Origin of the sequence: Streptomyces sp. NRRL S-118, assembly GCF_000716335.1 — a bacterium.
Lineage (GTDB): Bacteria > Actinomycetota > Actinomycetes > Streptomycetales > Streptomycetaceae > Streptomyces.
This window is the reverse complement of sequence record NZ_KL591009.1, coordinates 9,482-65,906: the sequence shown is the minus strand read 5'-3', so window position 1 is coordinate 65,906 and position 56,425 is coordinate 9,482. Positions and strand designations below refer to the sequence as shown.

The 56,425-nt window shown below is 72.4% G+C and carries 56 protein-coding genes and 1 pseudogene (1 of these 57 only partly in view); 11 read left to right on the top strand and 46 right to left on the bottom strand.

Going from position 1 to position 56,425, the window contains the following annotated elements:
- Positions 1-111, top strand: the final stretch of a protein-coding gene (locus IH00_RS37435) for a murein hydrolase activator EnvC family protein (protein WP_063835397.1). The gene continues 597 nt to the left of window position 1, outside the view; only the last 111 of its 708 coding nucleotides appear in the window; the start codon falls outside the window, past its left edge; the stop codon is at positions 109-111.
- Here the strand turns inward: IH00_RS37435 and IH00_RS0117775 are convergent.
- The 17 genes and pseudogenes from IH00_RS0117775 to IH00_RS0117695 all read right to left on the bottom strand — a co-directional run bounded on the left by IH00_RS0117775 (position 90) and on the right by IH00_RS0117695 (position 13,020).
- Positions 90-650, bottom strand: a complete 561-nt coding sequence (locus IH00_RS0117775; protein WP_031074706.1) for a TetR/AcrR family transcriptional regulator — start codon at positions 648-650, stop codon at positions 90-92. The genes IH00_RS37435 and IH00_RS0117775 overlap by 22 nt on opposite strands.
- A 60-nt stretch (positions 651-710) precedes the next feature.
- A complete protein-coding gene (gene whiG / locus IH00_RS0117770; protein ID WP_031074704.1) occupies positions 711-1,547 on the bottom strand; it encodes an RNA polymerase sigma factor WhiG in 837 nt (278 codons plus the stop codon).
- Between the two features lie 257 nt (positions 1,548-1,804).
- Positions 1,805-2,980, bottom strand: coding sequence for a DNA-processing protein DprA (dprA, locus tag IH00_RS0117765; RefSeq protein WP_031074703.1), 1,176 nt, complete (start codon positions 2,978-2,980; stop codon positions 1,805-1,807).
- Positions 2,977-4,596 carry a YifB family Mg chelatase-like AAA ATPase gene (locus tag IH00_RS0117760; protein WP_031074702.1) on the bottom strand — a complete coding sequence of 540 codons (1,620 nt, stop codon included), beginning with the start codon at positions 4,594-4,596 and terminating at the stop codon, positions 2,977-2,979. The genes dprA and IH00_RS0117760 overlap by 4 nt, the downstream gene beginning before the upstream one ends.
- Complete coding sequence (locus IH00_RS0117755) at positions 4,596-4,958, bottom strand: YraN family protein (RefSeq protein ID WP_031074701.1); 363 nt, start codon at positions 4,956-4,958, stop codon at positions 4,596-4,598. Before IH00_RS0117755 ends, IH00_RS0117760 begins: the two co-directional genes overlap by 1 nt.
- A gap of 188 nt (positions 4,959-5,146) precedes the next feature.
- Positions 5,147-5,455 carry a DUF2469 domain-containing protein gene (locus IH00_RS0117750; RefSeq protein ID WP_005311352.1) on the bottom strand — a complete coding sequence of 103 codons (309 nt, stop codon included), beginning with the start codon at positions 5,453-5,455 and terminating at the stop codon, positions 5,147-5,149.
- 13 nt (positions 5,456-5,468) lie between these two features.
- Positions 5,469-6,032 carry an NUDIX hydrolase gene (locus tag IH00_RS0117745; protein ID WP_052411457.1) on the bottom strand — a complete coding sequence of 188 codons (564 nt, stop codon included), beginning with the start codon at positions 6,030-6,032 and terminating at the stop codon, positions 5,469-5,471.
- Entirely contained in the window at positions 6,025-6,765 is a 741-nt protein-coding gene (gene lepB, locus IH00_RS0117740; RefSeq protein ID WP_031074697.1) for a signal peptidase I, read from the bottom strand. Before lepB (IH00_RS0117740) ends, IH00_RS0117745 begins: the two co-directional genes overlap by 8 nt.
- An 86-nt stretch (positions 6,766-6,851) precedes the next feature.
- Positions 6,852-7,793 carry a signal peptidase I gene (lepB, locus tag IH00_RS0117735; RefSeq protein ID WP_078887811.1) on the bottom strand — a complete coding sequence of 314 codons (942 nt, stop codon included), beginning with the start codon at positions 7,791-7,793 and terminating at the stop codon, positions 6,852-6,854.
- Positions 7,687-8,769 (bottom strand): annotated as a pseudogene (gene lepB / locus IH00_RS0117730) (signal peptidase I); the annotation flags it as partial. The gene lepB (IH00_RS0117735) and the pseudogene lepB (IH00_RS0117730), both read right to left, overlap by 107 nt.
- A complete protein-coding gene (gene lepB / locus IH00_RS0117725; protein ID WP_031074692.1) occupies positions 8,762-9,559 on the bottom strand; it encodes a signal peptidase I in 798 nt (265 codons plus the stop codon). The pseudogene lepB (IH00_RS0117730) and the gene lepB (IH00_RS0117725), both read right to left, overlap by 8 nt.
- A gap of 60 nt (positions 9,560-9,619) precedes the next feature.
- Positions 9,620-9,970, bottom strand: coding sequence for a 50S ribosomal protein L19 (rplS, locus tag IH00_RS0117720; protein WP_031074691.1), 351 nt, complete (start codon positions 9,968-9,970; stop codon positions 9,620-9,622).
- Positions 9,971-10,100: 130 nt separating this feature from the next.
- On the bottom strand, positions 10,101-10,922 hold the full coding sequence (trmD, locus tag IH00_RS0117715) for a tRNA (guanosine(37)-N1)-methyltransferase TrmD (protein ID WP_031074689.1): 822 nt from the start codon (positions 10,920-10,922) through the stop codon (positions 10,101-10,103).
- Complete coding sequence (rimM, locus tag IH00_RS0117710; RefSeq protein WP_031074688.1) at positions 10,922-11,470, bottom strand: ribosome maturation factor RimM; 549 nt, start codon at positions 11,468-11,470, stop codon at positions 10,922-10,924. The genes trmD and rimM overlap by 1 nt, the downstream gene beginning before the upstream one ends.
- Before the next feature lie 79 nt (positions 11,471-11,549).
- The gene (locus tag IH00_RS0117705; protein ID WP_003980229.1) at positions 11,550-11,789 is read right to left on the bottom strand and encodes an RNA-binding protein; all 240 of its coding nucleotides are present in this window, start codon (positions 11,787-11,789) and stop codon (positions 11,550-11,552) included.
- Between the two features lie 2 nt (positions 11,790-11,791).
- Positions 11,792-12,235: a 30S ribosomal protein S16 gene (rpsP, locus tag IH00_RS0117700; protein ID WP_031074686.1), complete on the bottom strand. Its 444-nt coding sequence runs from the start codon at positions 12,233-12,235 to the stop codon at positions 11,792-11,794.
- 155 nt (positions 12,236-12,390) lie between these two features.
- Positions 12,391-13,020 carry a hypothetical protein gene (locus IH00_RS0117695; protein WP_078887810.1) on the bottom strand — a complete coding sequence of 210 codons (630 nt, stop codon included), beginning with the start codon at positions 13,018-13,020 and terminating at the stop codon, positions 12,391-12,393.
- A gap of 443 nt (positions 13,021-13,463) precedes the next feature.
- On the opposite strand from IH00_RS0117695, the gene IH00_RS0117690 reads away from it, so the two are divergent.
- Entirely contained in the window at positions 13,464-14,324 is an 861-nt protein-coding gene (locus tag IH00_RS0117690; RefSeq protein WP_031074683.1) for a methyltransferase domain-containing protein, read from the top strand.
- Positions 14,325-14,429: 105 nt separating this feature from the next.
- Here the strand turns inward: IH00_RS0117690 and ftsH are convergent, their stop codons facing one another.
- The 6 genes from ftsH to IH00_RS0117660 form a co-directional block, all read right to left on the bottom strand.
- Positions 14,430-16,325 (bottom strand): ATP-dependent zinc metalloprotease FtsH, encoded by a 1,896-nt coding sequence (gene ftsH / locus IH00_RS0117685; RefSeq protein WP_031074681.1) that lies wholly within the window; start codon positions 16,323-16,325, stop codon positions 14,430-14,432.
- A 181-nt stretch (positions 16,326-16,506) separates the two neighbouring features.
- Positions 16,507-18,060, bottom strand: coding sequence for a signal recognition particle protein (gene ffh / locus IH00_RS0117680; RefSeq protein ID WP_031074679.1), 1,554 nt, complete (start codon positions 18,058-18,060; stop codon positions 16,507-16,509).
- Between the two features lie 175 nt (positions 18,061-18,235).
- Positions 18,236-20,662, bottom strand: coding sequence for a [protein-PII] uridylyltransferase (locus tag IH00_RS0117675; protein ID WP_420710885.1), 2,427 nt, complete (start codon positions 20,660-20,662; stop codon positions 18,236-18,238).
- A gap of 20 nt (positions 20,663-20,682) precedes the next feature.
- Positions 20,683-21,021 carry a P-II family nitrogen regulator gene (locus tag IH00_RS0117670; RefSeq protein ID WP_031074677.1) on the bottom strand — a complete coding sequence of 113 codons (339 nt, stop codon included), beginning with the start codon at positions 21,019-21,021 and terminating at the stop codon, positions 20,683-20,685.
- Positions 21,018-22,364, bottom strand: a complete 1,347-nt coding sequence (locus IH00_RS0117665; RefSeq protein ID WP_031074675.1) for an ammonium transporter — start codon at positions 22,362-22,364, stop codon at positions 21,018-21,020. Before IH00_RS0117665 ends, IH00_RS0117670 begins: the two co-directional genes overlap by 4 nt.
- A gap of 315 nt (positions 22,365-22,679) precedes the next feature.
- The gene (locus IH00_RS0117660) at positions 22,680-24,155 is read right to left on the bottom strand and encodes a transcriptional repressor NsdA (protein WP_031074673.1); all 1,476 of its coding nucleotides are present in this window, start codon (positions 24,153-24,155) and stop codon (positions 22,680-22,682) included.
- Positions 24,156-24,586: 431 nt separating this feature from the next.
- Between IH00_RS0117660 and IH00_RS0117655 the strand changes: the two genes are divergently transcribed.
- A complete protein-coding gene (locus IH00_RS0117655; protein WP_031074672.1) occupies positions 24,587-25,246 on the top strand; it encodes a bifunctional DNA primase/polymerase in 660 nt (219 codons plus the stop codon).
- A 106-nt stretch (positions 25,247-25,352) separates the two neighbouring features.
- Here IH00_RS0117655 and ftsY read toward each other — a convergent pair whose 3' ends face one another.
- From ftsY to IH00_RS0117630, 5 genes are all read right to left on the bottom strand, one after another.
- A complete protein-coding gene (gene ftsY, locus IH00_RS0117650; RefSeq protein ID WP_031074669.1) occupies positions 25,353-26,579 on the bottom strand; it encodes a signal recognition particle-docking protein FtsY in 1,227 nt (408 codons plus the stop codon).
- Between the two features lie 251 nt (positions 26,580-26,830).
- Complete coding sequence (locus IH00_RS0117645) at positions 26,831-28,249, bottom strand: sugar porter family MFS transporter (protein ID WP_031074667.1); 1,419 nt, start codon at positions 28,247-28,249, stop codon at positions 26,831-26,833.
- Positions 28,250-28,468: 219 nt separating this feature from the next.
- Entirely contained in the window at positions 28,469-32,107 is a 3,639-nt protein-coding gene (locus IH00_RS0117640) for an AAA family ATPase (protein ID WP_031074666.1), read from the bottom strand.
- Positions 32,108-32,281: 174 nt separating this feature from the next.
- A complete protein-coding gene (locus IH00_RS0117635; RefSeq protein WP_031074664.1) occupies positions 32,282-32,494 on the bottom strand; it encodes a hypothetical protein in 213 nt (70 codons plus the stop codon).
- A gap of 401 nt (positions 32,495-32,895) precedes the next feature.
- Complete coding sequence (locus IH00_RS0117630; protein ID WP_031074661.1) at positions 32,896-33,177, bottom strand: acylphosphatase; 282 nt, start codon at positions 33,175-33,177, stop codon at positions 32,896-32,898.
- Positions 33,178-33,307: 130 nt separating this feature from the next.
- Here IH00_RS0117630 and IH00_RS0117625 point away from each other — a divergent pair, with 130 nt between their 5' ends.
- Entirely contained in the window at positions 33,308-34,174 is an 867-nt protein-coding gene (locus IH00_RS0117625) for a CAP domain-containing protein (protein ID WP_031074660.1), read from the top strand.
- A 43-nt stretch (positions 34,175-34,217) separates the two neighbouring features.
- Positions 34,218-34,649 carry a winged helix-turn-helix transcriptional regulator gene (locus tag IH00_RS0117620; RefSeq protein WP_031074658.1) on the top strand — a complete coding sequence of 144 codons (432 nt, stop codon included), beginning with the start codon at positions 34,218-34,220 and terminating at the stop codon, positions 34,647-34,649.
- Here the strand turns inward: IH00_RS0117620 and mutM are convergent.
- The 9 genes from mutM to IH00_RS0117575 form a co-directional block, all read right to left on the bottom strand.
- On the bottom strand, positions 34,607-35,482 hold the full coding sequence (gene mutM, locus IH00_RS0117615) for a bifunctional DNA-formamidopyrimidine glycosylase/DNA-(apurinic or apyrimidinic site) lyase (protein ID WP_031074656.1): 876 nt from the start codon (positions 35,480-35,482) through the stop codon (positions 34,607-34,609). The genes IH00_RS0117620 and mutM overlap by 43 nt on opposite strands.
- A gap of 100 nt (positions 35,483-35,582) precedes the next feature.
- Positions 35,583-36,470 carry a ribonuclease III gene (gene rnc, locus IH00_RS0117610; RefSeq protein ID WP_052411456.1) on the bottom strand — a complete coding sequence of 296 codons (888 nt, stop codon included), beginning with the start codon at positions 36,468-36,470 and terminating at the stop codon, positions 35,583-35,585.
- Between the two features lie 20 nt (positions 36,471-36,490).
- Entirely contained in the window at positions 36,491-36,664 is a 174-nt protein-coding gene (gene rpmF, locus IH00_RS0117605; protein ID WP_030496967.1) for a 50S ribosomal protein L32, read from the bottom strand.
- Between the two features lie 2 nt (positions 36,665-36,666).
- On the bottom strand, positions 36,667-37,272 hold the full coding sequence (locus IH00_RS0117600; protein ID WP_234334879.1) for a YceD family protein: 606 nt from the start codon (positions 37,270-37,272) through the stop codon (positions 36,667-36,669).
- A gap of 210 nt (positions 37,273-37,482) precedes the next feature.
- Complete coding sequence (locus IH00_RS0117595; protein WP_031074651.1) at positions 37,483-38,580, bottom strand: ATP synthase F0 subunit B; 1,098 nt, start codon at positions 38,578-38,580, stop codon at positions 37,483-37,485.
- A 99-nt stretch (positions 38,581-38,679) separates the two neighbouring features.
- A complete protein-coding gene (gene coaD, locus IH00_RS0117590; protein WP_199819770.1) occupies positions 38,680-39,159 on the bottom strand; it encodes a pantetheine-phosphate adenylyltransferase in 480 nt (159 codons plus the stop codon).
- A 26-nt stretch (positions 39,160-39,185) separates the two neighbouring features.
- On the bottom strand, positions 39,186-39,770 hold the full coding sequence (rsmD, locus tag IH00_RS0117585; RefSeq protein WP_031074648.1) for a 16S rRNA (guanine(966)-N(2))-methyltransferase RsmD: 585 nt from the start codon (positions 39,768-39,770) through the stop codon (positions 39,186-39,188).
- Between the two features lie 68 nt (positions 39,771-39,838).
- Complete coding sequence (gene recG, locus IH00_RS0117580; protein WP_031074646.1) at positions 39,839-42,028, bottom strand: ATP-dependent DNA helicase RecG; 2,190 nt, start codon at positions 42,026-42,028, stop codon at positions 39,839-39,841.
- 79 nt (positions 42,029-42,107) lie between these two features.
- Positions 42,108-43,682 (bottom strand): DAK2 domain-containing protein, encoded by a 1,575-nt coding sequence (locus IH00_RS0117575; RefSeq protein WP_031074644.1) that lies wholly within the window; start codon positions 43,680-43,682, stop codon positions 42,108-42,110.
- Positions 43,683-43,951: 269 nt separating this feature from the next.
- On the opposite strand from IH00_RS0117575, the gene rpmB reads away from it, so the two are divergent.
- Complete coding sequence (gene rpmB, locus IH00_RS0117570) at positions 43,952-44,137, top strand: 50S ribosomal protein L28 (protein ID WP_031074643.1); 186 nt, start codon at positions 43,952-43,954, stop codon at positions 44,135-44,137.
- Positions 44,138-44,325: 188 nt separating this feature from the next.
- On the opposite strand, the gene thiD is transcribed toward rpmB, so the two are convergent.
- The gene (gene thiD, locus IH00_RS0117565) at positions 44,326-45,129 is read right to left on the bottom strand and encodes a bifunctional hydroxymethylpyrimidine kinase/phosphomethylpyrimidine kinase (RefSeq protein WP_031074641.1); all 804 of its coding nucleotides are present in this window, start codon (positions 45,127-45,129) and stop codon (positions 44,326-44,328) included.
- The gene (locus IH00_RS0117560) at positions 45,126-46,097 is read right to left on the bottom strand and encodes a thiamine-phosphate kinase (RefSeq protein ID WP_031074639.1); all 972 of its coding nucleotides are present in this window, start codon (positions 46,095-46,097) and stop codon (positions 45,126-45,128) included. The genes thiD and IH00_RS0117560 overlap by 4 nt, the downstream gene beginning before the upstream one ends.
- Before the next feature lie 218 nt (positions 46,098-46,315).
- On the opposite strand from IH00_RS0117560, the gene IH00_RS0117555 reads away from it, so the two are divergent.
- Both IH00_RS0117555 and IH00_RS0117550 read left to right on the top strand, forming a co-directional pair.
- Positions 46,316-46,549, top strand: a complete 234-nt coding sequence (locus IH00_RS0117555) for an Lrp/AsnC family transcriptional regulator (RefSeq protein ID WP_028802415.1) — start codon at positions 46,316-46,318, stop codon at positions 46,547-46,549.
- Positions 46,550-46,569: 20 nt separating this feature from the next.
- A complete protein-coding gene (locus tag IH00_RS0117550) occupies positions 46,570-47,052 on the top strand; it encodes a DUF3515 domain-containing protein (RefSeq protein ID WP_052411455.1) in 483 nt (160 codons plus the stop codon).
- A 159-nt stretch (positions 47,053-47,211) separates the two neighbouring features.
- On the opposite strand, the gene IH00_RS0117545 is transcribed toward IH00_RS0117550, so the two are convergent.
- From IH00_RS0117545 to IH00_RS0117535, 3 genes are all read right to left on the bottom strand, one after another.
- Positions 47,212-48,360, bottom strand: coding sequence for a D-alanine--D-alanine ligase family protein (locus tag IH00_RS0117545; protein WP_031074634.1), 1,149 nt, complete (start codon positions 48,358-48,360; stop codon positions 47,212-47,214).
- 61 nt (positions 48,361-48,421) lie between these two features.
- Positions 48,422-49,519, bottom strand: coding sequence for an NAD(P)H-dependent glycerol-3-phosphate dehydrogenase (locus IH00_RS0117540; protein WP_267882578.1), 1,098 nt, complete (start codon positions 49,517-49,519; stop codon positions 48,422-48,424).
- Complete coding sequence (locus IH00_RS0117535; RefSeq protein WP_031074632.1) at positions 49,516-50,268, bottom strand: lysophospholipid acyltransferase family protein; 753 nt, start codon at positions 50,266-50,268, stop codon at positions 49,516-49,518. Before IH00_RS0117535 ends, IH00_RS0117540 begins: the two co-directional genes overlap by 4 nt.
- Positions 50,269-50,391: 123 nt before the next feature.
- Here IH00_RS0117535 and cofC point away from each other — a divergent pair, with 123 nt between their 5' ends.
- Both cofC and IH00_RS0117525 read left to right on the top strand, forming a co-directional pair.
- Positions 50,392-51,072 (top strand): 2-phospho-L-lactate guanylyltransferase, encoded by a 681-nt coding sequence (gene cofC, locus IH00_RS0117530; RefSeq protein ID WP_031074630.1) that lies wholly within the window; start codon positions 50,392-50,394, stop codon positions 51,070-51,072.
- Positions 51,073-51,192: 120 nt separating this feature from the next.
- Positions 51,193-51,396, top strand: a complete 204-nt coding sequence (locus IH00_RS0117525) for a hypothetical protein (RefSeq protein WP_031074627.1) — start codon at positions 51,193-51,195, stop codon at positions 51,394-51,396.
- A gap of 94 nt (positions 51,397-51,490) precedes the next feature.
- On the opposite strand, the gene IH00_RS0117520 is transcribed toward IH00_RS0117525, so the two are convergent.
- From IH00_RS0117520 to leuC, 4 genes are all read right to left on the bottom strand, one after another.
- The gene (locus IH00_RS0117520; RefSeq protein ID WP_031074624.1) at positions 51,491-52,165 is read right to left on the bottom strand and encodes an HU family DNA-binding protein; all 675 of its coding nucleotides are present in this window, start codon (positions 52,163-52,165) and stop codon (positions 51,491-51,493) included.
- 141 nt (positions 52,166-52,306) lie between these two features.
- Positions 52,307-52,534: an SCO5555 family protein gene (locus IH00_RS0117515; RefSeq protein ID WP_031074622.1), complete on the bottom strand. Its 228-nt coding sequence runs from the start codon at positions 52,532-52,534 to the stop codon at positions 52,307-52,309.
- A 723-nt stretch (positions 52,535-53,257) separates the two neighbouring features.
- Entirely contained in the window at positions 53,258-53,851 is a 594-nt protein-coding gene (gene leuD / locus IH00_RS0117510; RefSeq protein WP_031074619.1) for a 3-isopropylmalate dehydratase small subunit, read from the bottom strand.
- A 6-nt stretch (positions 53,852-53,857) separates the two neighbouring features.
- Positions 53,858-55,282 (bottom strand): 3-isopropylmalate dehydratase large subunit, encoded by a 1,425-nt coding sequence (gene leuC, locus IH00_RS0117505; protein ID WP_031074617.1) that lies wholly within the window; start codon positions 55,280-55,282, stop codon positions 53,858-53,860.
- 186 nt (positions 55,283-55,468) lie between these two features.
- Between leuC and ndgR the strand changes: the two genes are divergently transcribed.
- Entirely contained in the window at positions 55,469-56,185 is a 717-nt protein-coding gene (gene ndgR, locus IH00_RS0117500) for an IclR family transcriptional regulator NdgR (protein ID WP_031074615.1), read from the top strand.
- The last annotated feature ends 240 nt before the right edge of the window (positions 56,186-56,425 follow it).

Sequence of the window (56,425 nt, the reverse complement as noted above, 5' to 3'; positions counted from 1 at the left end):
CGCCCGTCACGGCTGCTGCCCGTGTGGGGCGTGGACGGCGCGGGGGCGCTTCCCCGGGGGCCCGCCGCAGGGAGCCGGCGGCGGGGAGGTCAGGTGCCGTGGACGCCGTGAAGGGCCATCGCGACCGCGGCGCCCGCGATGGACTCCGGGTGCTCCGCCGCGCCGAGCTCGATGCGCCGGACCGCCGCGTCGACCATGCCCTGGAGCAGCATCGCCGTCAGCCGGGGCTCCGCCTGGCCGAGCTCCGCGAGCGCCTCGACGATCATCGCGATGAGCCCCCCGTGGGCGGCGCGGATCTTCTCGCGGGCGCGGTCGTCCAGCTCGCCCGCCGAGATCGCGACGACCGCCCGGTGGCGCCGGTCCCCGACCAGTTCCAGCTGCTTGCGGACGTACGCCTCGACCTTGCCCTCGGGCGTGTCCGCCCGTTCCATCGCCGCCTCGACCTCGGCCGCCCACACGGGGAAGTCCACCGCGCAGAGCTCCTCGACCACCGCGGCGCGGGAGCGGAAGTACTCGTACACGGAGGACCTGGCGAGGCCGGTGCGCTCGGCGAGTGCGGGGAAGGTCAGCGCCTCCGTCCCGCCCTCGGACAGCAGGGAACGCGCGGCGTCCAGCAGGGCGCCGCGCTGCATGGTCCGGTGCTCGGCCACGGAGGCCGCTCGAATCCTGGGCACGGCTCCACTTTACGGTTCACGTTCGTCCGTTCGACCTCATCGGCCGACATCGGCCAGCTTCGCCCGCAGCTGCAGCACCGACTTCGTGTGGATCTGACTGACCCGGCTCTCGGTCACACCGAGCACGTTGCCGATCTCGGCCAGGGTGAGGCCCTCGTAGTAGTAGAGGGTCACGACGGTCTTCTCCCGCTCGGGCAGCGTGTTGATCGCCCGGGCGAGCAGCCGTCGCAGCTCGCGGTCCTCGGCGACCTCGACCGGGTCGTCCGCCGCGGTGTCCTCCAGCGTGTCCATCAGGCTGAGCCGGTCGCCGCCCTCGCCGCCGACGTGCAGCAGCTCCTCCAGCGCGACGACGTTCGCCAGTGACAACTGGCTGAAAACCGCGTGCAATTCCTCCAGGGCGATGCCCATCTCCGCGGCGACCTCGCTCTCCGAGGGCGTGCGCCGCAGCTGCGCCTCCAGGGTGGCGTAGGCGCGCTCCACCGCCCGCGCCTTCTGCCGCACCGACCGGGGGATCCAGTCCAGCGCCCGCAGTTCGTCGATCATCGCGCCCCGGATCCGGGTGATCGCGTACGTCTCGAACTTGATCGAGCGCCCGATGTCGAACTTCTCGATCGCGTCGATCAGTCCGAACACCCCGGAGGAGACGAAGTCGGCCTGCTCCACATTGGACGGCAGGCCGACGCTCACCCGGCCGGCCACGTACTTCACCAGCGGCGAGTAGTGCAGGATCAGCTGTTCCCGCAGCCGCTCGTCGCCCGTGTCCTTGTACGACCGCCACAACTCCTCGAGCGACGAGGGTGCGGGCGGCCGTACGGTGCCCCGCGCGGCGGGGGGCACCGCCGCGCGGTCGGACCCGGAGGTGTGCTGGGGCATGCGTCGCCTTGAGCCGTTCTGGGGTGAGCTGATGGTGAGCCGGTACGGGGAGCGGAAGGATTAATTCTGGTGAGCGTAGCGTGACTGGACGGTCGCAGTGCGCTAAGGAGGCCGCATCATGCCTCCCCGGGGGCGTGCCGTCGGCCGCATCTTCGAATGGGACCGGCGGGACCGAGCGGCCGCGCGTCGGCCCCCCGAACGGCACCGGGAGCACTGCGAACGTCATCGGCATCACCTTTTCACCCGAATGCTCCAGGTCAAGCACCGCCTCGCCGTGCGTTCGGGCGGTGTGTCGCTCCCGCCGCCAACACCCAGCCGCCGCCGTGGCGTTCGACGAATCCGAGCGAGTGGAGTTCGTACAGCCTGCCGAGCGCCTCGTCAACACCGGTGCCGGCGCCACGCGCCACCTCCCGCCCGGTCGCGGCCCTGCCGCGTGGCGGTATCGCTTCGAGAACCCGCGCGCTGACCGGGTCGAGCAGGTCGCGCGGCAGCACGGGCCCCCGCCGGACGGGGGCGAGGTCGCCGATGTCCCCGACCAGTTCGGCCACTTCGGCCGCGTCGGTGACCAGGACGGCCTCGCCGCGCAGCAGTTCGTGCACCCCCGCGGAGAGCGCGCTGGTGGCCGGCCCGGGCACGCCCATGGTGTACCGGCCGAGCCGCTGCGCGCTGCGCGCAGTGACGAGGGAGCCGCTGCGGTACTCCGCCTCGACGACCACCGTCCCGCGGGTCAACGCGGCGATGACGCGGTTGCGGAGGACGAACCTGCTCGGCGTCGGGTGGGAGCCCGGTGGCAACTCGCTCACGAGCAGGCCCTGTTCCGCGATGCGACCGATCAGTCCGGCGTGGCCGCGCGGGTAGGCCGCGTCGACCCCGCAGGCGAGCACGGCGACGGTGGCCCCCTCCACGGCCAGCGCCCCGCGGTGCGCGGCCCCGTCGACCCCGAAGGCCGCGCCGGAGACGACGACCCAGCCTCGCTCGGCGAGCCCCGAGGCGAGGTCCGCCGCCATGTGCGCCCCGTACGGCGTGCACGCCCGCGCCCCGACCACCGCGACCGAGCGCAGTGCCCACCGGCGCAGATCCGGCCGCCCGCGCACCCAGAGCCCCACGGGGCGGGCGTCCCCGAGGTCGTCGAGCTGACGGGGCCACTCGGCGTCGCCCGGGACGACGAACCGCCCGCCCACGGCGTCCACCGCGTCCAGGTCCCGTTCCGGCTCGGCGCTCGCGGCCCGCAGCCGCATGCCCTCCGTCCGCCGCTCGCTCGCCCCGGCCAGAGCGCCCGGCGCGTACGGCTGCGCGGCCAGCCGCCCGAGCAGTTCCGCGGCTCCGAGCTCCCGCACCCAGCGCCCGCCCCGTTCGTCCCCCGGCTCGATGATCCGCGTCAGCGCGGCCCGCGCCCGCCGCTCCTCCTCGCTCGCGCCCGTCCCCCGGGTCACCGTGCCGCCCCCGTCTCCAGGGGCACCCCGCGGGCGATCCCGGTGCGCAGCTCCAGCGCCAGGGAGACGTCCCCGGGCTCCGGGTGGTCACGGCCCGCGAGGTCGGCGAGGGTCCAGGCCACCCGGAGCACCCGGTCCAGGCCCCGCGCGGTGAGCAGGCCGCGCTCGATGTCCCGCTCGGCAGCGTCGAGGGCGCCGGGGGCGACGCGCCAGCGGGTGCGCAGCTCATGGCCGGGCACCTCGGAGTTGACGGTCCACGGGGTGCCGTGGAGGCGCGCGGCGGCACGCGCCCGGGCTTCGAGGACCCGCGCGGCAACGGCCGCTGTCGTCTCTCCCCGTCCGCCGCACCCCAGCAGGTCGGCCCGGCGGACCGGCTCCACGTGCACCCGCAGGTCGACCCGGTCGAGCAGCGGCCCGGACAGCCGCGCCTGGTAGCGGCGGATCACCGAGGCCGGGCATTCGCACCCGCCGCCGGCGCCGTGCACGGTGTGCCGGCCGCACGGACAGGGGTTGGCCGCCAGCACCATCAGGAACCGCGCGGGCAGGCGCACCACGCCGGCGCTGCGGGCGACGACCACGTGCCCCGACTCCAGCGGCTGGCGCAGCGCGTCCAGCGCCTTGCCGGAGAATTCCGGGGCCTCGTCCAGGAAGAGCACGCCCCGGTGCGCCAGGGAGACGGCGCCGGGCCTCGGCAGTCCGTTGCCGCCGCCCACGAGCGACTGCATCGTCGCGGAGTGGTGGGGCGCGCAGTACGGCGGCCGGTGCACCAGCGGTTCGCCCGGCGGCAGGATGCCGGCCACCGAGTGGACGGCGGTGACCTCCAGGGACTCCTGCCGTGTCAGCGGGGGCAGCACGCTCGGCAGCCGCTCGGCCAGCATGGTCTTGCCCGCGCCGGGCGGGCCGGAGAGCAGCAGGTGGTGGCCGCCGGACGCCGCCACCTCCAGGGCGACGCGCGCCGCGCGCTGCCCGGCTACGTCCGCGAGGTCGGGTCCGTCGGCCGGGTCGGCGGCGAGCCCGGTGCCCGCGCCGGCGCCGGGCACCATCAGGCCGGACAGCATGGCGTCCGGGCGACCCTGCTCGTCGGGTTCCTCGTCGGGCACGGGCTCGTCGGACAGGACGGCGATGAGCTGGCGCAGGGTGCGCACGCCGAGCACGGAGACGCCCGGCACGAGCGCGGCCTCACCCGCCGTCCGCTCGGGTACGACGACCTGCCGGTAGCCCGCCTCGGCGGCCGCGAGCACGGCGGGCAGGACACCCCGCACGGGCCTGACCCGGCCGTCCAGGCCCAGCTCCCCGATGAGCACGAGGTCGGCGATGGTCCTCGGGTCGATGCGCCCGGCGGCGCCCAGGACGGCGCTCGCGACGGCGAGGTCGAACCCCGAGCCGCCCTTCGGCACGGAGGCCGGGCTGAGCCCGACCGTGAGCTTCTTCTGCGGCCACCCCTCGCCCGAGTTGACGACCGCGGCCCGGACCCTGTCCCGGCTCTCGGAGAGGCTCTTGTCGGGCAGGCCGACCAGGGCGAACGCCGCCACCCCGGGCTCCAGACCGGCCTGGACCTCGACGACCACGCCCTCGACGCCTACCAGGGCCACCGAACACGTCCGTGCGAACCCCATCAGGCCACCCCCCGCGCGTGCTCGACCACGGGTGCGCCTCGCCGCGGCAGCAGCACCCCGATGAGGTCGATCCGCAGCCCGCCCGGCGGCGGTCCGCCGTGCCGCTCGAGCCAGCACGCGGCGAGCCGTCTGAGCCGGTCGGCCTTGGCGGGCGTGACCGCCGCCATGGGGTGCTGGAAGCCACCGCCCCTGCGGGTCTTGACCTCGCAGACGACCACCGTGTCGCCGTCCCGGGCGACGATGTCGATCTCCCCGGTCCGCCCGCAGCGCCAGTTCCGTGCCAGCACGGTCATGCCGCACTCGCCCAGCCGGCGTACCGCCAGCTTCTCGCCGTACGTGCCCAGTGCCCCCGTCGCGTTCATCTCGGCACCACCTCCGTCACTCACTGTGACGTAACCGCACCACGCCGGTGGATCATGGTGGACAACCCGATGACTGTGGACAACCCCGTCACCCCGGTGGGTGAAGGCGGGGCCATAAGACAGCCGGAGGCGACGACGCGTGCGCTGCCGCGTCCGCCGGTGACCGCCCGTACGAGCGCCGAGAGGCCTTAGCTCCCGGGGAGCTCCAGGTCGCTCTTGTTGAGCTCCTCGATGTTGACGTCCTTGAAGGTGAGCACCCGCACCTGCTTGACGAACCGCGCCGGCCGGTACATGTCCCAGACCCAGGCGTCCGCCATCGACACTTCGAAGAAGACCTCGCCCTGCACCGAGTGCACTTGCATCTCGTAGTCGTTGGTGAGGTAGAAGCGGCGCTCGGTCTCGATCACGTATTTGAAAAGACCGACGACATCGCGGTACTCCCGGTAGAGCTTCAGCTCCATCTCGGTCTCGTACTTCTCGAGGTCCTCGGCGCTCATGGCATGTTCCCCTTCAGCCGTGCGTCCCCCCATTGTGCGCCGGAGTCCCGCACCCCTGGACGATCTCGGGGGCCAGGACCACCGGCGATTCCGGGGGCCCCTCGTCGAGCAGCGTGCGCAGCAGCCCGGCGAGTCGTGTCGGGTACACCGTCTCACGCGCCGCCGACAGTTCGGCGGAGGTCCACCACCTCAGCCCCGTGACACTGCGCGCCTCCAGCTCCGTCGGGTCGGCCAGGGCCACCGCGGCGGCCGGCCGGCGCGTACGGGCGAGGTAGTACCACTCGTCCTGGTCCCAGCGGCGTCCGGCGAACGGGAAGGAGCAGTAGCGCCGCCACACCACCGGTCCCAGCTCCACGTCCGTGAGGCCGGTCTCCTCGGCCACCTCGCGCAGCGCGGCCTGCGGGCGGGTCTCGTCGCCCTCCACGCCGCCGCCCGGCGTGAACCACCAGGTCCGTTCCGGGTCGTCCGGTTCGTACCCGTGCAGGAGCAGGATCCGGTCGTCGGGGTCGAGCAGCACCACCCGCGCGACCTTCCGCGGCTCCGCCGCCCCCGAGCACCCCGGCCGCTCCTCAGCCACGTGCGCCCGCCTCCGTACGGGACCGGGCGGGCCGCGACAGCCGCCGGGCGATCGGTCCGTACGCCGCTCCGCAGAGGATCAGCGCCGCGCCGGCGACCACGGAGCCCACCACGAGCCTGACCGGCCCGGGCTGCGACACGCCCCCGGGCAGCGCGGCGAAGCCCCCGGGGCGCTCCACCACTCCGCCGACCGGCCACGCCACGGCGTCGACCCGGGCCGTGACGGCGCTGCGCGGCACCGAGCCGTTCGCGGCGTCCTCCAGGTGCACCCGGGAGTCCTGCGAGCTCATGCGTTCATCGCCCAGGAGGAAGATCCGCCCCTCCGGGACGGTCACCGAGAACGGCGTCGAGGCGGGGCCCTGCGACCGCAGATACGGTTCCGCGATCGGTGTGCCGTTCACCGCGAGCCGGCCGTCGGTGCCGCAGCAGGCCACCTTGTCGCCGCCGACGCCGACCACCCGCTTGATCATAGGCAGGTCGCCCCAGCTCGCGTCCTTGAAGATCACGACGTCGCCGCGGCGCACCTCGGCGTCATCGATCCGCTGGGCCAGCACCCGGTCCCCGGACACCACGGTCGGGGACATCGAATTCGTCGGCACGGTGTAGGGCTGGTACTGGACGGCTCCCCAGACGAACCCGCCCAGGAACAGCACACAGCCGACGGCCACGGCCAGCCCCGACAGCGCGCTGCCGAGACGGCCGCGGCCGTCGTCCGTTCGTTGTGTTCCGCTCATCCCAGCGCTCCCCATCCCGCCGGGCCGGCCTTCCGGCCGGCCCTCGGAGAATCGACGATGTGGGACGGAACCCTACCCGCCGCGCCCTACTCGGCGGTACGCCTCTTCCTGCGCCACAGCACGACCGGCAGTGCGCCCGCCAGGCCCAGCGCCCCCGGCGCCACCGCCGCGGCGGTGGCGGCGTTCAGCCCGGGCTGGTCGAAGACCGACGGCACCGGGAGCGTGGACCAGCGGCCCAGCGGCCAGGCCACCACGACCGCCCGCCCGACGACTCGTTCGTTGGCGACCGTGCCGTTGCCCGGCAGTTCCTGGTGGTAGCGGGAGTCGAGCGAGTTCTGGCGGTTGTCGCCCATCACCCAGATGCGGTCCTCGGGCACCTTGATCGGCCCGAACGGCTCGTCGTCGCAGGGCGTGGAGCCGGGGGCGATGTACGACGTCTCGTCGAGCGGCTTGCCGTTCAGGACGACCTTGCCGCCCTTCTTGCACTCCACGGTGTCGCCGCCGACCGCGATGACCCGCTTGATGAGGTCCTTCTCCTCGGAGGACGGCATCAGCCCGATGAAGCTGAGGAACTCCTGGAGGAAGTTGGGGTCGGGGGTGGGCTCGCCCTCCAGCCAGCCGCCCGGGTCGTGGAAGACGACGACCTCTCCGCGCTCCGGCTCCGAGCCGAACCACGGGGTGAGCTTGTCGACCAGGACCCGGTCGCCGCGCTGCAGCGTGTTCATCATCGAGTCGGACGGGATCGAGAACGCCTGCACCAGGAACGTCTTGATCAGCAACGCCAGCAGCAGCGCGATGCCGATCAACAGGGGCAGTTCCTTCCAGAAGGACCGGGGCTTCTTCGGCCCGCCGTCGCCCGTCCCGCCGTTGTCCGTTCCGCCGTCCGCGTCCGCCGCCGGCCCCTCAGTGTGACCGGTTCCGGGGGAGGGCTCCCCGGCCGACCCGGGGGAACCGGCGGAAGAAGGCCCGGAGAACCGCTCCGGCCTGTCCTCCGGTTCGCCGTGCCCGGATCGTGCGCCGACCGCCAAATCCCCCACATCCACTCCTCACTCCGTGCAACCGCCCGCCCCACAACAGGGGTGGGCCCACCACTCCCATAACGAGCGGGAGTTCCGCAGGGCTCGGGAGCCGGACCATTCCGTTCAGAATCCGAGAGGACACACTATGCGAAGCATCCAGCGGCGGCGCAGTTCCACCCCGCGAGTCAGGGACGGAGGCGAACGTCTCCGGCTCCTCCAGTCTGCGCCAGTGGTCGAAGGGCCAGGCGATCACGACCGCCTTGCCGACCACCTCCTCCTCGGAGACGGTCCCCTGGTACGCCTCGTCCAGGTGGAACCGCGAGTCCGCGGAGTCGGACCGGTGGTCCCCCAGCACGAACAGCCGCCCGGCCGGGACCTTCACCTCGAACGTGATGGTGGAGGGAACGTTTCCGGGATGCAGGTACGGCTCGTTCAGCGGTACGCCGTTGACGGTGACCCGTCCGTCCTTGTCGCAGCACTTGACGGTGTCCCCGCCCACCGCGACGACCCGTTTGATCAGGTCCTGCTCGTCGTCGGAGGGCAGCAGTCCGATGAAGGTGAGGGCCTGCTTGACCTGCTTGACGACGACCGGGTCGTCCTCCTTGGGGGTGTTCTCCTCCTGGAGCCAGCCGCCGGGGTCCCTGAAGACCACGACGTCTCCGCGCTCCGGCCTCGACCCGAACCAGGGGGTGAGCTTGTCCACCAGGACACGGTCGTCGATCTGGATCGTCTGCTCCATCGACCCCGACGGGATGACGAAGGCCTGGACGAGGAAGGTCTTCAGAACGAGGGCGATGAGCAGTGCCACCGTGATCAGGAGAGGGATCTCCTTCACGGCCGACCTCTGCCGGCGCCGTTTGACACGGCGGGCGAGCTTGCGCCGCTCCGCACGCCCGGGCAGCGCGCGGCCGCCGTCCGTGGGCCGTGAGCCGGTGGGCAGCCGCGTATCGGCCCGGTGACCGCCGCGCCTGCCCCGGTTACCCATGGCCCCCGCCCGTCGTGCGGGCTTCCGGCACCCCGCTCAGGGCCGGGGCGGGCTCCACCGCGGACCAGCGGTCCACCGGCCAGCCGATCCAGTCGGCCCGGCCGATCACCTTGTCCACCGGGACCACGCCGCCCCCCGGTTCGCCCAGGTGGTCCCGGGAGTCGCGGGACTGGCTGCGGTGGTCGCCCATGACCCACAGGGTGTCCCGCGGCACGACGATGTCGAAGGGCACCTGCGAGGGTGTGTCGCCGGGGTGCAGATACCCCTCGTTCACCGGTACGCCGTTCACCTTGACCCTTCCCCCCTTGTCGCAGCACGTCACACGGTCTCCCCCGACGCCCACCACGCGCTTCACGAAGTCGGTGTCGGCGGGCTCGACCAAGCCGAGTGCCGCGCCCGCCCCGTGCAGCAGCCCGGTGAACGGGTCCTGCTCCGGTGCCTCGCGCACGAAGGACCCGGTGCCGTCGAAGACGACCACGTCCCCGCGCCGGGGCTCGGAACCGAAACGGTACGCCAACTTGTTGACCAGCACCCGGTCCCCGACCTGGAGCGTGGGCTCCATGGAGCTGCTCGGGATCTGGAAGGGCTGCACCACGAAGTGGCTGAACAGCAGCAGGAGTACGGCGCAGAGGAGGCCGATCAGCCCGGGCCCGCGCCATGGGCGCCCGGCGGGTCCGCCGGAGAACCGTTCGCGGACGCGGCCGGTGAGCCGGCCGGAACGCACGGAGCGCGACTCCTCCTCCGATCCGGAGGAGGAGTCGCGCTCGGTGTGCTGTGCTTCGGTGTCCATCGGGGCCAGATGCTATCCGGCCGTCCTGTGGACGCCCGCAGGGCGGAGGTGAGCCGGGGCTCAGTTCTCGCGCTTCTCCTTGATCTTCGCGGCCTTGCCGCGCAGCTCGCGCAGGTAGTACAGCTTCGCGCGACGGACGTCACCGCGGGTGACGAGCTCGATCTTCTCGAAGATCGGGCTGTGCACCGGGAAGGTGCGCTCGACGCCGACGGAGAAGGAAACCTTGCGGACCGTGAAGGTCTCGGAGACGCCCGAGCCCTGGCGGCGGATGACGACACCCTTGAACTGCTGGATACGGGAGCGGTTGCCCTCGATGACGCGAACGTGGACGTTCACGGTGTCACCGGGACGGAACGCCGGGATGTCGGTCCGCAGGGACGCGGAGTTGACGGCGTCGAGAACGTGAGACATGTTCGTCTGCTTCCTCACTGATGCCACAGGTCATCAGCGGCAACTAGAGATGGGGTTTCAGGGCCGTGCCGTCGGGGTCGGCGTCGTGTCCCCCTGTGGCAGGGGCGCCGGCCGGACGTACGACAGCGGTCTATTCTTCCACGGCTCCCGGCCTGCGCCAAAATCGGCCACCCGGTTCAGGGGCCCAGCCCAGGATGGAGAGCGTTTCCCGGTCCTTCTTGTCGAAGGCGGCGGGGTCGGTCCGCTCGATCAGGTCGGGCCGGTTCGCGGCGGTGCGCCGCAGCGCCTCGTCGCGCCGCCAGCGGGCGATCCTGCCGTGGTGCCCGCTGAGCAGGACGTCGGGGATGCCGCGGCCGCGCCACTCGGGCGGCTTGGTGTAGACCGGGCCTTCGAGCAGGTTGGCCATCGCGCCGGGGGCGAAGGAGTCGTCCCGGTGGGACTCGGCGTTGCCCAGGACGCCGGGCAGCAGCCGGGCGACTGCCTCGGTGATGACCAGGACGGCGGCCTCGCCGCCGGCCAGCACGTAATCACCGATGGAGACCTCGTAGACAGGTATCCGGGTGGCGTACTCGTCGATGACCCGACGGTCGATGCCCTCGTACCGGGCGGGGGTGAAGATCAGCCAGGGCCGCTCGGACAGCTCGACGGCGAGCTCCTGGGTGAAGGGGCGCCCGCTGGGCGTCGGCACCACGAGGGCGGGGCCGTGGGCGCCCGCCTCGTACCCGTCGGCCAGGGTGTCGTCGAGCGCCTCGCCCCACGGGCCGGTCATCATGACCATGCCGGGTCCGCCGCCGTACGGGGTGTCGTCGACCGTGTTGTGGCGGTCGTGGGTCCACTCGCGCAGGTCGTGCACGTGGACGTCGAGCCGGCCGCGCGCACGCGCCTTGCCGACGAGCGAGACGTTCAGCGGTTCCAGGTACTCGGGGAAGATCGTGACGACGTCGAGCCGCATCAGGCTCCGTCCTCCTCACGGGAGGACACGATCTCGGCGCGGTCGTCGATGAGACCGGGCGGCGGGACGACGACCGCCTTCTGCTCGGCAAGGTCGACGTCGGTGACGATCTCCTCGACGAACGGGATCATGACTTCGCCGCCGTCGGGGCGCTCCACCACGAGCAGGTCCTGGAAGGGCAGGTGGGAGACCTCGGTGATCCGGCCGATCACCGTGCCGTCGGCCAGCACCACGTCCAGGTCGATGAGCTGGTGGTCGTAGAACTCGTCGGGCTCCTCCGGCCGCTCGTCGGGGTCGACGTCGGCGATCAGCAGCGTGTTGCGCAGCGCCTCGGCGGCGTTGCGGTCGCGCACGCCCTCGAAGCGCAGCAGCAGCCGGCCGCTGTGGACCCGGCCGGTCTCGATGGTCAGCGGACCCGCGGAGGCGGGGTCCGTGGCCAGTACGGCGCCGGGTGCGAGCCGCAGCTCCGGCTCGTCCGTCCGCACCTCGACGGTGACCTCGCCCTTGATGCCGTGGGCGCGGCCGATCCGTGCGACTACCAGCTGCACTTCTCAACTCTCCTGTCGGACGACTACGGGCCGGGGCGGGCCGTAGCCCTCCCCGGCCCGTGCCGGCGTTCAACTTCGATCAGCGGACCTGATCCACGTCGACGAGGTCGACCCGGATGCCGCGGCCGCCGATGGCGCCCACGACGGTCCGCAGAGCACGCGCGGTGCGGCCGTTGCGGCCGATCACCTTGCCGAGGTCGTCGGGGTGGACCCGGACCTCCAGCACGCGCCCGCGACGCAGGGTGCGCGAGGCCACCTGCACGTCGTCGGGATTGTCCACGATGCCCTTCACGAGGTGCTCGAGAGCCTCCTCGAGCATGCTCAGGCCTCGGTCGACTCGGTGGACGCGGCCTCGGCCTCGTCCGCCTTCTTGTCGGCCTTCTTGGCCTTCGGGGTGATGGCCTCACCCTTCGCCTCGTCACCCTCGAGCGCCTTGGCGAAGGCGTCGAAGGAGGCGCGCTTGTCTTCCTTGGTCGCCGGGGCCAGCAGCGGCTTCTCGGGGGCCGGGAGGCCCTTCACCTTCTGCCAGTCACCGGTGAGCTTGAGGATCGCGAGGACCGGCTCGGTCGGCTGGGCGCCGACGGACAGCCAGTACTGCGCACGCTCCGAGTCGACCTCGATGCGCGACGGGTTCTGCACCGGGTGGTACAGGCCGATCTCCTCGATGGCCCGGCCGTCACGGCGGGTACGGGAGTCGGCGACGACGATGCGGTAGTGAGGCGAACGGATCTTGCCCAGACGCTTCAGCTTGATCTTGACTGCCACGGGTGTGGTGTCTCCTGGTCTTGACGTGGTTGGGCACGACGAAATGCCACGTGGGGTTGCGGTACCCGAGTGCCCGATGGACGCGTCAGCCGGAGGAGAGAGGGGTCCTGTTCGACTGTCGAGTACAGCTAGCCATTGTGCCACACCACGTGGGGTCAGCTCGCCGCGCCCACCGCTTCCGGAATGCGGAACGGTTTCCCGCACCCGCCGCACACGATCGGCGCCTGGGCGAGGACCGAGGGGACGACGCGTACGTTGCGACCGCAGTCGCATACCGCTTTGACCCGCACGCCGCCGCCCGAGGAGCCGTGCCGGGCGGCCGGACCGCGGAAGGAGCGCTTGGTGTCGGCGGCGGTGGCGGCCGTGTGCGCCTTCAGGGCGCGCTGGAGCCGCTCGATGGTCGGCCGGTACCGGCGCTTCGCCTCGGGATTGAGCGTGACCAGGGAGAAGCCGCTGCTGGGGTGCGGCTCCTCGGGGTGGTCGAGACCCATCTCCTCGGCGATCGCCAGAAATCTGCGGTTGTGGTAGCGGCCGGCGCGGGAGGTGTCGCGGACGCCTCGCGCGGCGGCGATGCCGTGGACTGCCTCGTGGAGCAGTCGTTCGAACGAGAGCTCGGCGCCACAGGCGGACGACGACTCTCCGATCAGGGATTCGGGCGCGGCAAGATCGGGCAGCTCGGGGTGGTGCCGCTGAATGTCGGCCCACGCCTGTGCCAGCTCTGCGGCGAGAACAGGTGGTGTCGTGCTCACGTCGTGACAACGAGCCGGAGCGGTGCTGGGTTCCATTCCAGGGCATCCCAAATAATTTGCACGTACCCGTCAGTTGCCGTTGATGCGGTCGGGACGAGGGCCAGTGCGCTGATCTGCGGATAAGGCGCACAGCTCGCACCAAGGTGTTACGTAGCGCCGCTCACGCCCCCGCGCCCGCGCTCCGGCGCGGGGGCCGAGGACGAGGCGCCCGCGGTGTGACAGTACTCCCGCGCGCGGGGGCGCACGGCACCCGGGCCGTTGGCATGGCGGGATTCGCTCGCCGACCCCACTATGGGAGAAGTTCGTGCCGACTCGGGGGCGCACGCCCGGGGCACGCAAGCATTGCGACCCAACCCCTGGACTTGGGGGCGGATGCGGAGTTCCCTGGGCGTCGGGGAGTGCGCGCGCACGTACACGGGGGCCTGTCAATCAGGGCACAGACGCACAGATGGACCTCTCGGCGGATTGGGGCGCTTTCGATGACACCTATGCTCGTCCAGCACCACCCCCACCCGGCCTCGGCTCCTCCGGCGACGGATGCGCCCGGCCGTGCCCGCGACTGGGCGGAGATCCAGGAGCGGATGCTGGTCCCGCTCTACGAAGCGGTGTACGAGCACCTGGAGGTAGGCACCGGGACGCGGCTGCTGGGTCTCGGTTGCGGCTCCGGACTCGCGCTGCTGATGGCGGCCGCACGCGGCGCGCAGGTCACGGGCGTCGACACGGACCACGCACGCGTGGACCTCGCCAGGGAACGCCTGCTCCCCGGCTCCGGGGCGCACGACGGCGTGCGCTGCGGCGAGACGCGGCTGCTGTACGGAGGGCCCGCCGAGGCGGCGGACCCCACCCGTCCGGCGTACAACCTCGTCACCGCGTTCCAGCCGATCGGCTGCACCGCCGGGGACTCCGAGGGCCTGGTGCCCGCCCTGGCGAGCGGCGTGCGGCTGGCGGAGCGGGGCAGTGCCGTGGTCCTGGCGGGCTGGGGCCCGCCGGAGCGGTGCGCGACCTCGACCGTGCTGCGGGTCGCGGGCCGGCTCACCGAGCGGCTGCGGACGCGCTCGGGCTGGCGCCCGGCGACGCGGGACGACCTGGAGGACGTCGCCGCGCGGGCCGGGCTCAAGCCGGACGGGTCCGGACGGGTGGCATGCCCCTTCGGGTACGCGGATGTCGAGAGCGCCGTGCGCGGCCTGTTCTCGACGGGCCTGTTCGACGCGGCGGTGGAGGCGTCGGACCAGGCGACCGTCGAGAAGGAGGTCACGGAGGCCCTCCACCCGTACCTGCGTCCCGACGGGACGGTCTGGATGCCCAACGTCTTCCGCTACCTGGTCGCCCGGACGCCCTGATCCCCCGGGCCTCCGGGCGGCCCGGCGGACCCGGATCCCACCGAGGGCGCCCGGAGAACCGGGCGCCCTGTCGCATGGCGGACGCGCGGACTTTGCCCGCGCGCCTCACTCCTCGTGGTTCTTGGTGACGCGCGTGATGCCGGCCGCCCGGTACGCCTCGCTCTCCTCCAGCGTCTCCTTCTCCAGGAGCGCCTCGGCCAGGGAGTCCAGCTTGGCCCGGTGCTCCTGGAGCAGGGCGCACGCCTTGTCGTAGCACTCGTCGACGACGCGGCGCATCTCGTCCGCCACCGCGTCCAGCGTCGCGGGCGCGGCGGACAGCCCGTACGCCTGCTGGGCATCCCCCGGGATGGCGCTGAGGCGCCCGACGCGCTCGCTCATGCCCCAGCGGCCGGCCATGCCCCGGGCGATGTTGGTGACCTGCTCCAGATCGCTCTCCGAGCCGGTGGTGATGACGCCGAAGACGACGTGTTCGGCGGCCATGCCGCCGAGTGCGCCGATGATGCGGCCGCGCAGGTACTGCTCGGTGTAGGCGTACTTGTCGGAGTCGGGTGTGGAGAGGGTCACGCCCAGCGCACGGCCGCGCGGCACGATGGTGACCTTGCGGACCGGGTCGGCGCCGGGCTGGAGCATGCCCAGCAGGGCGTGGCCGCTCTCGTGGTACGCGGTGCGGCGGCGCTCCTCCAGGGGCATGACCAGCGCGCGTTCGGCGCCGAGCTGGACCTTCTCCAGGGCTTCGGAGAGGTCCGAACGGGTGACCTGGTCGCGGCGGCGCTTGACGGCGAGGAGGGCGGCCTCGTTGGCGAGGTTGGCCAGTTCCGCGCCGGTCATGCCCGGTGTCGTACGGGCCACCTGGGCCAGGTCGACGTCGCCGGCGAGCGGGATGTCGCGGGTGTGGATCCGCAGGATGGCCTCGCGGCCGCCGCGGTCGGGCGGGCTGACGTGGACGATCCGGTCGAAGCGGCCGGGGCGGGTCAGGGCGGGGTCCAGGACGTCCGCGCGGTTGGTGGCGGCGATGACGATGACTCCCTCCGAGCCGGAGAAACCGTCCATCTCGGTGAGGATCTGGTTGAGGGTCTGCTCGCGCTCGTCGTGTCCGCCGACGGCGGCGCCGCCGCCCCGTGCGCGCCCGATGGTGTCGATCTCGTCGATGAAGATGATCGCGGGGGCGACCTTGCGGGCCTCGTTGAACAGCTCCCGTACGCGTGAGGCGCCGACGCCGACGATCATCTCGATGAACTCGGAGGCCGAGGCGGAGAAGAACGGCACGTCGGCCTCCCCGGCGACGGCCCTGGCCAGCAGCGTCTTGCCGGTGCCGGGCGGCCCGGCGAGCAGGACGCCGCGCGGCATCTTGGCACCCATGCGCCAATAGGCGTCGGGATTCTTGAGGAAGTCGACGACGTCGTTGAGTTCGCCCTCGACCTCGTCGATGCCGGCGACGTCCGCGAACGTCGTGCGGTGCTCGGCGGCCACCTCGACCGGTTTCGGCGGGGTCTTGCGGCCGAGCATCCCGCCGGCGCCGCCGAGCCCGGCGCTCATCCGCCGGGAGATAAAGACCCACAGGACGACCAACAGGGCGATCGGCGCGAGGGAGAACAGCAGGTTGGCGAGGAAACTGGGCCGTTCGACGACCGGCTCGGCCGTCACGGTGACCTTCTGCCGGGTCAGCTGGGCCCACAGGTCGTCGTCGGCGAAGGCCGGGCGCTGCGTGGTGAAGCGCTCCTTGTTCTTCAGCTCGCCCTCGATGGCGTCACCCTGGGAGTAGATCTTGGCGACATCGCCGTCGGTGACCCGCTCGCTGAACTCGGTGTAGGAGAGGGACCGCTCGTCGCCGTTGCCGAGGAACGTCAGCCCCAGATAGGTCAGGGCGAAGACGGCCAGGGCGGCGATGACCAGCCCGGTCCAGCCGCCGGGCGGCTTGCGGCGGGGTGGGGCCGGTTTCGGTGCGCCCTCGGAGCGCCAGGGCTGGTCGGTGCGGTCGCGCGGGGGTACGGAATTGGCCACGCTGCCATCATGCGAGAAGCCCGCGAAACAGGCATTCCGGACACGGGCTCCCGGGGAGTGTGCGCAAGGCGGCGCCGTCCGCCCCGCGGGGCGGAGGTGACGTTCACGGACAGCACTGCGGGAGCGCGGCATACGTAAGGGGCGCCCACCCCAAGGTGGACGCCCCTTACCGGTCGATGGCTCAGCCCATGAACTTCTTGAACTCGTCCGGGAGCTCGAAGTCCTGGCCGGGCTGCCCGGCGGGGAGGCCGAACGCGCCACCCTGCGCCGCCGCCTGTTCGCGGCGCGCGGCCGCGGCCTGCTCCTCGGCCTTCCGCTTCATCGGGTTGCCGCTCTTGCGCTTGCCCTTGGCCTGCTTCTGCTGCTTCTTCTGACGCCCCGGGCCGCCGCCCATGCCCGGGATCCCCGGCATGCCCGGCAGCCCGCCGCCCTGCGCCATGCGGGACATCATCTTGCGTGCCTCGAAGAACCGCTCGACGAGGTTCTTGACGGCGCTGACGTCGACGCCCGAACCACGGGCGATGCGCGCCCGGCGCGAGCCGTTGATGATCGTCGGGTCCTGGCGCTCGCCCGGGGTCATCGACTTGATGATCGCGGCCGTGCGGTCCACGTCCCGCTCGTCGATGCTGTTGATCTGCTCCTTCATCTGGGCCATGCCCGGCAGCATGCCGAGCAGCTTCGAGATGGAGCCCATCTTGCGGACCTGCTCCATCTGGGCCAGGAAGTCGTCGAGCGTGAAGTCCTTGCCCTTGCTGCTCGCCAGCTTGGAGGCCATCTTGGCGGCCTCTTCCTGGCTGAAGGTCTGCTCGGCCTTCTCGATCAGGGAGAGCACGTCGCCCATGCCGAGGATGCGGGACGCCATGCGGTCCGGGTGGAACGCGTCGAACTCGTCCAGCTTCTCGCCGTTGGAGGCGAACATGATCTGGCGGCCGGTGACGTGCGCGATCGACAGGGCGGCACCACCGCGGGCGTCGCCGTCGAGCTTGGAGAGCACGACGCCGTCGAAGCCGACGCCGTCACGGAAGGCCTCGGCGGTGTTGACCGCGTCCTGGCCGATCATGGCGTCGACGACGAAGAGGACCTCGTCGGGGCTGACGGCGTCGCGGATGTCCGCGGCCTGCTGCATCAGCTCCTGGTCGATGCCGAGACGGCCCGCGGTGTCGACGATGACCACGTCGTACTGCTTGGTCCTGGCGTGCTCGATCGAGTCCTTGGCGACCTGCACCGGGTCGCCGACGCCGTTGCCGGGCTCCGGCGCGTACACGCCGACGCCGGCGCGCTCGGCGACGACCGCGAGCTGGTTGACGGCGTTGGGGCGCTGGAGGTCGCAGGCGACCAGCAGCGGCGCGTGGCCCTGGCCCTTGAGCCAGAGGCCCAGCTTTCCGGCGAGGGTCGTCTTACCGGCGCCCTGGAGGCCCGCCAGCATGATCACGGTGGGCGGGTTCTTGGCGAACCGCAGGCGGCGGGTCTCGCCGCCGAGGATGCCGACGAGCTCCTCGTTGACGATCTTGATGACCTGCTGCGCCGGGTTCAGCGCCTGCGAGACCTCCGCGCCGAGGGCCCGCTCCTTGACCTGCTTGATGAAGGCACGGACGACGGGCAGCGCCACGTCCGCTTCGAGCAGGGCGATGCGGATCTCGCGGGCGGTGGCGTCGATGTCCGCCTCGGACAGGCGGCCCTTGCCCCGGAGGTTCTTGAATGTCGCGGCAAGGCGGTCGGAGAGGGTATCGAACACGGTGGTCGCGGATCCTCGGGTCTCGGGGTCGGGCGGACGGTCGCCCCCCAGGGTATCCGGCCCGGGGCCATCCGCATCAGCCCCGGCCGGAAGCCGCCCCGGAAGCGCCCCCGCGCGGGCCGGGGCGCGCCTCTCGGGTGAGGCGCGCCCGGCGCCCCGCGCCCGTCGGGGCCCGTCAGGTGCGCAGATCGGTTTCCAGGGCCCGGGCCACCTCCGCGGCGTCCTCCGGCGCCAGCGGAGCGCCCGCCGCGTCGGTGACGTAGAAGGCGTCGACCGCGTTGGCGCCCAGCGTCGAGACGTGGGCGCTGCGCACGCGCACCGCGGCCGCCTCCAGGGCGCGGCCGATGCGGTGGAGGAGGCCCGGTGCGTCGTGGGCGCGGACCTCGATGACGGTTGCCAGCGTCGAGCCGGCGGCCGCGACGGTGACGCGGGGCGGCGGGGCCTTGACGCCGCGCCGCCGCGGGTAGGCGGCCTCCCGTTCGGCGAGCCGCGCCCGCAGGTCCAGGGAGCCGTCCAGGACGCGGACGAGGTCGGCGCGCAGCCGGGCGGCCTGCGGCAGGGAGCCGTACTCGGCGGCGACGCGCCAGTTCAGTACGAGGACGGTGCCGGGGCCGAGCTCGGTGGGCAGTTCGATGGCGCGCAGGTCGGCCGAGCGGACGGTGAGGCGGTGCAGGGCGAGCACGCCGGCGACGGCGGGCAGGACGCCCGGCTGGTCGGGCAGGGCGATGAGCAGTTCCACACCGACGGGTTCCGGCGCGTCGTCGGCCTGCGGCGCGTTCTCGGCGTGCAGGGCGAGGACGGGACCCCGGGTGCGCAGCGCCTCCACGGCGAGCCGTTCCTCCTCAGCGCCCGGGGCGGTGGGCACGGGGGCCGCCGGGGCCTCGCCGACGAGGGCGCCGGCGACCCGTTTGACCAGGTCCGCGACGAGGGAGCCGCGCCAGGACGACCAGGCGGCGGGCCCGGTGGCGAGCGCGTCGGCCTCGGTGAGGGCGTGCAGCAGCTCCAGGGTGGACGGCGAGCCCACGGCGGCGGCGACGGACTCGACGGTCGCCGGGTCGTCCAGGTCGCGGCGGGTCGCGGTCTCCACGAGGAGCAGGTGGTGGCGTACCAGGGTGGCCAGGACGGCCGCGTCGGCGCGGTCGAAGCCGATCCGCACCGCCACGTCCCGCGCGATGGTCTCGCCGGCGACGGAGTGGTCGCCGGGCCAGCCCTTGCCGATGTCGTGCAGGAGCGCGGCGACGAGGAGCAGGTCGGGACGGCCCACCCGGCGGGTCAGGGCGGAGGCGCGCACCGCCGTCTCGACCAGGTGCCGGTCGACGGTCCAGGTGTGCACGGGGTTGCGCTGCGGACGGCAGCGCACGCGCTCCCAGTCGGGCAGCAGCCGGGTGACGATTCCCTCGGCCTCCAGTGCCTCCCAGACCGGGACCGTGGACTCCCCCGCGCCGAGGAGGGTGACGAGCGCCTCGCGCGCCTCCGCGGGCCACGGCACCGGCAGCGGTCCGGCGGTGGCGGCGAGGCGGCGGACGGCGTGCAGGGAGAGGGGCAGGCCGTTCTCGGCGGCCGCGGCGGCGGCGCGCAGCGGGAGGACCGGGTCGCGTTCGGGGCGGGCGGTGCGGGCGAGGACGGCCTCGCCGTCCATCTCGACGACGCCTTCGGCCAGCGGGGTGCGCTCGGGCTGCGGTTTGCCGCCGCCGAGCAGGGCGCGCAGCCGGGGGCGTACGGAGCGGGCCCGCAGGACCCGGTTGACCTCGCGCCAGGTGACGTCGCCGGCGTACGAGATGGTCCGGGCGGCCTCGTAGACCTGGCGGAGCAGGGCGTCGGGGTCGAGCAGCCCGAGGGCGCCGGCGACCTGGGCCTGCTCCTGGAGGGCGAGCCGGTCGGTGGCGCGTCCGGTGACGAGGTGCAGCGCGTCACGGGTGTCGAGGAGGGTGCGGCGGGCTTCGGCGAGTCCTTCGCGAGGCGCGTCGGCGAGCCAGGAGGCGGCGACGGCGCGCAGGGCGGTGGCGTCGCGCAGGCCGCCGCGGGCCTCCTTGAGGTCGGGTTCGAGGAGGTACTGGAGTTCGCCCTGGCGTTCGGCGCGTTCGCGGCACAGGGCGTCGAGCTCGGGGAGGCGCCCGGGAGCCTGGTTGCGCCAGTCGGCGAGGACCGCGGTGCGCAGCGCGGTGACCATGCCGAGGTCGCCGGCGATGTGGCGGGCGTCGAGGAGGCCGAGCTGGACCTTCAGGTCCTCGCCGGCGGTCCTGCGGGCCTCGGCGGGGGTGCGGACGGAGTGGTCGAGGGCGAGGCCCAGGTCCCACACCGGGTACCAGACGCGGTCCGCGAGGGCGGCGACGGTGCCGGCGTCGGCGCTGCCGTCGTGGAGGAGGAGCAGGTCGAGGTCGCTGCGGGGGGAGAGCTCCCCGCGCCCGTAGCCCCCGACGGCGACCAGCGCCGCGCCGCGCGCGGGGGCCGCCGCGGTGAACAGTGCCGCGAGCCAGTCGTCGGTGAGCCGGGACAGGGCCGCACGGCGCGGCGGCCCGGACTGCGCCTCCTGTGTCAGGAGGCGCAGCCGGGCCGCCGCGTAGCCGCTGGGTCCCGAGTCGTCCGCCCGTGTGTTCTCCATGCTCGACACCCAGCTGCTCCTTACAGTGCGTCGGGTCCGCGCTCGCCGGTGCGGACGCGGACGGCCGTGTCGACCGGGACGCTCCACACCTTGCCGTCACCGATCTTGCCGGTGCGGGCGGCCTTGACGATGACGTTGACGAGCTCCTCGGCGTCGCCGTCCTCGACCAGTACCTCGATGCGGATCTTGGGGACGAGGTCGACGGTGTACTCGGCACCCCGGTAGACCTCGGTGTGGCCGCGCTGCCGCCCGTACCCGCTGGCCTCGGTGACCGTCAGTCCCTGGACTCCGAAGGCCTGGAGCGCCTCCTTGATCTCGTCCAGTCGGTGCGGCTTGACGACTGCGGTGATGAGCTTCATGCGTCCACCTTCTTGTTCTCCACCACGGGCAGGGCGTCGGTCGGGGTCCTTCGCGAACCGGCGCCGCCGCCGGCTCCGCTGAAGTCGTACGCCGTCTCGGCGTGCTCGGCCTGGTCGATGCCGGCGACCTCCACATCCTCGCTGACCCGCATGCCCATCGTCTTGTCGATGACGAAGGCGAGCAGGGCGGAGACGACCAGGGAGTAGGCGAGGACCGCGAAGACACCGATCGCCTGCTTGCCGAGCTGCTCCAGGCCACCGCCGTAGAAGAGGCCCTTGGCCGTGGACTGGACTCCGCCGGTGGCGAAGAAGCCGACCAGCAGGGAGCCGACCACACCGCCGACGAGGTGGACGCCGATGACGTCGAGGGAGTCGTCGTAGCCGAACTTGTACTTCAGGCCCACGGCCATGGCGCACAGCAGACCGGCGATGGCGCCGATGGCGATCGCGCCGAGCGGCGAGCAGGAGCCGCCGGCCGGGGTGATGGCCACGAGGCCCGCGACGGCGCCGGAGGCGGCACCGAGGGTGGTGAAGGCGCCGTGGCGGATCTTCTCGTACGCGAGCCAGGCGAGCATGGCGGCGGCGGTGGCGACCTGGGTGTTGACGAACATCACCGCGCCGACGCCGTCGTCGTTGCCGAGCCAGGAGCCGGCGTTGAAGCCGAACCAGCCGAACCAGAGCAGACCGGCGCCGAGCATGACCAGCGGGAGGCTGTGCGGGCGCATCGGGTCCTTCTTGAAGCCGATGCGCTTGCCGATGACCAGGATGACGCCGAGGGCGGCGGCGCCGGCGTTGATGTGGACCGCGGTGCCGCCCGCGAAGTCGATGACACCCATCTCGAAGAGCCAGCCGCCGGTGCCCCAGACCCAGTGGGCGACGGGGAAGTAGACGACGGTGGCCCACAGGGCGATGAACAGGGCCCAGGCGGTGAACTTCACGCGGTCGGCGAGGGCGCCGCTGATCAGGGCGGGTGTGATGATCGCGAACATCAGCTGGAAGACGGCGAAGACGTACACCGGGATGGTGTAGCCGGGCCACAGTTCGGTGATCCCGATGCCGCTGAGGCCCACGAAGTCGGACGACCACCCGATGAGGGAGCCCGAGTCGGTGCCGAAGGCGAGGCTGAAGCCGTAGAGCACCCACAGGATCGTCACGATCCCGAGACTGATGAAGCTCATCATCAGCATGTTGAGGGTGGACTTGACGCGGACCATGCCTCCGTAGAAGAAGGCGAGGGCCGGCGTCATGAGCATCACCAGGGCGGAACAGATGAGCATGAACCCGGTGTTCGCGGCAGACAGCGTGGGTGCGTCTGCGGCAAGGGTCGTGATGCCTGGGGGCATCGGCGTCTCCTCGTCGTCGGTCGGCCTGTGCGGGGCGGAGCCGGTGCTGCGCCGGCTATGAGGGGGTGGCCGGTTATGGGCCCGAGATTCGCGCAGCGCGGTTTCGGTCGATGCCGCACCATGTTTCGCGGCAGTGACGAAGAGGGCGGGTGTGTTACGCCGACATGAACCACAGGGTCACGGGCGTGTAACGGGGGTACGCTCTGCGGGCGGCATGGGACCGGCCGCGACGTCACCCTGTTGACCTGGCGTGAGGGAGCCGAGTCGGGCTGTACAGGGGTGACGGCCGCGGCCGGGGTCGGGGGGCCGCCCTTTTCAGACCGCTTCGGCGGTCTCGGGCAGCTGGGCGGTGAGGATGTCCGTGAGCCGGGCGACTTCCGGTACGTCGCCGAAGTCGCGGGCCGCCGTGTCGACGGTCTTGCGCAGCCGGGTGTTGACCCGCTCGGAGCGCACCCGCTTGGCGACGTGCAGGGCCTGTTCGGCGAGGGCGGTGGACTGCTCGGGCTCGCGCTTGAGCAGGTGCACGGTGGCCATGCCGATGAGGTTCAGCGCGTACGAGCGCTGGTGCTCCGCGTCGTCGCGGAACAGCTCGACGGCGCGCCGCATCACCGGCTCGGCGAGCGAGGCGTACGTGGGGCTGCGGCCCGCCACGTAGGCGAGGTCGCGGTAGGAGTGGGCGTTCTCGCCGTTGAGCTCGGCCTCGGAGAAGAAGCGGATCCAGTCGGGCTCGGGCTCGCCGTCCAGACCGGCGTCGGCGAAGGTGTCCTCGGCCATCCGCACGGCGCGCTTGCACTTGCCGGGCTGCCCCATGTTGGCGTAGGCGCGGGCCTCCATCGCATACAGCATCGCCTGGGTACGCGCGGTGGCGCAGTCGCGGCTGCCGTACTGGGCGAGGTGGATGAGCTCCAGGGCGTCGTCGGGCCGCCCGAGGTGGATCATCTGGCGGCTCATGGAGGAGAGGATGTACGAGCCCAGGGGCTTGTCGCCGGCCTCCTTGGCGGCGTGCAGGGCGAGGACGAAGTACTTCTGGGCGGTGGGCTGGAGACCGACGTCGTAGCTCATCCAGCCGGCCAGTTCGGCCAGTTCGGCGGCGCAGGTGAAGAGCCGGCGGGCGGTGGCGGGCGGCTGCGGCTCCTGCAGCAGGTCGGTGACCTCGTGGAGCTGGCCGACGACCGCCTTGCGGCGCAGCCCGCCGCCGCACTGGGCGTCCCATTGGCGGAACATCGCGGTGGTGGACTCCAGCAGGTCCAGCTCCGGCTTGGACAGCCGGGTGGGGCGGCGCAGGGCGGTCGGCTGCTCCGGCCGTCCGGTGTCGGCTGCCGGTGTCGGCACGAGCCAGCGCTGCATGGGCTCGATGAGCGCGGGGCCGGCGGCCAGGGCCAGGGAAGTGCCGAGGAAGCCGCGGCGGGCGAGCATGAGGTCGCTGCGGGAGAACTCGCTGAGCAGGGCGACGGTCTGGGGGCCGGCCCAGGGCAGGTCGACGCCGGACACCGAGGGTGACTGGTGCGCGGTGCGCAGGCCGAGGTCCTCGATGGCGACGACCGTGCCGAAGCGTTCGGAGAAGAGCTCGGAGAGGATGCGCGGGATCGGCTCGCGTGGCTGCTCGCCGTCGAGCCACCGCCGTACGCGGGAGGTGTCGGTGCTGATGTGGTGTGCGCCCATCTGGCGCGCCCGGCGGTTCACCTGACGTGCGAGCTCGCCCTTGGACCAGCCGCTGCGCACGAACCACGAGCTCAGTTGCTCGTTCGGGCGCTTGCCGGCATTCGTACCGTCTGCGCCGCTGCCGCCCACGGGAACGCCCCCATCCGCTGTCATCGCTTTTTCGCGAACCTTTACCAGAGTGTCGTCGGTCGTGGCCGTCCGTCCGGAGGTTCAACGTTTCGAACACGGACCCGGCTTGCCTCCGGCATACCCGCGAGAACGGCCGCCACCCCAGGGGCTCGTGCACCGAAAGTAATCCTACGATCACCCGTCAGGCGAGGGCGTTTCCATAAACGCCACCATTCGCCACCCCTTCGAATGAACTCGGCCGCGCCCAGGCGCGATTCACTTGACAGACGACCGATCAGGGGCGGGCGGATCGTTGCACACGGCGGCGTGCGCGACGACCCGCGCCACCCTGAACGCCTCCGCACGCCGCCCGTCAGGGCATGGTGGCGACGGAGGGTCACGACAAGACTCCAGGTCGTAACCACCGGCGAGCTCCACCCGTTGGAGGGGGCATGGGCTTCACGATCGGCTCCACCCGCACCCGCACCCGTATCCGTGACATCCGGCGGCGCGGCACCCGCACCGCCGAGTGCACCGTGGTGGCCGAGTACACCGGCCTGTGGGGCTGGGACGTGGTCCCGGGCGCGCGTGCCGCCTCCGGCCGCTGCTCCTGCGGCGACTCCGCCTGCCCGGCCCCCGGGGCGCACCCGCTGGACTTCGCGCCCGAGGTGCCGGCGGGCGCGACGCTCGACACGGTCACCGAGGCGTGGTCCCGGTTCCCGGGTGCCGCGCTGATGCTGCCGGTCGGGCGGAGCTTCGACGTCCTGGAGGTCGCCGAGCCGGCGGGCCGCCGCGCGCTGGTCCGGCTGGAGCGGATGGGGCTGCCGCTCGGCCCGGTGTGCGTCACCCCGACGGGCCGCGCGCAGTTCTTCGTGGCGCCCGGCGCGGCGGCCGAGCTGCCGCAGCTGCTGTACCGGATGGGCTGGGACGACGCGGACCTCGACCTGCAGTGCCTGGGCCCCGGCCACTGCATCACCGCCCCGCCCTCCGACCGTGCGGGGCTGGGTCCGGCGCGGTGGCTGCGCCCGCCGTCGCTCGACGCGGGGACGCCACCGCAGGCCCGCCTGCTGCTGGGCACGCTGGCGTACATCTGCCACCGCTCGGTGGCGTGATCCCGCGTTCCGCCGGTGCGGAACACGGACCGGACGGAACAGGGCCCGCCCCGATGGGGCGGGCCCTGTCGCCGGGCGGAAGGGATCAGTCGCCGGGCGGAAGGGGTCAGTCGCCGATCAGGGCGTCGACGAAGGCCTCCGGCTCGAACGGGGCCAGGTCGTCCGGCCCCTCGCCGAGGCCGATCAGCTTCACCGGGACGCCCAGCTCGCGCTGGACCGCGATCACGATGCCACCCTTGGCCGTGCCGTCGAGCTTGGTCAGGACGATGCCGGTGATGTCGACGACCTCCGCGAAGACGCGGGCCTGGACCAGACCGTTCTGGCCGGTGGTGGCGTCGAGGACCAGCAGGACCTCGTCGAGCGGGCCGTGCTTCTCCACGACGCGCTTGACCTTGCCGAGCTCGTCCATGAGGCCCGTCTTGGTGTGCAGACGGCCGGCCGTGTCGATGAGGACGACGTCCGCGCCCTCCGCGATGCCCTCCTTGACCGCGTCGTACGCGACCGACGCCGGGTCGCCGTTCTCAGGGCCGCGGATCGTGCGGGCGCCCACGCGGTCGCCCCAGGTCTGCAGCTGGTCGGTGGCGGCAGCGCGGAAGGTGTCCGCCGCGCCGAGGACGACCGACTTGCCGTCGGCGACCAGCACGCGGGCGAGCTTGCCGGTCGTCGTGGTCTTGCCCGTGCCGTTGACGCCGACGACCATCACGATCCCCGGGGTGTCCAGGGCGCTCTCCGTGTGCACGGTGCGGTCGAGGTCGGTGCCGACGAGGGTGAGCAGTTCCTCGCGGAGCAGCGCCCGCAGCTCCTCGGGCGTCCGCGTGCCGAGGACCTTCACGCGCTCACGCAGCCGCTCCACCAGCTCCTGGGTCGGCGTCACGCCGACGTCCGCGGTGAGCAGGGTGTCCTCGATCTCCTCCCAGGTGTCCTCGTCGAGGTGCTCCCGGGACAGGAGGTTGAGCAGGCCCTTGCCCAGGGTGTTCTGCGAGCGGGCGAGCCGGGCGCGCAGCCGGACCAGGCGGCCGGCGGTCGGCTCGGGGATCTCGATCTCGGGCGCGGGCGGCGCCGCGACGAGCGGGTCCTCGACGGCGGCGGGCGCTTCGAGCGCCTCCTCGGCCGTCGGGAGGTCCACCTCCTCGATGGTGCGGCGCGGTTCCTCCCGCGGTGTCTCCGCCTCCTCGCCGACGTGCGGCTCGGCGGGCGGAGCGGTGATGGTCGGCGTGCTCGACGGCGCCTGCGGCGGCGGCAGCTGCTTCTTGGTGCGGCTGCTCACCACCAGGCCGCTGATCGCGCCGATCGCGACCAGAGCGATGACTACAGCAAGGATGAGGATGTCCATAACCCGTCCAGTATCCCCCAGGGGTGTAGGCCCCTATCTGAGCCTTTCGGGGGGAATGTGCGAAGTCGTGGATCCCCCGTCTCCCGCCCGGAGCCGGTCCACGGCCCACGCCTCCGGCACCGAAGGCGCGAGCCCGTCGACGGGGCCGGCGCGCGCCGGTACCTGCCGGGTGAACACGTACTGCCCCGGTTCGAGGCCGTCGGGGCCTGAACCGGGGCAGTCTCGTGCTCGAGGAGAGGGGCAGCGGGGTTTTAGCCCATCTCCTCCAACGCCTTGCCCTTGGTCTCCTTCACGAACCGCAGTACGAAGGGGATGGAGAGCACGGCGAAGACCGTGTAGATGATGTAGGTGCCGGACAGGTTCCAGTCCGCCAGGGACGGGAAGCTCGCGGTGATGGCCCAGTTGGCGATCCACTGCGCGGAGGCTGCGACGCCCAGGGCGGCGGCGCGGATCCGGTTGGGGAACATCTCGCCGAGGAAGACCCAGACCACCACGCCCCAGGAGAGGGCGAAGAACAGCACGAACACATGGGCGGCGATCAGGGCGACGACGCCCTGGGTCTCCGGCAGCTTGTCGTTGACCAGGTCGGCGGAGAAGGCCCATGCCTCTACGGCGAGGGCGAGCGCCATACCGGCGGAGCCGATCAGGGCGAGCGGCCGGCGGCCGATGCGGTCGACCAGGACCATCGCGATCACGGTACCGACGATATTGATGATCGACGTGGTGAACGAGTAGAGGAACGAGCTCGCGGGGTCGATGCCCACGGACTGCCACAGCGTCGCGGAGTAGTAGAAGGCGACGTTGATGCCGACGAGCTGCTGGAAAACGGACAGGCCGATACCGATCCAGACGATGGGCAGGAAGCCGAAGCGCGAGCCGAGCAGGTCCTTGAAGGTGGACTTGTGCTCACGGTGCATGGCCGTCTCGATCTCGGCGATGCGGGCGTCCAGGTCGACGTTCTTGCCCTCGACCTCGGAGAGGACCTGCCGGGCCCGGTCCTTGCGGCCGACGGAGATCAGGAAGCGCGGGGACTCGGGGATGGCGAAGGAGAGCAGTCCGTACAGCACGGCCGGGACGACCATGACGCCGAGCATCCACTGCCAGGCCTCGAGGCCGCCGATCTCGCCGCGCTGCTGGCCGTCGGCGAGCTGGAGGATGCCGTAGTTGACCAGCTGCGAGACGGCGATGCCGATGACGATGGCCGCCTGCTGGAAGGAGGCGAGCCGGCCGCGGTACGCGGGCGGCGAGACCTCGGCGATGTAGGCGGGGCCGATCACGGAGGCCATGCCGATGGCGAAGCCGCCGACGATGCGCCAGAAGGCGAGGTCCCATAGCGCGAACGGGAGCGCGGAGCCCACGGCGCTGACCGTGAAGAGCACCGCGGCGATCTGCATGCAGCGGATGCGGCCGATGCGGTCGGCGATGCGGCCCGCGGTGGCGGCGCCGATGGCGCAGCCGATGAGCGCGATCGCGATGACCTGGGCCAGGGTCCCGGACCCGATGTCGTACCGGTCCCGGATGGCCTCGACGGCGCCGTTGATGACGGAGCTGTCGTAGCCGAAGAGGAAGCCGCCCATCGCGGCTGCGGCCGTGATGAAGATGACATGGCCGAGGTGGTCGGGATGGGCCTCGCGGGCTCCCGACGCAGGGGGCTGCGCGGTGCTGGTCACGTGAACTCCTGGGCCCGGCAGCGTCGCCGAGCATGGGGGGCGAGCCCTTCCAGTGGCGCACAACTTCATGCCGCCCACCACTTGAAGGTAAAAGCAACGTTGCAGAGACTATGCCTTCAAGTTTCGAAGTCAAGACTTTGTCTGCTGCGAGTTTCGACAGTCGGCGTGTCGGCTTGCGTTCACAACTTGAAGACGACGTGAACGACCCGCGGCCCGGGGTCAGCGCAGGCGCTGGCTGATGACCTTGGACACCCCGTCACCTTGCATGGATACGCCGTAGAGGGCGTCGGCGACCTCCATGGTCCGCTTCTGGTGGGTGATCACGATCAGCTGGGAGCTCTCCTGGAGCTCCTGCATGATCCGGATCAGCCGCTGGAGGTTGGTGTCGTCCAGGGCCGCCTCGACCTCGTCCATCACGTAGAACGGGCTCGGGCGGGCCTTGAAGATCGACACCAGCAGCGCCACGGCCGTCAGGGACCGCTCCCCGCCGGACAGCAGCGACAGCCGCTTGACCTTCTTGCCGGGCGGGCGGGCCTCGACGTCCACGCCCGTGGCGAGCATGTTGCCGGGGTCGGTCAGGACCAGGCGCCCCTCGCCGCCGGGGAAGAGGCGGGGGAAGACTCCCTCGAACTCGCGGGCCGTGTCGCGGTACGCCTCCGTGAAGACCTGCTCGACGCGTTCGTCCACCTCCTTCACCACCTGAAGAAGGTCGGCACGCGTCTTCTTCAGATCCTCCAGTTGCTCGGACAGGAACTGGTGTCGCTCCTCCAGCGCCGCGAACTCCTCCAGCGCCAGCGGGTTCACCTTCCCGAGCTGCTGGTACGCCCGTTCGGCCGTCCTCAGCCGCTTTTCCTGTTCCGCGCGGACGAAACGCCGCGGCTGGTTGCGGGGGTGGCCGGGGTCCTCCGGGAGGTCCTCCCCCTCGGCGGGCGGGGACGGCGGGACCGGCTGGCCGGGCCCGTACTCGGCGACGAGGACGGCCGGCTCGACGCCCAGCTCCTCCAGTGCCCTGGTCTCCAGCTGCTCGATCCGCAGCCGCTTCTCGGCCCCGAGGACCTCACCCCGGTGGACGGAATCCGTGAGCTTGTCCAGCTCACCCTTCAACTCCCGGCCACGGGCGCGGGCCGCCACCAGTTCCTGCTCCCGCACCGCCTTCGCGGCCTCGGCGGCGGCACGTTCCTGCTCGGCCCGCACGAGGGAGACCTCGACGTGCGCGAGGAGCTGGCGCGCGCCGGAGGCGACGGCCGCCGCGACCCCGGCCTCGTGGCGCAACCGCGCGCGGCGCTGTTCCGCCCGCGCGCGGGCCTCGCGTTCGGCGCGCGCGGCCTGGTCGAGCCCGTCGGCGCGGCCGGCCAGGCCCTTGACCCGCTCCTCGTGGGTACGGACCTGGAGCCGGGCCTCCATCTCCGTCTGGCGGGCGTTGGCGCCGTCGGCGGCGAGCCGGTCGCGCACGGAGGTGTCGGGCTCCTCCTCGGCCGGCGCCTCCTCGGCCACCAGCAGCCGCTCGGCCAGCTCCTCGGCCTCCTCGGTGGCCCGCTCCAGGGCCTCCTGCGCACGGGCGGCGGCCGCGGCGGTGCGCTCGGCCTCGCCGGTGGCGCCCCTCGCCTGCCCGGCGAGGCGCCCGAGCGCCTGCGCGACCTGGGACTTCTCGCGTTCGGCGGCGCGGCGCCGCTCGCCCAGCTCCTCCACGCGCGCCGCCAGGAGGCGGCGCCGCTCGGTCGCCTCGTGCTGCGCGGCGGCCAGCTCGTCGCAGCGTACGGCCAGTTCGGCGAGCTCGGCGGCGGCCTCGTCCACGGAGGCCTGGACCTCCAGCAGGCTCGGCGCCCCGGCGGACCCGCCCTGTGCGAAGTGCGCTCCCAGGACGTCGCCCTCGGCGGTGACGGCCACGGCGTCGGGGCGGGCGGCCACCAGGTCCTCGGCGTCCTCCAGGGTGCCGACGACGACCATGTCCCCGACGAGCCTGCGTACGGCGGAGACCAGCGCCCCGGGACCCCGCACGAGATCGGCGACGGCGGGCGGCTCACTCGCGGCGCCGTCCGGCGGCGCGAGCGCGGACGGCTCGCGCCCGGCGTCACCCGGCAGCGTGCCGGGGCCGGACCGCTCCCCCATGGCCCCCGGGGCGCCGGCCTCGACGCTCCCGGCGCCGCCGACCAGCAGCGCCGCGCGCCCCGCGTCCTGTTTGCGCAGGAGGCGGATCGCGTCGGCGGCGGTCGCGGGGTCGCGGACCGCGAGCGCATCGGCCGCGGCGCCCAGGGCGGCGGCGACCGGAACCTCGTACCCGGGCGTCACGGTGAGGAGCTCGGCGGCCGGGCCGAGGAGCCCCGCCAGGCGGTCGGCCGCGCCGAGCAGCGCGCCCGAGCCGTCCTTGCGGCGCAGGCCGAGCGCGAGGGCATCGTGGCGGGCCTGGGTGGCCGCGCGCTTGCGCTCCGCCGCGGTGACGGCCTCCCGCGCGGCGGTCAGCGCGGCCTCCGCGTCGGCGAGCTCCGCCCGCGCGGCCTCGTGCTGCCCGGCGAGCTCGGTGTCGTCCGCCTCCAGCCCGTCGACCTCGGCCTTGAGCGTCTCGTACTCCTGCTGCGCGGCGGCCGCCCGCTCGCGCGCCTCGTCGCGGGCGGCGGCCAGCCGGCCGATCTCCGCCTGCGCGGCGGCGGCGCGCGACCGGGCGGCGCCCACCTGCCCGGACAGCCGGGCCAGCCCCTCTCGGCGGTCGGCGATCGCCCGTGCCGCGTCCTTCAGCCGCCGCTCCTCCGCCACCAGCCGGCGTTCCAGCTCGGCGCGGTGCGCGACGGTGTCCTCCAGGGCCCGCTCGGCTGCCTCCAGCGCGGCCTCCAGCTCCGCCTCCTGCTCACGGATCCGGGCCGCCTCGCGCTCCATGTCCTCGGGGTCGCGGCCCCGGCGCTCCTCCACCGGCGGCGCGGTGGCGCTCTTCACGCGCGCGTCGGCCAGCGAGATCGTGCCGCGCACCCGCTCGGCCAGCTGCGACAGCTCGTACCAGGTCTGCTGGGCGCGCTGGAGCCGCGGCGCGAGCCGCCGCACCTCGTCCTCGAGCTCCGCCTCGCGGGCGAGCGCCGCCTTCAGCTCCGCCTCGGCGTGCTCCTTGCGCTGCTTCAGGGCCGCCTCGTCCGCGAGCTCCGCCCGCAGCGCCTCCCGGAGGCGTACGAGGTCGTCGGCGAGCAGCCGCAGGCGTGCGTCGCGCAGGTCGGCCTGGATGACGGCGGCGCGGCGGGCCACCGCGGCCTGCCGCCCGAGCGGCTTGAGCTGCCGCCGCAGCTCGTCGGTGAGGTCCTGGACGCGCGCGAGGTTGGCCTGCATGGCGTCGAGCTTCCGCAGCGCCTTCTCCTTGCGCTTGCGGTGCTTGAGGACGCCCGCGGCCTCCTCGATGAAGGCCCTGCGCCCCATGGGGTCGGCGTGCAGGACGGAGTCGAGCTGCCCCTGCCCGACGATGACGTGCATCTCCCGGCCGATACCGGAGTCGCTGAGCAGGTCCTGGATGTCCAGCAGGCGGCAGGTGTCGCCGTTGATCTGGTATTCGCTGCTGCCGCCGCGGAACATGATCCGCGTAATGGTGACTTCGGCGTAGTCGATGGGCAGGGCACCATCGGAATTGTCGATCGTGAGGGAGACCTCGGCGCGGCCGAGCGGAGGTCGTCCGGTCGTCCCGGCGAAGATGACGTCCTCCATCTTGCCGCCGCGCAGGGATTTGGCTCCCTGTTCCCCCATGACCCAGGAAAGGGCGTCCACCACATTGGACTTGCCCGAGCCGTTCGGTCCCACGACACACGTGATCCCCGGCTCGAACCGCAGGGTGGTGGCGGAGGCGAACGACTTGAAACCGCGGAGGGTCAGGGCCTTGAGGTGCACGCCCCCGGACTCTACCGGGCGCCTCTCGTTTGACCCATGACCATGAAGGGCAGATCAGACGTGAGGAGAGGGGATACGGCAGGTGAACGTGGGGGAGAAAAGAAAGAAGGGACGCCGTAGCGTCCCTTGCATATCTCGCGAGAGTGTTTCTCACCTGCCCGATGGGGGCTGAGGTCAGGTGAGCGCAGGCTCCGCCTTGGATACGTCGATGTCGATGCCGTCGAGCAGCGACTCGCCGTGTGCGGCAGCTGCGTTCAGCGCGTCGTTCTCGGACTGGATCCGTACGAGCTCGGATTCCAGGTCCTGTACGCGCTGCTGAAGCCGCCGCATCTCGGCGAGAAGTCGCGGGTCGGTACCGCCGACATAACCGAGAAGCGCCTTTGCCATGACTGATGGTCCTCCACACTGAGTGACCGACCGAAGCGGTGTGGGTCGTGAGGGTTCGCACCCGCGGTGCTCGGCAGCATTGCTTGGTGCCGCTGCGGTTCCTACTGCCAAACAGCTAAGGTGCGCGGGGCTTCCAGAGTCTCACCAAAAAGTTTGACGGTCAACACGATCACGCCCGTCATCGTGGGGCATCCGGGGGGTCTGCGGCCGCGGATGGTGCGGCGGCGCCTCGCGCGCGGTGTCCACAGGGGCGTGTCGATCAATTACCGCGCAGCCTGGCACGAGACCTCCGCTCTTGGCAACCACCCGTCCGTTTTCGCCGTACGCAGCGACGATTGCCGGACCGGACGTCCGGCCGCCTGCCCTCAAGCCCGCTCGGCGCGGAGAATCGATCACGTTCGTCAGCGGACTTCGAAGCCGTCGTAACCGCCGCGGGGCGTGTCCCAGATCTCAGTGACTCCGTCGACACGACCGGGTGTGTCGCCGGAGCGCAGCCATTCCAGAAGACGGTGGCAATTGTCACTCGGCCCCTCGGCCACCACCTGCACCCGGCCGTCCTCCAGATTGAGGGCAAAACCGGTGAGGCCGCCGATCTCCAGAGCATTCGCCCTGGTGAACCAGCGGAAGCCCACTCCCTGTACTCGGCCGCGTACCCAGGCGGTGAGCCGTGCGTGATCGTTCATGGCTGCACGCTAACCGGCGAATTGCTCTTCCGGCACTTCTTCCCCACCCGTCATGGCGTACAGTCCCGACGCAATGAGCCTCACTCATTCGGGTGAGTCGCACCGAGTCGGCAGGAAAGGGGCGGAGCAGATGGGACGCCACCGGAAGAAGCGGGCCGTGGTCCCGGTACGCACCGGTCTGCTCGGCGCCTCCGCGGCGATGGCGGTGGGCGCCGTCGCCGTCGCCTCCGGCCTGCTGCCCGGCGGCGACACCTACAAGGTGGGCGGCGGCCCCTCCGGCGAGCAGATACGCACCGGGGTGCCCGAGCTGCAGACCCAGGGCGAGGCGAGTGCCACGCCGACCGGGCGCGCCTCGGTCTCCCCGAGCCGGAGCGCCGAGCGGACGCAGGCGCCGTCGAGGACGCCCTCCGCGAAGCCCTCGCCGACGGCCGCGAAGCCCTCGCCGACGGCCACGAAGCCGTCCTCCACGCCGACGAAGGCGAAGACGAAGGCACCGGAGCCGGAGCCGGCGAAGACGCAGGCCCGGCCCAGCAGCGCCGCCCCCTCCCGTACGGCGGCGGCGCCCACGCCCCGGCGGACGGTCGAGCAGCAGCCTTCCGCGTCCCGGCTCGCCGGCAAGGAGGCGACCGCCGAGGCCGCCGTGCTCAGCCTGGTGAACACGGAGCGCGCCAAGGTGGGCTGCAGCCCGGTCCGCCCCGACGCCGGCCTGGCGTCACTGGCCGGGGCGTTCAGCGCGGACATGGCCGCGCGGAACTTCTTCGCGCACACCGACCCCGACGGGGACTCCCCCTGGGACCGTGCCGCGCAGGCGGGCGTGCCGGGTCTGGCCGCCGAGAACATAGCCCGCGGGCAGACCGACGCCCAGGCGGTGATGGACTCCTGGATGAACAGCGACGGCCACCGTGCGAACATCCTCAACTGCGACTACACCAAGCTCGGCGTCGGCGTGCACTTCGCCGACGGCGGCCCCTGGTGGACGCAGGACTTCGGCTTCTGAGCGGCCTCCGGGCCCGGCCCGGGACGGCAGTACGCTGGCGGTCATGGACGACGACCGCGCGGGCGACGACCGGCCGGCCCCCGGGGACGACCGCCCGGCGTTCGACGTGTTCTCCCGGCTGTGCCCCTCGCGCGGCACCCTGGAGCACGTCACGGGCCGCTGGGGTGGTCTCACCCTCGGCGCGCTGTCCGGTGGCCGCCTGCGCTTCAGCGAGCTGCGGCGCAGGGTGGACGGGGTGAGCGAGAAGATGCTCTCGCAGACCCTGCACGCGCTGGAGCGCGACGGACTGGTGCGTCGCGAGGCCCGGCCGGTCACTCCCCCGCACGTGGACTACGAGCTGACGCCGCTCGGGCGGGCCGTGGCCGAGCGGCTCCTCGGCCTGATCGAACTGGTCGAGGGCCGGATGCCGGAGGTCGTGGCGGCCCGCGCGCGTTACGACGCGGAGCGCTCCGACCCGGCGCGCGGCGGACGCTGACAGCGCGGGCAGAAGTAGCTGGAGCGGTTCATCCAGGGGCGGCGGCGCATGGGCGTGCCGCAGCGCCGGCAGGGCTCGCCCTCGCGGCCGTACGCGTCCAGGGAGCGGTCGAAGTAGCCGGACTCGCCGTTGACGTTGACGTACAGGCTGTCGAAGCTGGTGCCGCCGACGGCGAGCGCGGCCGTCATCACGTCCCGTACGTGGCCGAGGAGCTCGGCCGAGCGGGGGCGGGTGAGGGTGGCGGTGGGGCGGTCGTAGTGGAGCCGGGAGCGCCACAGCGCCTCGTCCGCGTAGATGTTGCCGACGCCGCTGATGAGCGACTGGTCGAGCAGCGCCCGCTTGACGGTGGTGCGGCGCAGGCGCAGCGCGGTGTGGAAGGCCGCGTCGTCGAAGGCGGGGTCGAGCGGGTCGCGGGCGATGTGCGCGATGGCCAGGGGCAGTCCGTCGGGGGTGTTCTCGTGGAGGGAGAGCCCGCCGAAGGTGCGCTGGTCGACGAAGCGCAGCTCGGTGCCCAGGTCGTCGGCGAAGCGGACACGGATCCGCAGGTGCTTCTCGTCCGGGGCGTCCTCGGGCTGGACCAGCAGCTGCCCGCTCATGCCGAGGTGCCCGAGCACGGACGTCCCGGAGTCCTCCAGCGGCAGCCACAGGTACTTGCCGCGCCGCTGCGCGATCCCGAGGCGCTGCCCCCGCAGGCGCGCCGCGAAGTCCTCTCCGCCCGCCAGGTGCCGCCGTACCGCGCGGGGGTGCAGCACCGTCACGTCCCGGACGGTCCGGCCGCCGACCCAGCGCTCCAGGCCGCGCCGTACGACTTCGACCTCGGGCAGCTCGGGCACCGGGACTCCTCGGGACAAGGGGCGGGACGGGGAAAACCCCGCCGCACCGGCCCGGCGCCCGGAGGCGCGGGAGGAGCGACGGGGTGGAAGCGTCAGCAGCTCAGGCCGTGGCGGAATCCGCCGCGGTCCGGGGAACGTCGGAGACCGAAGAGGTGTCGGCGGCCTCTTCGGAGCCGGGGTCCGAGCCCGCGCCCGGTCCCGCGTCGGCGGGCGCGCCGGATTCGGCCGCGGCCTTCGCCGCCGCCTCCCGCTCGTCCGCGGCGGCCCGGATGGCCCGCCAGGCGGACTCCGCCGCCTGCTGTTCCGCTTCCTTCTTGCTGCGGCCGGTGCCGGTGCCGTACGAGACACCACCGACGCGGGCGGCAGCAGTGAAGGTCTTCTCGTGGTCCGGTCCCGTCTCGGTGACCAGGTACTCCGGAACGCCGAGGCCTTCGGCGGCGGTGAGTTCCTGGAGGCTGGTCTTCCAGTCCAGGCCGGCGCCGAGGTTCGAGGACTTCTCGATCAGCGGGTCGAAGAGCCGGTGCACCAGCTCGGACGCCGCTTCGAGGCCCTGGTCGAGATAGACCGCGCCGATCACCGCTTCCAGGGTGTCGGCGAGGATGGACGCCTTGTCCCGGCCACCGGTGCCCTCTTCGCCCCGGCCGAGCCGGATGAAGGAGCCCAGGTCGAGGCCGCGGCCGACCTCCGCCAGCGCACGCGAGTTGACCACCGCGGCCCGCAGCTTGGCCAGCTGGCCCTCGGGCAGGTCGGGGTGGGTGCGGTACAGCGTGTCCGTGACCACCAGGCCGAGCACGGAGTCCCCGAGGAACTCCAGGCGCTCGTTGGTGGGCAGGCCGCCGTTCTCGTACGCGTACGAACGGTGGGTCAGCGCACGCACCAGAAGGGCGGACTCGAGCTTGTACCCGAGCCGCCCTTCCAGAAGCGTGTGGGACGAGGCCGTGTTCTCCGCCTGCTTCTTGGCGTCATCCGCCGTTTTGGAGCTAGACACGGTGCCTCTCACCAGCCCGCTCAGACCGAGAGGACCTGGCGCTTGTTGTACGTGCCGCAGCTCGGGCACGCGATGTGCTGCTGCTTCGGCTCCTGGCAACGCTCACACGAAACCAGGGTGGGGACCGCAGCCTTCCACTGCGACCGGCGGTGGCGCGTGTTGCTGCGCGACATCTTCCGCTTCGGAACAGCCACGGCTACTTCTCCTGCTTCTCGTCGACGCCCGCTTCGGCGCCGCTCATGTTGTCCTTCTCCCCGGTCCCGAGTGAACCGGCGAGTCCCTGCAGTGCCGCCCAACGGATGTCGACGGCGTCATGGTGGTGGTCCGGGTCGTCGTTCAGGTTGGCCCCGCAATCGGCGCACAACCCGGCACAGTCCTCCCGGCACACCGGCTGCATCGGCAGTGCGAGCACCACCGCATCACGCAGCACGGGCTCGAGGTCGAACATGCCGTCCTCGAGGGGGGTCATGTCCTCGTCGTCCTCGGCATCGTCGTCCGCGGCCGCCTTGCGGTGGCCCCGGTCGTCGGTGTCGGGGTACGAGAACATCTCCTGGAAGTCCGCCGCGACATCCTGGCGCAGCGGCTCCAGACACCTTACGCACTCCCCCTCGGCCGACGCACGGGCGGTGCCCGTGACGAGCACCCCTTCCATGACCGACTCGAGGCGGAGCTCCAGCTCGACGGGCGAGCCCTGCGGTACGCCGATGACTCCGTCGATGCCGAGGTCCGCGGGGGCCTCGACCGTGCGGGAGAGCCGCTGGAGGGCACCGGGACGCCGGCCCAGCTCGTGCGTGTCGAACACGAGGGGGTTGCGGTGGTCGAGGCGCGTACTCAGGGCTCTTCCTGCTTTCGAAAATCGTCTGGAGGGCGGCCCGGCACCGGAACGGATGCCGATGCGGGCACGCGGGATCGCGGACGTACTCGCGACCGAAGAGCCAGGATACTGGACGCTTCGCTCACAGCCCAATCCGGGTCGGCCGGGGCCGGCGGAGAGGTGTGCGGTCCGGCCTGCTCAGCGGCCCTGCTCGTACCGGCGCAGCTGCTCCATGTCGATCATGCTGGTGTCGAAGAAGCTCGTCTCGTCGAGGGCGGCGGGCTGCTGCCCGTGCGGGTCCTGCGGCGGGACCGGCGGCGGGGGCGGCAGCTGCTGCTGTCCGTACCCGTACGGATCGGCGTAGCCGCCCTGGTCGTAGCCCTGGGGCGGGTAGGCGGCGTAGGGGTCCTGCCCCCCGTAGCCCCCGGCATGGGCGGTACCGCCCGTGTACGCGTCCTGGGGCACGCCCTGGGGCTGGTACGCGTACGGGTCGGACTGCTGGGCCGGGACGGGCGGTACGGGCGTCCCGGGGGCCGCCACGGGCTGCTGCGCGGGCCCGGGGTCGGCCAGTTCGGCGAGGCCGGCCAGGTAGTCCGCGTCGCTGGTGTGGCGCTGCTGCGGGAGGCCGGCCGCGTCCTGGGCGGCCATGTGGGCGCCCAGCTCGTCGGTGGCGATCCGGCCGTGGAGCTTCTGCCGGCCGCGTCCGACCGCCTCCAGGGTCTTGGAGAGGACCGCCTCGAAGGCGCTGATCTTGGCGTCGACGTACTCGTCGGCGCGCCGGATCAGGGTCTGGGGGTCGGAGCTGTACTCGGGGGCGTCCTCCTCGGCGTAGCCCTGCTCGTCGAGGCCGGGCCCCCGCCCGAGGAGCTTCTCGCGGCCCCGGTCGACGGAGCCGATGGTCTTGGTGAGGACGACCTCGAAGTTGGCGAGCTTGGAGTCGACGTAGTCGTCGGCCTCGGCACGGATCTCCTCGGCGTCCCGGCGGGCCTCCGCGAGGATGCGGTCGGCCTCCTCCTGGGACCGGCGGGCGATCTCGGTGTCGGAGATCAGTGCGCCGCGCTCGGAGTGGGCGGACTCGATGATCCGCTCCGCCTCGGCGCGGGCCTGCTCGACGAGCTGCTCGCGGCCGCCGATGAGCTCCTGGGCCTGGGCCAGGGAGCCGGGCAGGGCCTGGCGCACCTCTTCGAGCATCGCGAGCAGCTCGGCGCGGTTGACCACGCAGGAGGCCGACATGGGCATGGAACGGGCGTTCCTGACCGCCTCGACGATGTCGTCGAGCTTCTTCTGCACGTCCACCGTGTGCTCGCCACTCTCTACAGCCGGGTTGGAGACGGACGGGTCGACTGTACGGCCAGTCGGCGCGGTCCCGACAGCGGGTGACGGTCCGTCAGCCGGTCACTGTTCGCGCAGGCGCTGCACGAGGGCCTCGTGGACCACCGGCGGCAGGAGGTGCGAGACGTCACCGCCCCAGGCGGCGACCTCCTTCACCAGGGAGGAGGAGAGGAAGCTGTAGGTGGGGTTGGTCGGGACGAAGAGGGTCTCGACACCCGACAGGCCGTTGTTCATCTGCGCCATCTGCAGCTCGTAGTCGAAGTCGCTGACCGCGCGCAGCCCCTTGACGATGGCGGGGATGTCGCGTTCCTTGCAGAAGTCGACGAGCAGGCCGTGGTGGGACTCCACCAGGACGTTCCCGTAGTCGCCCGTCACCTGGCGGATGAGGTCCATCCGCTCCTCCACGGTGAACAGCCCCTTCTTGGACTGGTTGATCATCACCGCGACGTGCACGACGTCGTACAGCTTGGAGGCGCGGGCGATGATGTCGAGGTGTCCGTTGGTGATGGGGTCGAACGACCCCGGACAGACTGCGCGGCGCAACTGAAGTCCCTCGCTCTCCGAACCGGTCATCGTGCGTCTTCGCACGTAGAGGCGGCGCGACCGTACCAAAACGTTCCCTCGCCGTAGCGACGGGATCTCAGCGGCTCGAACCCGTCCGGCCAGGCGAACCGCCCGCCTCTGGTGCTGCGCTCCACGGTGACGAGCGCATCGGCCGCGAGCCACCCCTTGGCGCGGAGTGTGAGGAGTATCTCGCCAAGATCGTCGTCGGTGACGGCGTACGGCGGGTCGAGGAAGACCACGTCGTACGGCTGCTCCGGCGCCGGTCCTGTCACGATTTGCTCCGCTTTGGCGGTACGGATCTCGGCCCCGGGCAGGCCGAGCCCGCGGACGTTCTCCCGGACCGTGCGGGCGGCCCGGCCGTCGGCCTCGACGAGCAGGGCGTGGGCGGCACCCCGCGAGAGGGCCTCCAGACCGACGGCGCCGGAGCCGGCGTACAGGTCGGCGATCCGGATGCCGTCGAGCGTTCCGAGGAGCGCTTCCCAGGTGGAGAAGAGGCCCTCGCGCGCCCGGTCGGAGGTGGGACGGGTGCCGTTGCCCGGCGGCACCGCCAGACGGCGTCCGCCGGCCACGCCGGCGATCACGCGGGTCATCTCAGTCCTTGCCGTTCCCTCGGGTACTGGTGAGTCCACGATATGGGCTGGCGCCGCGCGGGGGGCGGTCAGCCCTTCTCCAGGTACTCCTCCCGCTCCTCGTCGAGCAGGGCGTCGAGGGCCGTGCGCAGCGCGGGCAGGTGCTCCAGGTCCGGGTCCGCGCCGACGACGGCGACCGCCTCCTCGCGGGCGGCGGCGATGATCTCCTCGTCCTCGATGACGGCGAGCATGCGCAGGCTGGAGCGCACACCGGACTGGGCCTGGCCGAGCACATCGCCCTCCCGGCGCTGTTCGAGGTCGATCCGGGAGAGCTCGAAGCCGTCCAGAGTGGCGGCGACGGCGGCGAGCCGCTGCCGCGCGGGGCTCGCCTCCGGCATCTCGGTGACGAGGAGGCACAGGCCGGGGGCGGAGCCCCGGCCCACGCGGCCGCGCAGCTGGTGGAGCTGGGAGACGCCGAACCGGTCGGCGTCCATGATCACCATGGCGGTGGCGTTGGGGACGTTGACGCCGACCTCGATGACCGTCGTCGCCACGAGGACGTCCACGGCGCCGGCGGCGAAGCGGCGCATCACGTCGTCCTTGTCGTCCGGGGCCATCCTGCCGTGGAGCACCTCGACGCGCAGACCCGCCAGCGGGCCCTTGGCGAGCTGGTCGGCGACCTCCAGGACGGCGAGCGGGGGCCGCTTGTCGGCGTCGTCCTCCCGCTGCTTCTTCCGGGGCTCGTCCTCCTCGTCACCGATGCGGGGGCAGACCACGTACGCCTGGTGGCCGTTCTCCACCTCCTCGCGGACCCGCTCCCAGGCGCGGGCGAGGAAGTGCGGCTTGTCGGCGGCGGGGACGACGTGGCTGGCGATCGGCGAGCGGCCGGCCGGGAGCTGGTCCAGGACGGAGGTCTCCAGGTCGCCGAAGACCGTCATCGCGACCGTACGGGGAATGGGCGTGGCGGTCATGACCAGCAGGTGCGGAGGCTGCTTGCCCTTCCCGCGCAGGGCGTCGCGCTGCTCGACACCGAAGCGGTGCTGTTCGTCCACCACGACCAGGCCCAGGTCGTGGAACTGCACCTTGTCCTCGATCAGGGCGTGGGTGCCGATGACGATGCCGGCGTCCCCGGTGACCAGGTCGAGCAGGGCCTGGCGGCGGGCGGCGGCGCCCATGGAGCCGGTGAGCAGGACCACCTTGGTGGCGTGCTCGGCGCCGCCGAGCATCCCCCCTTCGGCGAGGTCGCCCATCATCTCGGTGATGGAGCGGTGGTGCTGCTGGGCGAGGACCTCGGTGGGGGCGAGCATCGCGGCCTGGCCGCCCGCGTCGACCACGGCGAGCATGGCGCGCAGCGCGACCATCGTCTTGCCGCTGCCCACCTCGCCCTGGAGGAGGCGGTGCATGGGGTGGTCGGTGGCCAGGTCGTCGAAGATCTCCCGGGAGACCTGCCGCTGGCCCTCGGTGAGGGTGAACGGCAGCCGGGAGTCGAAGGTGTCGAGCAGCCCGCCGGCGGCGGGTTTGCGGGGCACGGCGGGCAGTTGGGTGTCGGCGTACCGGCGGCGGGCGAGGGCGACCTGGAGGACGAACGCCTCGTCCCACTTGAGCCGGTCGCGGGCCTGCGCGATGTCCGCCTTGGTGCGCGGCCGGTGGATCTTGCGCAGGGCGTCCGGCAGGTCGGTGAGCCCCCGGCCCTCGCGCAGCGCGGGCGGCAGCGGGTCGGCGGCGTCCTGGGCGCTGGGCAGCACCGCGTCGACCGCCTTCGCGATCTTCCAGGACTCCAGCTTGGTGGTGGCCGGGTAGAGGGGGATGAGCGCCCCGGCCCAGGAGTCCACGGCCGTCTCGCCGTCCTCGCCGCGCAGCAGCTCGTACGCGGGGTGGGCGAGCTGCATCCTGCGGTTGAAGACGGAGACCTTGCCCGCGAACATCGCGCGTGTCCCCGGCAGGAGCTCCTTGTGCGGCTTGTGCACGCCCTTGCCGAAGAAGACCAGTTGCAGTCGTCCGCTGCCGTCGGTGATGGTCACTTCGAGCCGCTGGCCGCGGCCCTTGGCGCTGTTGAACGTCATCACGCGCGCGTCCGCCACGCGGGCCACCACCGTGACGTGCTCGTCCAGCGGCAGGTCGCCGAGCGAGGTGAGCTCGCCGCGCTCGGCGTACCGCCGCGGGTAGTGGTGCAGCAGGTCGCCGACGGTGTGCAGGTCGAGGTGCTCGGCCATCACCTTGGCGGTCGCGGCGCCGAGCTGCTTCTTCAGTGGTTCGTCGAGGGCTGACACGCGTTCCATTGCACACCACGGCACTGACATGCGCCGCCACCTGTGGACGACCGGGGCGCCGCGCCACCGGACGGGCCCGGCGCGGTGGCTATTCGACGCCGATGAGCAGCAGCGGGGCCTGGGGCCCGCCCGAGTAGACGAGGGTGTCGACCGCGAGGTGGGTCTCGCGCACATGGGTCTCCAGGCGGCCGGCGAGGGCGGCCGGGGCGTCGCCGGCGACGACCAGGGTGACCAGTTCGCCGCCCGCCGAGAGCATGCGGTCCAGCACGGTCTCCGCGACGGCCGCGACGTCCTGGCCGATCACGGCGACGTCGCCGTCGATGAGGCCCAGCACGTCGCCGGCCTGGCAGACGCCGGCCGACGTGAAGGACTGGCGTTCGGCGAGGGCCAGTTCGCCGTAGCGGGTGGCGCCGGCCGCCGCGGTCATCGCGACCACGTCCTCGTCGAAGCGGCGGTCCGGTTCGTGGACGGCGAGGGCGGCGATGCCCTGGACGGCGGCGCGGGTCGGGACGAGCGCGACCCGGATGCCCTCCGCGCGGGCCTGTTCCGCGGCGGCCGCGGCGGTGTGCCGGAGCTCCGCGTCGTTGGGCAGGAGCACCACCTCGCGCGCGTGGGCCCGCCGGAGGGCGTCGAGGAGCTCCCCGCTGGCGGGCGGCTCGCCGGGGCGGGCGAGGACGGTCGTGGCGCCGGCCTCGGCGCACAGCGCCGCGAGGCCCTCCCCCGGCAGGACGGCGACGACCGCCCGGCCGGCGCGCTCCTGCGGCGGCGCCGTCTGGGTGCCGAAGTGAGTGATCCGGATGCGGTACGGGCGTCCCGCCTCGACGCCCGCCTCCACCGCCGCCCCCGCGTCGTCCACGTGGACGTGGACGTTCCACAGTCCGTCGCCGCCCACCACGACGAGGGAGTCGCCGAGCTTGTCCAGCCGGTCGCGCAGCCGCGCGACGGCCGTGTCGTCCGCCTCCAGGAGGTAGACGACCTCGAAGGCGGGACCGCCGGGCGAGCACTCCTCCGCCGCGGTGACCACCGCCCGGTGCGCGCGGGCGGGCCGCGCGGGGGCCTCCCCCGACACCGCCTGGACCAGCGCGCCCAGCACCGTGACCAGCCCCCGCCCGCCCGCGTCCACCACACCGGCCCGCTCCAGGACGGCGAGCTGCCCGGGCGTCCGCTCCAGCGCCGCGCGCGCCCCTTCGTACGCCGCGCGCGCCACCGAGACCACGTCCGCGCCGTCCGCGGCGGAGGCCGCCGCCGCGGCGGCCACGCTGAGGATGGTGCCCTCGACGGGGTGGGCGACGGCCCGGCGTGCGGACGCCGACGCGCGGCCCAGCGCCCGGGCCAGGTGATCGCCGTCACGGCCCTCGGCCAGGACCTCGCTCATCCCGCGCAGCAGCTGCGCCAGGATCGTGCCGGAGTTGCCCCGCGCGCCGATCAGCGCCCCGTGCGCCATGGCCCGTACGACGTCGCCGTCCTCTGGTGCCGTGAGGGCGCTGAAGACGGCCTCCACCGCCTGGGAGGCGGACTCCACGGTCAGGTACAGATTGGTGCCGGTGTCCCCGTCCGCGACCGGATAGACGTTGATCGCGTCGATCTCCTCGCGCTCCCGCCCCAGTGCCTCCAGCGCCAGTGAGCACCAGGTACGGACCACGGCGGAGTCGATCTGCGGCACCTGGGGATCCTCCTTCAAGGGGTCCCCCCGCGCCCCCCGGGCGTAGGGGGAGGGCTGCACCGCAGGGTAGACCCCGCCCGGCGCCGAGGCCCCACGCGGGGGCCGGGCCGGTCATGGTAGTTTCGTTGTACCGAAGCAGGCGTTGTATGCTGCTCCGGTTGCCCGATGAAAGTCGGGCCATTCCCCCGGCAACGCCACTTCAGTCACCAGATCTGATTCCGGCTCGCCGGATTTCTCTGTAAGTGCACCTGAAGTCTTTGGAGTGACCCGTGGCTGCCAACTGCGACGTCTGCGGCAAGGGGCCGGGCTTCGGCAACAACATCTCGCACTCGCACCGCCGTACGTCCCGTCGCTGGAACCCGAACATCCAGCGCGTGCGTGCCGTGGTCGGTGGGACGCCGAAGCGGCTCAACGCTTGCACCTCGTGCATCAAGGCCGGCAAGGTCTCGCGCTAAGAGATGCTCCCCGCATGTGCGGGGATGATCCCGCCGACGACGATTCGTCGTAGCGCAGCCTCTGCGGTTGCCTTGAAAGCCGGTCCACCTCGGTGGGCCGGCTTTTTGCCGTGCCGGGGCACGCGCCTGCGCCCGTACCCCCGTGCGCGGCGCCGCACGGAGGTACGCCCGGTCCCGCCGCCGCGGCCTCAGGGCCCGGACGGGCGGAACCGCCAGCCGTGATCCACCGGGCCGATGCCGCCGCCCAGGGCGAACCCGGCGGCGATCGCCCCGGTCACGTACTCCTTGGCGGCCCGCACGGCCTCCGGCACCGCCAGGCTCTTGCCGAGGCCCGCCGCCACCGCGGAGGCGAGCGTGCAGCCCGTCCCGTGCGTGTGACGGTTGTCGTGCCGGGGAGCGCGCAGCCAGTGCTCCTCGGTGCCGTCCGTCAGCAGGTCCACGGCGTCACCGGCGAGGTGCCCGCCCTTGATCAGCGCCCAGCGGGGTCCGTGGGCGAGGATCGCGTCGGCGGCCCGCCGCAGTCCTTCCTCGTCCTCCACCGTCACGCCGGTGAGCTGGGCGACCTCGTCCAGGTTCGGCGTCGCCACGGTGGCGGCCGGCAGCAGCCGGGTGCGCACGGAGTCGAGGGCGGAGGCGGCCAGCAGCGGGTCCCCGTGCTTGGACACCCCGACCGGGTCGACCACCACCGGCGCGTCCGTCCCGGCCAGCAGCTCCGCCACCGCCTCCACGAGCGGCGCGGACGCCAGCATGCCCGTCTTGACGGCCTGGACGCCGATGTCGTCGACGACGCTGCGGTACTGGGCGCGGACCGCCTCCACGGGCAGCTCCCAGGCACCTTGCACGCCCAGGGAGTTCTGCGCGGTGACCGCGGTGATCACGCTCATGCCGTGCACGCCGAGCGCCAGCATGGTCTTCAGGTCGGCCTGGATGCCCGCACCGCCGCCGGAGTCGGAACCGGCGACCGTCAGGACCCGCGGGAGGCGGCCGGTCACGCGTCCTCCTCGTAGCCGCCGAAGTGGTCCCAGCCGCCCTTCGCGTGCCAGGGGGCGCCGTCGACGGTGACCTGGGGCAGCGCCGAGGGATTGAGGACCTCGCCGATCACCTTCCAGCGGGCGGGGAGCTTCACGTCCGGCGGGAACGTGGCGACGATCGCGTGGTCCTCGCCTCCGGTGAGGACCCACTGCATCGGGTCGACGCCGACGGCCTGCCCGATGTCGTTCATCTGCGTCGGGATGTCGATGAGCCCGGACCGCAGGTCGATGCGCACCTTGCTGGCCTCGGCGATGTGCCCGAGGTCGGCGATCAGGCCGTCGCTCACGTCGCACATGGCGGTCGCGCCGAGTCCGGCCGCCGCGGGGCCCGCGTGGTACGGCGGTTCCGGCCGGCGGTGGGCCTCGACGAAGGCGCGCGGCGAGCGGAAGCCGCGGGAGAGGACCGCGTACCCGGCGGCGGACCAGCCGAGCCAGCCGGTGTACGCGACGACGTCGCCGGGCTGCGCGCCGGCCCGGGTGACCGGTTCGTGGTTGCGCAGGTCGCCGAGGGCGGTGATGGCGACGGTGATGGTGTCGCCGCGCACGACGTCACCACCGACCACGGCGGCGCCCGCGACCTGGCACTCGTCGCGCAGGCCGTCCATCAGCTCGGTGGGCCAGGTCACCGGGAGTTCGGCGGGCACGACCAGGCCGAGCAGCAGCGCGGTCGGCACGGCACCCATGGCGGCGATGTCCGCCAGGTTCTGCGCGGCGGCCTTGCGGCCGACGTCGTACGCGGTGGACCAGTCGCGGCGGAAGTGCCGCCCCTCCAGCAGGATGTCCGTGCTGGCCACCACGCGCCGGTCGGGGGCGGCGACCACCGCGGCGTCGTCGCCCGGCCCGACCCGTACCGCCGGGGTGGAGGTGAGCCGCGAAGTGAGCTCCCTGATGAGCCCGAACTCGCCGAGCTCTCCGACAGTGCCCTTCACCGAGGTTCACCTCTCCATGTCGTCGTGGACGCACCGTGCGACCGGTCGCGACCCGTCACTGCTCTCGGTACCGTCACGTGGAACGTCAACTCTTCCGTGCCTGTACGCCGACCGCGCGCGCCACCGGCGGCGCAGGTCTCCCCGCGGCCCGCGGCGACGCGGTACCGTGGCGTCCCTTTCTCTTTCCACAAGATCCTCGTGGCCGCCCTGGAGGTTCCGTGGTTCAGGCGTACATCCTTATTCAGACCGAGGTGGGCAAGGCGTCGACCGTCGCCGAGACCATCTCCAAGATCCCGGGGGTGATCCAGGCCGAGGACGTCACGGGTCCGTACGACGTGATCGTGCGGGCCCAGGCCGACACGGTCGACGAGCTCGGTCGCATGGTGGTCGCGAAGGTCCAGCAAGTGGACGGCATCACCCGCACCCTGACCTGTCCGGTCGTCCACCTCTAGCCCCCGTTTACGCTTGGCCGGTGACGTCTTCCCACCGGCTCGTGTGTGCCTCCGCCGCCGCTGCCGCCGCCGTCCTGCTGGCGGCCGCGGGCTGTTCCCCCACGGACGCCCGGACGTCGGTCGCGGTTCCCAGCCCGTCGGCGAAGGAGACCGCCTTCTGCCGCGCGCTGGACGGGGAACTGCCCAAGACCGTCGCCGGACTCGGCCGGAGCGATCCCGAACCCGGATCCGAGCTGACCGCCGGATGGGGGGACGGGGCGATCGTACTGCGCTGCGGCGTCCCGCGGCCCGCCAGGATGAGCGATCCCGACGCGCTGGGGGCCCAGGTGAACGGCGTCGGCTGGCTGGTGGAGCCGCGGGAGGGCGACGGGCCCCGGCTCACCTCCGCGTCCCGCAAGGCCTATGTGGAGGTGCTGCTGGACGAGCGGTACGCCCACGACGCCAGCGGCCCGCTCCTCGACCTCGCCGGCGCGGTGAAGAAAGCCGTGCCGCCGAAGCTGTAGCACCGCGTGCCGCAGGGGCCGTTGCCCCGGGGAGAGCCGGCGCACCGGGCCGTGCCCGGCCGGGTGCGCAAGGAGCGGACGCGGCGGGGAGGGCGGCCTCGCGCAGGACGCGGCCCGGGCCGCCCGGCGGATGAGCCGGGCCGCCCGGGCCGCGGTGCGTCAGCGCAGGCCGGTCGAGCGGCGCAGGGCCGCCTGGATGAGCCGGTCGATCAGCTCGGGGTAGCTGACGCCGGTCTCCTGCCACATGCGCGGGTACATGGAGATCGGCGTGAATCCGGGCATGGTGTTGATCTCGTTGATGACGAACTCGCCGTCATCGGTGAGGAAGAAGTCCGCGCGGACCAGTCCCTCGCACGAGACCGCCTCGAACGCGGCGATCGCGAGCCGCTGCACCTCGGCGGTCTGCTCCGGGGTGATCGGGGCGGGCACCACACCCGACGCGGAGTCGATGTACTTGGCCTCGAAGTCGTAGAACTCGTGGTCGGTGACGGGCGGGATCCACGCCGGCACGCTCGCCCGCGGGCCGTCCTCGAACTCCAGCACGCCGCACTCGATCTCGCGGCCGCTGAGCAGCGCCTCCACGATGATCTTCGGGTCGTGGCGGCGGGCCTCCTCGATGGCCTCGTCCAGCCGCGCCGGGTCGTCGACCTTGGTGATGCCGAAGGACGAGCCGGCCCGGGCGGGCTTCACGAAGAGCGGCCAGCCGTGCTCGCCGGCGAAGTCCATGATCCTCCGGCGGGCGGAGGAAGGATACTGCTCCCACTCGCGGGGGCGGATCACCTCGAACGGGCCGACGGGCAGCCCGTACGACTGGAAGACCCGCTTCATGTACTCCTTGTCCTGGCCGACGGCCGAGGCGAGCACGCCGGCCCCGACGTACGGCACTCCGGAGAGCTCCAGCATGCCCTGGAGCGTGCCGTCCTCGCCGTACGGGCCGTGGAGCACCGGGAAGACCACGTCGACGTCGCCCAGGGCCTTGGGCACGGCACCCGGCTCGCTGTAGACGACTTCGCGGTTGCCGGGGTCGACCGGGAGCACGACGGTGCCCTCGTCGGACTCGGTGAGGTCGGCGACGCTCGGCAGCGCGCGGTCGGCGATGGCCATCCGCTCCGGCTCGTCGGCGGTCAGCGCCCAGCGGCCGTCCGTGGTGATGCCGATGGGCAGCACGTCGTACTTGTCCCGGTCGATGGCGCGCAGGATGGCACCGGCCGTGACGACCGAGATGGCGTGCTCGGAGCTGCGGCCGCCGAAGACGACGGCCACGCGCGGCTTGCGCCCAGGGCTGGTGGGGAGGTTTTCGCTGCTCATATCGCGATGAGCGTACCCGCTCGTTCCGGTTGCGTCAGCGACCGGCCACCGGCCGACCGGGTCACCTGCGCTCGGGCTTGGCGGCCCGCGACATCAGCTCCTTGAGCGCCACCACCGGGGGCTTGCCCTCGTGGACGATTCCGACGACGGTCTCGGTGATGGGCATGTCGACGCCGTGCCTGCGGGCCAGATCCAGCACGGATTCGCAGGACTTGACGCCCTCGGCGGTCTGCTTCGTGACCGCGATGGTCTCCTCCAGGGTCATGCCCTTGCCGAGGTTGAAGCCGAAGGTGTGGTTGCGGGAGAGCGGCGAGGAGCAGGTGGCGACGAGGTCGCCGAGGCCCGCGAGCCCGGAGAAGGTCAGCGGGTCGGCGCCCATGGCCAGGCCGAGGCGGGTGGTCTCGGCGAGACCGCGGGTGATGAGGGAGCCCTTGGCGTTGTCCCCCAGGCCCATGCCGTCCGCGATGCCGACGGCGAGGCCGATCACGTTCTTCACGGCGCCGCCCAGCTCGCAGCCGACGACGTCGGTATTGGTGTACGGGCGGAAGTACGGGGTGTGGCAGGCCGCCTGGAGCCGCTGCGCGACCGCTTCGTCGCGGCAGGCGACGACGGCGGCGGCGGGCATGCGGGCGACGATCTCCTTGGCCAGGTTGGGGCCGGTGACCACGGCGATCCGGTCCTGCGGGACGCCGGTGACCTCCCCGATGACCTCGCTCATCCGCTTGGCCGTGCCCAGTTCGATGCCCTTCATCAAGGAGACGAGGACGGTGCCGGGTGCCATCTCCGGTTTCCAGGCGGCCAGGTTGCCGCGGAGCGTCTGGGAGGGGATGGCGAGCACGGTGAAATCGGCGTCGTGCGCGGCTTCGGCGGGATCGGTGGTGGCGCGCAGGGAGGCGGGGAGCTCGGTGCCCGGGAAGTAGTCCGGGTTGGTGCGGGTGGTGTTGATGGCGTGGGCGATCTCCCGGCGGCGGCCCCAGAGGGTGACCTGGCAGCCGGCGTCGGCGAGCACCATGCCGAAGGCCGTGCCCCAGGACCCGGTGCCGAAGACGGCGGCCCGGACCGGGCCCCTACGGGGTTCCCCGCCGGATGCCGCGGCCGGTCCGGAAGCGGGCGCCGGGTGCGGGCGGTCGGCCTGGCCGGCCCTGTCGGGGTGTGTCACTTCGCTTCCTCCCCTGCGGCCCTGCGCCGCTGTTCCAGGCGGGCCTTGCGGTGGTCGTACGGCTGGGCGGGGGCCTTCTCCCCGCGCACCTCCTCCAGGAGGGCGGTGATCGCGGCCATGATGGCCTCGGTCGCCTCGCGCAGCACCTCGGGGCTGGGTTCCCTGTCGTAGAACCGGCTGAGGTCGACGGGCGGTCCGGCTTGCACGATCAGCGTCTTGCGCGGGAACAGCCGGACCTTGTTCTCCTTGGCGTACGGCGGCATCGCCAAGTTGGCGCCCCACTGGGCGACCGGGATGACGGGCACCTTGGTGAGCAGCGCGACGCGGGCGGCGCCGGTCTTGCCCGCCATCGGCCACATGTCGGGGTCCCGGGTGAGGGTGCCCTCGGGGTAGAAGGCGACGCACTCGCCGCGCTCGATGGCGGCAACTGCGGCACGGAAGGCGTCCAGGGCGTTGGTGGTCTCGCGGTACACGGGGATCTGGCCGGTGCCGCGGAGCATCATGCCGACGAACGAGCCCTTGAACAGGCCGGCCTTGGCGAGGAAACGCGGGACACGTCCGGTGTTGTACTGGAAATGCGCGTACGACAGCGGGTCCAGATAGGAGTTGTGGTTGACCGCGGTGATGAATCCGCCCTCGGCCGGAATGTGCTCCATTCCCCGCCAGTCCCGCTTGAACAGAACCACCAGCGGCGGTTTTGCGATGACCGCCGCCAGGCGGTACCAGAAGCCGATTCTGCGGCGGGACACTCGGACACCTTCCTCTGGGCTGCTTTGCCGGGGGTCAAGTGTCGCCCCAGGCCCCTGGTCTGTCGAGAACACCGTACGCCCCGCCTCGGACGGAGTCCGTCCGGGCTGTGGACAATAAGCCCGATGCGCAAGGACGGAGAGCTCGCCGCGGACCCCGGCCCGACCGGCCCCTGGTCCCTGATCGTGCCGCTCAAGCCCCTCCCGCTGGCCAAGAGCAGACTCGCAGAGGCCGTGGGACCGCTGGTCCGGCCCCGGCTCGCGCTGGCGTTCGCGCAGGACACCGTGGCGGCGGCGCTGTGCTGCCCGGCGGTGCGGGATGTGGTGGTCGTCACGGACGATCCGCTGGCCGCGGCCGCGCTGGGCGCCCTCGGAGCGCGTGTGGTGCCGGACGCACCGGCGGCCGGACTCAACGCCGCGCTCGCCCACGGCGCGGAAGCGGTCCGCGCCCGGCGCCCCGCGGCGCCGGTGGCGGCGCTCAGCGCCGACCTGCCCGCGCTGCGCCCGGAGGAGCTGCACCGGGTGCTCGTGAGAGCGGGACAATTTCACCGGGCTTTTCTGGCGGATGCCGCCGAAATCGGTACGACATTGCTGTCGGCCGCGCCCGGAGTGGAATTGCGCCCGGCATTCGGCGGTGCGTCGCGGCGCCGCCATTTGTCGTCGGGCGCGGAGGAAATTCTGCTGACCGGCGTCGATTCCGTGCGCCGGGACGTGGACACCGGGGAGGATCTGCGGGCCGCCCGGGAGCTGGGTGTGGGGCCCCGCACGGCAGAGCGGTGGCCCGTGGACGCGCCGGAGCCGGCGTAGCGCGGGTGCGGAGGCGGGAGCGGGCGGCCCGTGCGGCGGCGGACGCCCACGGGCGGTGGCGGGGCGGGCGGGCAGCGGCCGCGGGGGCGGCGCGGGCGCCCTCCGGATAGGCTGCGATCCATGCAGGCCACCGCGTACACGTACGATCCCGAATCCCGCAGCGGCAGCGTCCTCCTCGACGACGGCACCCCGGTGCCCTTCTCGGCCCCGGCCTTCGACGCCGGCGGCCTGCGCCTGCTGCGGCCGGGCCAGCGCGTGCGCATCGAGACCGAGGGCGAGGGCGAGTCCCGCCGCATCACGCTGATCACGCTGCAGACCTTCTGAGCGCCCCTCTCCCCCGCCCCGGACGCACCGCGGGCCGGGCTCCCTTTCGAGGAGTCCGGCCCGGCGTGTGAGGGGCCTGAAGGGCCTTCGCCGCTTACTTGTTGCGCGCGGTGGTGGTCTTCTTGGCGGTGGTCTTGCGGGCGGTGGTCTTCTTGGCCGGGGCCTTCTTCGCCGTGGCCTTCTTCGCCGGCGCGGTCTTCTTGGCGGTGGTCTTCTTCGCGGCGGCCGTGGTCTTCGCCGGGGTCGCCTTCTTGGCCGCCGCCGTCGTGGTCTTCTTGGCGGGGGTGGCCTTCTTGGCGGTCGTCTTCTTCGCGGCGGCGGGGGTGGTCTTCTTGGCCGGGGTGGCCTTCTTGGCCGCCGTCTTCTTCGCCGCGGCGGTGGTCTTCTTGGCGGCGGCCTTCTTGCCGACGGACTTGGCGATGGTGGGCGGGGCGCCCGAAAGGCTGCCCTTGGGCGCCTTCTTGACCGCGACCTCGCCACCCTTGGGCAGCTTCTTGGAGCCGCTCACCAGGTCCTTGAAGCCCTGACCTGCACGGAAGCGCGGAACCGAGGTCTTCTTGACCCGGACGCGCTCACCGGTCTGCGGGTTGCGGGCGTAGCGGGCCGGGCGGTCGACCTTCTCGAACGAACCGAAGCCGGTGACCGAAACCCGGTCACCGGCGACCACGGCACGCACGATCGCGTCCAGCACCGCGTCGACAGCATCGGCGGCCTGCTGGCGGCCACCCATCTTGTCGGCAATCGCTTCTACGAGCTGCGCCTTGTTCACGTCTTCCCCTTCGGAGACATTGCCGGAACGAAAGTGTTCAAGCGTTTTCGCACGTTAGGCAGATATATACCGCAAATCAAACACGAAACGGGCTAATCACCCTAGTGCCGCAACGAAGTAGGCGGCGCGGAGTTCGGAGTGTCAGTCCCCTTCGGGGAATCGGCCCTCGTCGAGGTCCTTCATCAACCGGTCCAGACGCTGAGCCGCGCCTGCGAGATCGTGCTTCGCCGAGGCCGTGATGACCAACAGCTTCCGGGACAGCGCCATCCTTACGCCCTCCGGGACTTGCAGTGCGCGCACTCGGGTGTGCGCTTCTTTCAGTCGGGCTGCGACCGCCTCGTAGAGCTGGAGTTGGCTGTCGCGTTCCATGCACCGATTGTGCCATCTGGGGCGAGTTGTCGCCTCCGTAGGGGGTAACTGGCCTGTCCCCAGGGCCATTCGGGGACCCCCGGGGGACCACCCACGGACACCCGGTCCCAGCTGCGATTTCCTTGTGGAGAAAGGAAGTTGGTGACCGCATTCAGGCTCCCGGAGAGAGTTCGCCGGCCTGCCGCGACACACGGGCGAGCCGTCAGCCGGATGGCCCCCCGGCACGTCATCATGCTGCCCCGCAAGGTCACTTTCACGCCATCCTGCTGCACCCGATGATTTCGCCCGCAGCCGTGCGCGCCGGGGGCCCGGCCCTTCGCCGCGCGTTCCGGCGCGGCGGCAACAACCCTGCTCCCGTGGGTGGGATCGGCAGCCGCGGAGTGCCGCCGTGCGCGCGATCGCCGTCGCACCGGGCGGGAGTGCCTCACCGGTCGGGCGCGGGAGCGGACGCGTGCCGGGAAACCGGGAGGCCGGGAAACCGGGAAGGGCGAAAGGAGCGCTGAACTGCGGAGATACGCCGGGCAGCCGGCCTCGCCGCCGCGACCCCGGGACGGCGCAGGGGGGTGGCCGGCCCGCACTCGGCGGCCACCGACGCAGGACGCCCGGCCGGGAAACCCGGCCGGGCGTCGGTTCACACTGCTCGCACCCGCTGGAGACTGCCGTGCCCCGTCCGCCCGCTCACGTCCGGGCGGTCGGCCGGGCACCGGAAGGGTGCGGGGAGGGTCAGACCGGAAGGGTCCGCGGCTTGTACGACGGGCGCTTCGCCTCGTACGCGGCGATGTCGGGCTCGTTCCGCAGCGTGATGCTGATGTCGTCCAGGCCGTTCAGCAGCCGCCAGCGGGCGTTCTCGTCCAGCTCGAAGTCCGCGGTGATCCCCGGGGCTCGCACCTGGCGGTCCTGGAGGTCGACGGTGATCTCCGCCTGCGGGTCGGCCTCGGTCAGCTCCCACAGCGCGTCCACGGTCTTCTGGTCGAGGACCACCGTGAGCAGGCCGTTCTTCAGCGAGTTGCCGCGGAAGATGTCGGCGAAGCGGGAGGAGATGACGGTCTTGAAACCGTAGTTCTGCAGCGCCCAGACGGCGTGCTCGCGGGAGGAGCCGGTGCCGAAGTCGGGGCCGGCCACCAGGACCGTGGCGCCCTGCCGCTCGGGGCGGTTGAGGACGAACTCGGGGTCCTTGCGCCAGGCCTCGAACAGGCCGTCCTCGAAGCCGTCGCGGGTGACCTTCTTCAGCCAGTGCGCCGGGATGATCTGGTCGGTGTCGACGTTGCTGCGGCGCAGCGGGACGGCCCGGCCGGTGTGGGTGGTGAAAGCTTCCATGGTTGCTCAGACTCCGGCGGTCGCGGGGGCTTCGGACAGGTCGGCGGGCGAGGCCAGATGGCCCAGCACCGCGGTGGCGGCGGCGACCTGGGGGGAGACCAGGTGGGTGCGGCCGCCCTTGCCCTGCCTGCCCTCGAAGTTGCGGTTGGAGGTGGAGGCGGAACGCTCGCCGGGCGCGAGCTGGTCGGGGTTCATGCCCAGGCACATCGAGCAGCCGGCGTGCCGCCATTCGGCCCCGGCCTCCTTGAAGACCGTGTCCAGGCCTTCCTCGACCGCCTGCAGGGCGACCCGGACCGAGCCGGGCACGACCAGCATCCGTACGCCGTCGGCGACTTTGCGGCCGTCCAGCACGGCGGCGGCGGAGCGCAGGTCCTCGATGCGGCCGTTGGTGCAGGAGCCTACGAAGACGGTGTCGACCTTGATGTCGCGCAGCGGCTGCCCGGCGGTCAACCCCATGTACTCCAGGGCCTTTTCGGCGGCCAGGCGCTCCGAAGCGTCTTCGTACGAAGCCGGGTCGGGGACGGAGGCCGAAAGCGGCGCTCCCTGGCCGGGATTGGTGCCCCAGGTGACGAAGGGGGCCAGCTCGGTGGCGTCGATGACGACCTCGGCGTCGAAGACGGCGTCGTCGTCGGTCCTCAGGGTCTTCCAGTAGGCGACGGCCGCGTCCCAGTCCTCGCCCTCGGGCGCGTGGGCACGGCCCTTGAGGTACGCGAAGGTGGTCTCGTCCGGGGCGATCATGCCCGCGCGGGCGCCGGCCTCGATCGACATGTTGCAGATGGTCATCCGGGCTTCCATCGAGAGCTTCTCGATGGCGGAGCCGCGGTACTCCAGCACGTACCCCTGGCCGCCGCCGGTGCCGATCCTGGCGATGATCGCCAGGATCAGGTCCTTGGCGGTGACACCCTCCGGCAGCTCGCCCTCGACCGTGATCGCCATGGTCTTCGGCCGCGCCATCGGCAGCGTCTGCGTGGCCAGGACGTGCTCGACCTGCGAGGTGCCGATACCGAAGGCCAGCGCGCCGAAGGCGCCGTGCGTGGAGGTGTGGGAGTCGCCGCAGACCACGGTGGTGCCCGGCTGGGTCAGTCCCAGCTGCGGCCCCACGACGTGGACGACGCCCTGCTCGACGTCGCCCAGCGGGTGCAGGCGGACACCGAACTCGGCGCAGTTCTTGCGCAGCGTCTCCAGCTGGGCCCGGGAGACCGGGTCGGCGATGGGCTTGTCGATGTCGAGGGTGGGGGTGTTGTGGTCCTCGGTCGCGATGGTGAGGTCGAGGCGCCGCACCTGCCGGCCGTTCTGGCGGAGGCCGTCGAAGGCCTGCGGGCTGGTCACCTCGTGCAGCAGGTGCAGATCGATGAAGAGGAGGTCGGGCTCGCCCTCGGCGCGCCGGACGACATGGTCGTCCCAGACCTTCTCCGCGAGTGTCCTACCCATCGCTTTCCCTCCGGCCGGCGGGTGTGCCGGCGCCTCTAGAGATCAGTGGCCCCACGTCCGGGCCCCACGTGTCCCACGTGCCGGACGGGCATCGGACCCGTTGGTCCGCGGGCCGTACGTACAGGGTGGCAAGTTCCCGGGAAAATTGAACTTGCGTTTCACAGAGTGAGACGTGAATATCGTTGCATGGACAACTCTAGCGGCGTCGGCGTTCTCGACAAGGCAGCTCTGGTTCTGAGCGCCCTGGAGTCCGGTCCGGCCACCCTCGCCGGGCTGGTCGCGGCGACCGGGCTCGCACGACCCACGGCACATCGCCTTGCCGTGGCACTGGAACATCACCGGATGGTGGCGAGGGACATGCAGGGCCGGTTCATCCTCGGACCGCGGCTGGCGGAGCTCGCCGCCGCGGCCGGCGAGGACCGCCTGCTGGCCACCGCCGGACCCGTACTGACCCATCTGCGGGACGTGACCGGGGAGAGCGCGCAGCTCTACCGGCGCCAGGGCGACATGCGCATCTGCGTCGCCGCGGCGGAGCGGCTGTCCGGATTGCGGGACACCGTGCCGGTCGGCTCCACGCTCACCATGAAGGCCGGATCCTCGGCGCAGATCCTCATGGCCTGGGAGGAGCCGGAGCGGCTGCACCGGGGCCTCCAGGGGGCACGCTTCACGGCGACGGCCCTGTCGGGCGTACGGCGCCGCGGCTGGGCCCAGTCGATCGGCGAGCGCGAGCCGGGCGTGGCGTCCGTCTCCGCGCCCGTACGGGGCCCCTCGAACCGCGTGGTGGCCGCCGTGTCGGTCTCGGGCCCCATCGAGCGCCTGACGCGCCACCCGGGCCGTATGCACGCCCAGGCCGTCATCGACGCGGCCGGCCGGCTGACCGAGGCGCTGCGCCGCTCGGGCTGAGCCCGGCCGCTTGTCCATCACCTTCTGCCAGCTCCCGGTCCACCGCTTCAACGCCGCAGCGGTGGGCCGGAGTTGTTGTCGGAGCCGTTCCTGACCGCGCTGTTCACGACGGCGCCACCCCGGACCGCAACGACACCGGAACGCAACGACACCGGAACGCAACGACACCGGAACGCGAGGAAGCCCTCCCCAGCAGGGGAGGGCTTCCTCGGTGCGTACCCCCGACCGGATTCGAACCGG

Bases quoted from the DNA above. Each gene is read 5' to 3' on its own strand.
- rplS (WP_031074691.1), bottom strand. From the start codon at position 9,970: ATGTCTCACGTTCTCGACGCCGTCAACTCCGCGTCCCTGCGGACCGAC.
- leuC (WP_031074617.1), bottom strand. From the start codon at position 55,282: ATGGGTAGGACACTCGCGGAGAAGGTCTGGGACGACCATGTCGTCCGG.
- IH00_RS0117625 (WP_031074660.1), top strand. From the start codon at position 33,308: ATGGGACGCCACCGGAAGAAGCGGGCCGTGGTCCCGGTACGCACCGGT.
- lepB (WP_031074692.1), bottom strand. From the start codon at position 9,559: ATGGACACCGAAGCACAGCACACCGAGCGCGACTCCTCCTCCGGATCG.
- IH00_RS0117630 (WP_031074661.1), bottom strand. From the start codon at position 33,177: ATGAACGATCACGCACGGCTCACCGCCTGGGTACGCGGCCGAGTACAG.
- IH00_RS0117635 (WP_031074664.1), bottom strand. From the start codon at position 32,494: ATGGCAAAGGCGCTTCTCGGTTATGTCGGCGGTACCGACCCGCGACTT.
- lepB (WP_031074697.1), bottom strand. From the start codon at position 6,765: ATGAGCGGAACACAACGAACGGACGACGGCCGCGGCCGTCTCGGCAGC.
- ftsY (WP_031074669.1), bottom strand. From the start codon at position 26,579: ATGGACATCCTCATCCTTGCTGTAGTCATCGCTCTGGTCGCGATCGGC.
- IH00_RS0117760 (WP_031074702.1), bottom strand. From the start codon at position 4,596: ATGGGGTTCGCACGGACGTGTTCGGTGGCCCTGGTAGGCGTCGAGGGC.
- IH00_RS0117525 (WP_031074627.1), top strand. From the start codon at position 51,193: ATGCAGGCCACCGCGTACACGTACGATCCCGAATCCCGCAGCGGCAGC.
- IH00_RS0117665 (WP_031074675.1), bottom strand. From the start codon at position 22,364: ATGCCCCCAGGCATCACGACCCTTGCCGCAGACGCACCCACGCTGTCT.
- IH00_RS0117545 (WP_031074634.1), bottom strand. From the start codon at position 48,360: ATGAGCAGCGAAAACCTCCCCACCAGCCCTGGGCGCAAGCCGCGCGTG.
- IH00_RS0117690 (WP_031074683.1), top strand. From the start codon at position 13,464: ATGACACCTATGCTCGTCCAGCACCACCCCCACCCGGCCTCGGCTCCT.
- IH00_RS0117515 (WP_031074622.1), bottom strand. From the start codon at position 52,534: ATGGAACGCGACAGCCAACTCCAGCTCTACGAGGCGGTCGCAGCCCGA.
- whiG (WP_031074704.1), bottom strand. From the start codon at position 1,547: ATGCCCCAGCACACCTCCGGGTCCGACCGCGCGGCGGTGCCCCCCGCC.
- trmD (WP_031074689.1), bottom strand. From the start codon at position 10,922: ATGCGGCTCGACGTCGTCACGATCTTCCCCGAGTACCTGGAACCGCTG.
- IH00_RS0117755 (WP_031074701.1), bottom strand. From the start codon at position 4,958: ATGAACGCGACGGGGGCACTGGGCACGTACGGCGAGAAGCTGGCGGTA.
- IH00_RS0117620 (WP_031074658.1), top strand. From the start codon at position 34,218: ATGGACGACGACCGCGCGGGCGACGACCGGCCGGCCCCCGGGGACGAC.
- IH00_RS0117705 (WP_003980229.1), bottom strand. From the start codon at position 11,789: ATGCTCGAGGAGGCTCTCGAGCACCTCGTGAAGGGCATCGTGGACAAT.
- IH00_RS0117655 (WP_031074672.1), top strand. From the start codon at position 24,587: ATGGGCTTCACGATCGGCTCCACCCGCACCCGCACCCGTATCCGTGAC.
- IH00_RS0117750 (WP_005311352.1), bottom strand. From the start codon at position 5,455: ATGAGCGCCGAGGACCTCGAGAAGTACGAGACCGAGATGGAGCTGAAG.
- IH00_RS0117675 (WP_420710885.1), bottom strand. From the start codon at position 20,662: ATGGAGAACACACGGGCGGACGACTCGGGACCCAGCGGCTACGCGGCG.
- IH00_RS0117695 (WP_078887810.1), bottom strand. From the start codon at position 13,020: ATGGAACCCAGCACCGCTCCGGCTCGTTGTCACGACGTGAGCACGACA.
- recG (WP_031074646.1), bottom strand. From the start codon at position 42,028: ATGGAACGCGTGTCAGCCCTCGACGAACCACTGAAGAAGCAGCTCGGC.
- IH00_RS0117670 (WP_031074677.1), bottom strand. From the start codon at position 21,021: ATGAAGCTCATCACCGCAGTCGTCAAGCCGCACCGACTGGACGAGATC.
- rsmD (WP_031074648.1), bottom strand. From the start codon at position 39,770: ATGACCCGCGTGATCGCCGGCGTGGCCGGCGGACGCCGTCTGGCGGTG.
- leuD (WP_031074619.1), bottom strand. From the start codon at position 53,851: ATGGAAGCTTTCACCACCCACACCGGCCGGGCCGTCCCGCTGCGCCGC.
- cofC (WP_031074630.1), top strand. From the start codon at position 50,392: ATGCGCAAGGACGGAGAGCTCGCCGCGGACCCCGGCCCGACCGGCCCC.
- ndgR (WP_031074615.1), top strand. From the start codon at position 55,469: ATGGACAACTCTAGCGGCGTCGGCGTTCTCGACAAGGCAGCTCTGGTT.